This is a genomic window from Pseudomonas sp. B3(2017) (assembly GCF_002113595.1).
In the GTDB taxonomy this organism is placed as follows: Bacteria; Pseudomonadota; Gammaproteobacteria; order Pseudomonadales; family Pseudomonadaceae; genus Aquipseudomonas; species Aquipseudomonas ekonensis.
The window spans coordinates 57,672-113,890 of sequence record NZ_NEIU01000001.1 but is presented as its reverse complement, the minus strand read 5'-3'; the positions used below and the strand labels follow the sequence as shown (position 1 = coordinate 113,890).

At 63.8% G+C, this 56,219-nt stretch carries 55 protein-coding genes (1 of these 55 only partly in view); 35 read left to right on the top strand and 20 right to left on the bottom strand.

The window, feature by feature from the left end:
• Positions 1-2,228, top strand: the 3' portion of a protein-coding gene (locus tag CAG33_RS00465) for a multidrug efflux RND transporter permease subunit (protein ID WP_085636556.1). 802 nt of this gene lie to the left of the window's left edge; the window shows 2,228 of its 3,030 coding nt (coding positions 803-3,030); its start codon lies beyond the left edge, outside the window; its stop codon occupies positions 2,226-2,228.
• Positions 2,229-2,317: 89 nt separating this feature from the next.
• On the opposite strand, the gene CAG33_RS00460 is transcribed toward CAG33_RS00465, so the two are convergent.
• The 5 genes from CAG33_RS00460 to colR form a co-directional block, all read right to left on the bottom strand.
• A complete protein-coding gene (locus CAG33_RS00460) occupies positions 2,318-2,545 on the bottom strand; it encodes a hypothetical protein (protein ID WP_085580290.1) in 228 nt (75 codons plus the stop codon).
• Positions 2,546-2,547: 2 nt separating this feature from the next.
• Positions 2,548-3,261: a lipopolysaccharide kinase InaA family protein gene (locus tag CAG33_RS00455; protein ID WP_085580288.1), complete on the bottom strand. Its 714-nt coding sequence runs from the start codon at positions 3,259-3,261 to the stop codon at positions 2,548-2,550.
• A 4-nt stretch (positions 3,262-3,265) separates the two neighbouring features.
• The gene (locus tag CAG33_RS00450; RefSeq protein WP_085580286.1) at positions 3,266-3,934 is read right to left on the bottom strand and encodes a class I SAM-dependent methyltransferase; all 669 of its coding nucleotides are present in this window, start codon (positions 3,932-3,934) and stop codon (positions 3,266-3,268) included.
• A gap of 151 nt (positions 3,935-4,085) precedes the next feature.
• Positions 4,086-5,360, bottom strand: a complete 1,275-nt coding sequence (locus CAG33_RS00445) for a HAMP domain-containing sensor histidine kinase (RefSeq protein WP_085580284.1) — start codon at positions 5,358-5,360, stop codon at positions 4,086-4,088.
• On the bottom strand, positions 5,350-6,033 hold the full coding sequence (colR, locus tag CAG33_RS00440; RefSeq protein WP_085580282.1) for a two-component system response regulator ColR: 684 nt from the start codon (positions 6,031-6,033) through the stop codon (positions 5,350-5,352). Before colR ends, CAG33_RS00445 begins: the two co-directional genes overlap by 11 nt.
• A gap of 200 nt (positions 6,034-6,233) precedes the next feature.
• On the opposite strand from colR, the gene CAG33_RS00435 reads away from it, so the two are divergent.
• A complete protein-coding gene (locus tag CAG33_RS00435; RefSeq protein ID WP_085636554.1) occupies positions 6,234-8,183 on the top strand; it encodes an LTA synthase family protein in 1,950 nt (649 codons plus the stop codon).
• Positions 8,184-8,238: 55 nt separating this feature from the next.
• Positions 8,239-8,982: a phosphatase PAP2 family protein gene (locus CAG33_RS00430; protein ID WP_085636552.1), complete on the top strand. Its 744-nt coding sequence runs from the start codon at positions 8,239-8,241 to the stop codon at positions 8,980-8,982.
• A gap of 254 nt (positions 8,983-9,236) precedes the next feature.
• Here the strand turns inward: CAG33_RS00430 and groL are convergent, their stop codons facing one another.
• From groL to CAG33_RS00410, 4 genes are all read right to left on the bottom strand, one after another.
• Complete coding sequence (groL, locus tag CAG33_RS00425) at positions 9,237-10,883, bottom strand: chaperonin GroEL (protein ID WP_085580275.1); 1,647 nt, start codon at positions 10,881-10,883, stop codon at positions 9,237-9,239.
• A 51-nt stretch (positions 10,884-10,934) separates the two neighbouring features.
• Positions 10,935-11,228 carry a co-chaperone GroES gene (locus CAG33_RS00420; protein WP_085580273.1) on the bottom strand — a complete coding sequence of 98 codons (294 nt, stop codon included), beginning with the start codon at positions 11,226-11,228 and terminating at the stop codon, positions 10,935-10,937.
• A 247-nt stretch (positions 11,229-11,475) separates the two neighbouring features.
• Positions 11,476-11,952 carry an FxsA family protein gene (locus CAG33_RS00415; protein WP_085580272.1) on the bottom strand — a complete coding sequence of 159 codons (477 nt, stop codon included), beginning with the start codon at positions 11,950-11,952 and terminating at the stop codon, positions 11,476-11,478.
• 66 nt (positions 11,953-12,018) lie between these two features.
• Positions 12,019-12,750, bottom strand: coding sequence for a HugZ family protein (locus tag CAG33_RS00410; protein ID WP_085629474.1), 732 nt, complete (start codon positions 12,748-12,750; stop codon positions 12,019-12,021).
• A 162-nt stretch (positions 12,751-12,912) separates the two neighbouring features.
• Here CAG33_RS00410 and CAG33_RS00405 point away from each other — a divergent pair, with 162 nt between their 5' ends.
• Entirely contained in the window at positions 12,913-13,671 is a 759-nt protein-coding gene (locus tag CAG33_RS00405) for an SDR family oxidoreductase (protein ID WP_085580267.1), read from the top strand.
• A gap of 182 nt (positions 13,672-13,853) precedes the next feature.
• On the opposite strand, the gene apbC is transcribed toward CAG33_RS00405, so the two are convergent.
• Positions 13,854-14,948 carry an iron-sulfur cluster carrier protein ApbC gene (gene apbC, locus CAG33_RS00400; RefSeq protein ID WP_085580265.1) on the bottom strand — a complete coding sequence of 365 codons (1,095 nt, stop codon included), beginning with the start codon at positions 14,946-14,948 and terminating at the stop codon, positions 13,854-13,856.
• A gap of 154 nt (positions 14,949-15,102) precedes the next feature.
• On the opposite strand from apbC, the gene metG reads away from it, so the two are divergent.
• From metG to CAG33_RS00360, 8 genes are all read left to right on the top strand, one after another.
• Positions 15,103-17,154, top strand: a complete 2,052-nt coding sequence (gene metG / locus CAG33_RS00395) for a methionine--tRNA ligase (RefSeq protein WP_085580263.1) — start codon at positions 15,103-15,105, stop codon at positions 17,152-17,154.
• 130 nt (positions 17,155-17,284) lie between these two features.
• A complete protein-coding gene (locus CAG33_RS00390; protein WP_085580261.1) occupies positions 17,285-17,854 on the top strand; it encodes an electron transport complex protein RnfA in 570 nt (189 codons plus the stop codon).
• A complete protein-coding gene (gene rsxB / locus CAG33_RS00385) occupies positions 17,851-19,062 on the top strand; it encodes an electron transport complex subunit RsxB (RefSeq protein WP_085636550.1) in 1,212 nt (403 codons plus the stop codon). The genes CAG33_RS00390 and rsxB overlap by 4 nt, the downstream gene beginning before the upstream one ends.
• Positions 19,049-20,032 carry an RnfABCDGE type electron transport complex subunit D gene (locus tag CAG33_RS00380; RefSeq protein ID WP_085636548.1) on the top strand — a complete coding sequence of 328 codons (984 nt, stop codon included), beginning with the start codon at positions 19,049-19,051 and terminating at the stop codon, positions 20,030-20,032. The genes rsxB and CAG33_RS00380 overlap by 14 nt, the downstream gene beginning before the upstream one ends.
• Entirely contained in the window at positions 20,029-20,634 is a 606-nt protein-coding gene (locus tag CAG33_RS00375; protein WP_085580255.1) for an RnfABCDGE type electron transport complex subunit G, read from the top strand. Before CAG33_RS00380 ends, CAG33_RS00375 begins: the two co-directional genes overlap by 4 nt.
• Entirely contained in the window at positions 20,631-21,212 is a 582-nt protein-coding gene (locus tag CAG33_RS00370; protein ID WP_085636546.1) for an Rnf-Nqr domain containing protein, read from the top strand. Before CAG33_RS00375 ends, CAG33_RS00370 begins: the two co-directional genes overlap by 4 nt.
• The gene (gene nth / locus CAG33_RS00365; RefSeq protein WP_085580251.1) at positions 21,209-21,847 is read left to right on the top strand and encodes an endonuclease III; all 639 of its coding nucleotides are present in this window, start codon (positions 21,209-21,211) and stop codon (positions 21,845-21,847) included. Before CAG33_RS00370 ends, nth begins: the two co-directional genes overlap by 4 nt.
• 107 nt (positions 21,848-21,954) lie before the next feature.
• Complete coding sequence (locus tag CAG33_RS00360; protein ID WP_085580249.1) at positions 21,955-22,140, top strand: PA3496 family putative envelope integrity protein; 186 nt, start codon at positions 21,955-21,957, stop codon at positions 22,138-22,140.
• An 88-nt stretch (positions 22,141-22,228) separates the two neighbouring features.
• Here the strand turns inward: CAG33_RS00360 and CAG33_RS00355 are convergent, their stop codons facing one another.
• Positions 22,229-22,855: a response regulator transcription factor gene (locus tag CAG33_RS00355; protein WP_085580246.1), complete on the bottom strand. Its 627-nt coding sequence runs from the start codon at positions 22,853-22,855 to the stop codon at positions 22,229-22,231.
• Positions 22,856-23,273: 418 nt separating this feature from the next.
• Here CAG33_RS00355 and CAG33_RS00350 point away from each other — a divergent pair, with 418 nt between their 5' ends.
• Positions 23,274-23,903: a hypothetical protein gene (locus tag CAG33_RS00350; protein ID WP_085636544.1), complete on the top strand. Its 630-nt coding sequence runs from the start codon at positions 23,274-23,276 to the stop codon at positions 23,901-23,903.
• A 137-nt stretch (positions 23,904-24,040) separates the two neighbouring features.
• Here the strand turns inward: CAG33_RS00350 and CAG33_RS00345 are convergent, their stop codons facing one another.
• Both CAG33_RS00345 and CAG33_RS00340 read right to left on the bottom strand, forming a co-directional pair.
• A complete protein-coding gene (locus CAG33_RS00345) occupies positions 24,041-25,258 on the bottom strand; it encodes an argininosuccinate synthase (protein ID WP_085580242.1) in 1,218 nt (405 codons plus the stop codon).
• A 129-nt stretch (positions 25,259-25,387) separates the two neighbouring features.
• Complete coding sequence (locus CAG33_RS00340; RefSeq protein WP_085580240.1) at positions 25,388-26,296, bottom strand: OmpA family protein; 909 nt, start codon at positions 26,294-26,296, stop codon at positions 25,388-25,390.
• Between the two features lie 159 nt (positions 26,297-26,455).
• Between CAG33_RS00340 and pyrC the strand changes: the two genes are divergently transcribed.
• Positions 26,456-27,502, top strand: coding sequence for a dihydroorotase (gene pyrC / locus CAG33_RS00335; protein WP_085580238.1), 1,047 nt, complete (start codon positions 26,456-26,458; stop codon positions 27,500-27,502).
• Positions 27,499-28,170, top strand: a complete 672-nt coding sequence (gene rnt / locus CAG33_RS00330; RefSeq protein ID WP_085580236.1) for a ribonuclease T — start codon at positions 27,499-27,501, stop codon at positions 28,168-28,170. The genes pyrC and rnt overlap by 4 nt, the downstream gene beginning before the upstream one ends.
• Positions 28,171-28,244: 74 nt before the next feature.
• Here the strand turns inward: rnt and CAG33_RS00325 are convergent, their stop codons facing one another.
• On the bottom strand, positions 28,245-28,847 hold the full coding sequence (locus CAG33_RS00325; protein ID WP_085580234.1) for a peroxiredoxin: 603 nt from the start codon (positions 28,845-28,847) through the stop codon (positions 28,245-28,247).
• A gap of 301 nt (positions 28,848-29,148) precedes the next feature.
• Between CAG33_RS00325 and CAG33_RS00320 the strand changes: the two genes are divergently transcribed.
• On the top strand, positions 29,149-29,367 hold the full coding sequence (locus CAG33_RS00320; RefSeq protein WP_003227725.1) for a bacterioferritin-associated ferredoxin: 219 nt from the start codon (positions 29,149-29,151) through the stop codon (positions 29,365-29,367).
• Positions 29,368-29,567: 200 nt separating this feature from the next.
• Positions 29,568-30,044: a bacterioferritin gene (gene bfr, locus CAG33_RS00315; RefSeq protein WP_085580232.1), complete on the top strand. Its 477-nt coding sequence runs from the start codon at positions 29,568-29,570 to the stop codon at positions 30,042-30,044.
• Positions 30,045-30,153: 109 nt separating this feature from the next.
• Here bfr and grxD read toward each other — a convergent pair whose 3' ends face one another.
• From grxD to CAG33_RS00300, 3 genes are all read right to left on the bottom strand, one after another.
• Positions 30,154-30,495 (bottom strand): Grx4 family monothiol glutaredoxin, encoded by a 342-nt coding sequence (gene grxD / locus CAG33_RS00310; protein WP_085580230.1) that lies wholly within the window; start codon positions 30,493-30,495, stop codon positions 30,154-30,156.
• Positions 30,496-30,591: 96 nt separating this feature from the next.
• Entirely contained in the window at positions 30,592-32,697 is a 2,106-nt protein-coding gene (locus CAG33_RS00305) for a molybdopterin oxidoreductase family protein (RefSeq protein ID WP_085636542.1), read from the bottom strand.
• 134 nt (positions 32,698-32,831) lie between these two features.
• Positions 32,832-33,122, bottom strand: coding sequence for a hypothetical protein (locus tag CAG33_RS00300; RefSeq protein WP_085580226.1), 291 nt, complete (start codon positions 33,120-33,122; stop codon positions 32,832-32,834).
• A gap of 404 nt (positions 33,123-33,526) precedes the next feature.
• On the opposite strand from CAG33_RS00300, the gene argF reads away from it, so the two are divergent.
• Together argF and CAG33_RS00290 are read left to right on the top strand one after the other, a co-directional pair.
• Positions 33,527-34,447, top strand: a complete 921-nt coding sequence (gene argF, locus CAG33_RS00295; RefSeq protein WP_085580224.1) for an ornithine carbamoyltransferase — start codon at positions 33,527-33,529, stop codon at positions 34,445-34,447.
• Positions 34,444-35,553: an ABC transporter ATP-binding protein gene (locus CAG33_RS00290; RefSeq protein ID WP_085629460.1), complete on the top strand. Its 1,110-nt coding sequence runs from the start codon at positions 34,444-34,446 to the stop codon at positions 35,551-35,553. Before argF ends, CAG33_RS00290 begins: the two co-directional genes overlap by 4 nt.
• Before the next feature lie 192 nt (positions 35,554-35,745).
• On the opposite strand, the gene CAG33_RS00285 is transcribed toward CAG33_RS00290, so the two are convergent.
• Both CAG33_RS00285 and ybaK read right to left on the bottom strand, forming a co-directional pair.
• Positions 35,746-36,528: a PhzF family phenazine biosynthesis protein gene (locus CAG33_RS00285; protein WP_085580220.1), complete on the bottom strand. Its 783-nt coding sequence runs from the start codon at positions 36,526-36,528 to the stop codon at positions 35,746-35,748.
• Between the two features lie 98 nt (positions 36,529-36,626).
• Positions 36,627-37,097, bottom strand: coding sequence for a Cys-tRNA(Pro) deacylase (gene ybaK, locus CAG33_RS00280; RefSeq protein ID WP_085636540.1), 471 nt, complete (start codon positions 37,095-37,097; stop codon positions 36,627-36,629).
• Positions 37,098-37,459: 362 nt separating this feature from the next.
• On the opposite strand from ybaK, the gene CAG33_RS00275 reads away from it, so the two are divergent.
• The 4 genes from CAG33_RS00275 (at position 37,460) to glpD (ending at position 42,599) form a co-directional block, all read left to right on the top strand.
• Entirely contained in the window at positions 37,460-38,311 is an 852-nt protein-coding gene (locus CAG33_RS00275) for an MIP/aquaporin family protein (protein ID WP_085636538.1), read from the top strand.
• Between the two features lie 79 nt (positions 38,312-38,390).
• Positions 38,391-39,893, top strand: a complete 1,503-nt coding sequence (gene glpK / locus CAG33_RS00270; RefSeq protein WP_085580214.1) for a glycerol kinase GlpK — start codon at positions 38,391-38,393, stop codon at positions 39,891-39,893.
• A gap of 96 nt (positions 39,894-39,989) precedes the next feature.
• Positions 39,990-40,745, top strand: coding sequence for a DeoR/GlpR family transcriptional regulator (locus CAG33_RS00265; protein WP_085580212.1), 756 nt, complete (start codon positions 39,990-39,992; stop codon positions 40,743-40,745).
• A gap of 315 nt (positions 40,746-41,060) precedes the next feature.
• Positions 41,061-42,599 (top strand): glycerol-3-phosphate dehydrogenase, encoded by a 1,539-nt coding sequence (glpD, locus tag CAG33_RS00260; RefSeq protein WP_085580210.1) that lies wholly within the window; start codon positions 41,061-41,063, stop codon positions 42,597-42,599.
• A 62-nt stretch (positions 42,600-42,661) separates the two neighbouring features.
• Here glpD and CAG33_RS00255 read toward each other — a convergent pair whose 3' ends face one another.
• Positions 42,662-43,549, bottom strand: a complete 888-nt coding sequence (locus CAG33_RS00255) for a LysR family transcriptional regulator (RefSeq protein ID WP_085580208.1) — start codon at positions 43,547-43,549, stop codon at positions 42,662-42,664.
• 105 nt (positions 43,550-43,654) lie between these two features.
• On the opposite strand from CAG33_RS00255, the gene CAG33_RS00250 reads away from it, so the two are divergent.
• From CAG33_RS00250 to CAG33_RS00195, 12 genes are all read left to right on the top strand, one after another.
• Positions 43,655-45,022 carry an MFS transporter gene (locus CAG33_RS00250; protein ID WP_085629456.1) on the top strand — a complete coding sequence of 456 codons (1,368 nt, stop codon included), beginning with the start codon at positions 43,655-43,657 and terminating at the stop codon, positions 45,020-45,022.
• Positions 45,003-45,419, top strand: coding sequence for a DUF4440 domain-containing protein (locus tag CAG33_RS00245; RefSeq protein ID WP_085580204.1), 417 nt, complete (start codon positions 45,003-45,005; stop codon positions 45,417-45,419). The genes CAG33_RS00250 and CAG33_RS00245 overlap by 20 nt, the downstream gene beginning before the upstream one ends.
• Positions 45,416-46,348 (top strand): PDR/VanB family oxidoreductase, encoded by a 933-nt coding sequence (locus CAG33_RS00240; protein WP_085580202.1) that lies wholly within the window; start codon positions 45,416-45,418, stop codon positions 46,346-46,348. The genes CAG33_RS00245 and CAG33_RS00240 overlap by 4 nt, the downstream gene beginning before the upstream one ends.
• A gap of 41 nt (positions 46,349-46,389) precedes the next feature.
• The gene (locus CAG33_RS00235; protein ID WP_256576708.1) at positions 46,390-47,661 is read left to right on the top strand and encodes an aromatic ring-hydroxylating dioxygenase subunit alpha; all 1,272 of its coding nucleotides are present in this window, start codon (positions 46,390-46,392) and stop codon (positions 47,659-47,661) included.
• Positions 47,645-48,124, top strand: a complete 480-nt coding sequence (locus tag CAG33_RS00230; protein WP_085636534.1) for an aromatic-ring-hydroxylating dioxygenase subunit beta — start codon at positions 47,645-47,647, stop codon at positions 48,122-48,124. The genes CAG33_RS00235 and CAG33_RS00230 overlap by 17 nt, the downstream gene beginning before the upstream one ends.
• A 28-nt stretch (positions 48,125-48,152) precedes the next feature.
• Positions 48,153-49,853 (top strand): NAD(P)/FAD-dependent oxidoreductase, encoded by a 1,701-nt coding sequence (locus tag CAG33_RS00225; protein WP_085636532.1) that lies wholly within the window; start codon positions 48,153-48,155, stop codon positions 49,851-49,853.
• Between the two features lie 32 nt (positions 49,854-49,885).
• Positions 49,886-51,211: an amidase family protein gene (locus tag CAG33_RS00220; RefSeq protein WP_085636530.1), complete on the top strand. Its 1,326-nt coding sequence runs from the start codon at positions 49,886-49,888 to the stop codon at positions 51,209-51,211.
• 107 nt (positions 51,212-51,318) lie between these two features.
• Positions 51,319-52,587: a tryptophan permease gene (gene mtr / locus CAG33_RS00215; protein WP_085636776.1), complete on the top strand. Its 1,269-nt coding sequence runs from the start codon at positions 51,319-51,321 to the stop codon at positions 52,585-52,587.
• 264 nt (positions 52,588-52,851) lie between these two features.
• Entirely contained in the window at positions 52,852-53,766 is a 915-nt protein-coding gene (locus tag CAG33_RS00210) for a glutamate/aspartate ABC transporter substrate-binding protein (RefSeq protein WP_085580192.1), read from the top strand.
• Positions 53,767-53,958: 192 nt separating this feature from the next.
• Positions 53,959-54,705, top strand: coding sequence for an amino acid ABC transporter permease (locus CAG33_RS00205; RefSeq protein ID WP_016773392.1), 747 nt, complete (start codon positions 53,959-53,961; stop codon positions 54,703-54,705).
• Positions 54,705-55,376 carry an amino acid ABC transporter permease gene (locus tag CAG33_RS00200; RefSeq protein ID WP_085580191.1) on the top strand — a complete coding sequence of 224 codons (672 nt, stop codon included), beginning with the start codon at positions 54,705-54,707 and terminating at the stop codon, positions 55,374-55,376. The genes CAG33_RS00205 and CAG33_RS00200 overlap by 1 nt, the downstream gene beginning before the upstream one ends.
• Positions 55,373-56,107 (top strand): amino acid ABC transporter ATP-binding protein, encoded by a 735-nt coding sequence (locus CAG33_RS00195; protein WP_085580189.1) that lies wholly within the window; start codon positions 55,373-55,375, stop codon positions 56,105-56,107. Before CAG33_RS00200 ends, CAG33_RS00195 begins: the two co-directional genes overlap by 4 nt.
• The last annotated feature ends 112 nt before the right edge of the window (positions 56,108-56,219 follow it).

The following is a 56,219-nucleotide window of genomic DNA, read 5'->3' as shown; positions in this document are numbered from 1 at the left end:
ACAACTCCATCAGTTCCTTCGGCGGCACGCCGTCGGTGTACATCGGGATCAAGGCGACCCCGGCGGCCAACCCGCTGGACGTGATCAAGGAAGTGCGCAAGATCATGCCGCAGCTGGAGGCCCAGCTCCCGCCCAACCTCAAGAGCGAAATCGCCTACGACGCCACGCTGTTCATCCAGGCCTCCATCGACGAAGTGCTCAAGACCCTGTTCGAAGCGGTGCTGATCGTGATCGTGGTGGTGTTCCTGTTCCTCGGGGCGCTGCGTTCGGTGGTGATCCCGGTGGTGACCATCCCGCTGTCGATGATCGGCGTGATGTTCTTCATGCAGATGATGGGCTATTCGATCAACCTGCTGACCTTGCTGGCGATGGTGCTGGCCATCGGCCTGGTGGTGGACGACGCCATCGTCGTGGTGGAGAACATCCACCGCCACATCGAGGAAGGCAAGACGCCGTTCGAGGCGGCCTTGGAAGGCGCCCGGGAAATCGCCTTGCCGGTGGTGTCGATGACCATCACCCTGGCGGCGGTGTACGCGCCCATCGGCTTTCTCACCGGGCTGACCGGGGCGCTGTTCAAGGAGTTCGCCCTGACCCTGGCCGGGGCGGTGGTGATCTCCGGGATCGTCGCCCTGACCCTGTCGCCGATGATGTGCGCCGTGCTGTTGCGCCACGACGAGAACGCCAGCGGCCTGGCCCATCGCCTCGACCTGATCTTCGAAGGCCTCAAGCGCCGCTACCAGAGCCTGCTGCACGGCACGCTGAATACCCGGCCGGTGGTGCTGGTGTTCGCGGTGATCGTGCTGTGCCTGATCCCGGTGCTGCTCAAGTTCACCAAGTCGGAGCTGGCGCCGGACGAGGACCAGGGCATCATCTTCATGATGGCCAACGCCCCGCAGCCGACCAACCTCGATTACCTGAACACCTACACCGACGAATTCATCAAGATCTTCAAGGAGTTCCCCGAGTACTACTCGTCCTTCCAGATCAACGGCTACAACGGCGTGCAGACCGGCATCGGCGGCTTCCTGCTCAAGCCCTGGAACGAGCGCCACCGCACGCAGATGCAGATCCTGCCCGAAGTGCAGGGCAAGCTGGAACGCATTCCCGGCCTGCAGATCTTCGGCTTCAACCTGCCCTCCCTGCCCGGCACCGGCGAAGGCCTGCCGTTCGAGTTCGTGATCAACACGGCCAACGACTACGAAGTGCTGCTGGAGGTCGCCGACCGGATCAAGAAACGCGCTGCGGAATCCGGCAAGTTCGCCTTCGTCGACCTGGACCTGGCGTTCGACAAGCCGGAAGTGGTGGTCGACATCGACCGGGCCAAGGCCGCGCAGATGGGCGTGTCGATGCAGGACCTGGGCGGCACCCTCGCCACCCTCCTGGGCGAGGCCGAGATCAACCGCTTTACCATCGAGGGGCGCAGCTACAAGGTCATCGCCCAGGTCGAACGGCCCTACCGCGAGAACCCGGACTGGCTGAACAACTACTACGTGAAGAACACCCGTGGCGAACTGCTGCCGCTGTCCACCCTGATCACGGTGACCGACCGCGCAAGGCCGCGGCAGCTCAACCAGTTCCAGCAACTCAACGCGGCGAAGCTGTCCGGGTTTCCGCTGGTGAGCATGGGCGAAGCCATCGACACCGTGCGCCAGATCGCCCGGGAAGAGGCCCCCGCCGGATTCGCCTTCGACTACGGCGGCTCCTCCCGGCAGTACGTGCAGGAAGGCAGCGCGCTGTGGGTGACCTTCGCCCTGGCGCTGGCGATCATCTTCCTGGTGCTGGCTGCGCAGTTCGAGAGCTTCCGCGACCCGCTGGTGATTCTGGTCACGGTGCCGCTGTCGATCTGCGGCGCGCTGATCCCGCTGTTCCTGGGCTGGTCGAGCATGAACATCTACACCCAGGTCGGGCTGGTGACGTTGATCGGCCTGATCAGCAAGCACGGCATCCTGATCGTCGAGTTCGCCAACCTGCTGCGCAAGGAGAAGGGTCTGAGCGCCCGGGAGGCCGTGGAGGAAGCGGCGGCCATCCGCCTGCGTCCGGTGCTGATGACCACGGCGGCGATGGTGTTCGGCATGGTGCCGTTGATCCTGGCGAGCGGCGCCGGCGGGGTCAGCCGTTTCGACATCGGCACGGTGATCGCGACGGGCATGTCCATCGGGACCTTGTTCACCCTGTTCGTCCTGCCGTGCGTCTACACCTTCCTGGCCAAGCCCGACAGGGCACAGTGACCGGGAGCTCGCTCCCTCACCACAGGAGCGACAAGGCACAAAAAAAGGCCTCGCGTCGGCGAGGCCTTTTCATAAGGCTGCGGGGGAATTCAGCTCTGGGGTCTCATCCGTTGCGAGAGACCGAACATGAACAGCAACAAATCATGATCCGGTTCAGACGACACGGCGGTCTTCACCACCCGAGGCACCGGGCGATGGACTTCGCCCGCCGATTTGCCGATCACCTGCATGCGTGGCTGTTCCCAGGCCGCCACCGCCAATGAAGCAACTGCCAAGGCTCCTACCAAAAACAAACCTCGCGCAATTTCTAGTTTCATCGCTATAAACCTTTGATAGCGCTGCCAAACGCCGTCTCATAAAAGTAGACGAGTTTTTTCCAGTCCGAATCCCTGAACGACGAATGGCGACGCAATTGCTTCATGTCATGGGCTGCCGCGCGACCGGCGGTCAGCCGACGGCGGCATTTCTCGAGATCGATCAGGGCCACTTCAACCTGGGCCCCGTCGCCTTCACCGGTGACGCGGACAAACACATGCTTGATGTAGATGCAGCTGTGCTGCCAACGGCCCCGGTGCAGACGCGCCAGGTTGTCGGCCAGGTCCTTGAGCACACGCTCGTACACCGCCTCGCCATGGCGCTCGCGGCCGCCGGCGGCTTCCCATTGCTCCAGCTCCAGAAAGCCGTCCAGGGACTTGGTCACCAGCAGCGCACGCCATTTGTGCACAGGGTCAGACTGGGCGCCGCAGAACACGATCTGCGGTACGCGCACGCCGAGCGCGCTGGCGCCGTTCAGCGCATCGCGCTCGCGCAGCACCGTCGGGCGACCGAACGGATGCATCAAGCTGCGGTAGATGTGACCGGTCTGGCGTTTGGCATACAGCAGCTGGCCATCGCGGCCCATGACCCGTTGCACCCCACTCTCACCGCCGCGGCGCACGTTGGGCTCTTCCACCCACTCGCCCCGCTGGTTCCAGTAGTAGTCGAAGCGATCCTGGGGAGCGACTTCCGTTTCTGCTGCAATATGCACTGCCATCCCGTTACCTCTTGCGTAATACGTAAACCCGCCACATGGCATACAGCGGAATAAAATCCAGTTGTTCCTGGATGCGGAAACCCGCCTCTTCAAATTCTTTCTCGACCGTAGCGGCCGGTAACACAAAGCGGTTCTGGTAACCCTCTTGCCCACGCTTGCGCTCGGCGCGCTTGCGTTTCCAGGCCTTGAAATTGCCGTCCACCCACAACGAAACGACCACGCTGTCACGGGTGACGCGCTCGAACTCGCGCAAAATGGCCCGTCGATGCTCGGCTTCACCGATGTGATGGAGCAAACGCATGCAGAAAATGCTGTCGACGGCGTTGTCAGGCAAGGCGATGTCGAACGCAGATGTGTGCAAGGGTTGTACCCGTTTCACCACATCGGCCGGTTGGGCCTGCATGGCGGTCTTGATCATCGACTCGGAGTTGTCCGCGCCGATGATCACCCGGTTCGGCTTTTCCGCCAGCAGCGGCCAGAAACGTCCGGCCCCGCAAGGCAGGTCCAGCACCAGCCCCGGTTCGCCGACCAGGGTCAGCGCCTTGCGGGCCAGTTGCAGGTCACGCCAGTGCGACAACCGACGCCCGAGACCGTCCTGATGCTTGCGCAGATACTTTTGCGCATGGTTGTCGTCGTACTTTTCGGAAAAATCGAGCTTGATCGGGCCGGCCATCACCAGGACTCCTGAATTACTGATGAGGCCACCTTATGCAGGGCCGTGTCAGCGTCAGGTCATCCATTTGTGAAAAAAACGTCATGTAAAACCCTAAAACATTTCAGGGTTTTACAACCATTCCGCAGTAGCTCAGGGCCATCACTGTAGCTCAGGTCCGTCCCAAGTCCACCTCGAATCGGCAACCATTGGGTTCCATCGTGCTCAGATTGACGCTCCAGCCCTGGTTTTCGCAGATCCGCTGCACCAGCGAGAGCCCAAGCCCCAAGCCTTCGCCGCGCTTTTCGGTGCCGCGCACGAACGGCTGGAACATGGCTTCGCGTTTCTCTTCGGGGATACCCACCCCCGAATCCTCGACCACGAAACCGTTGCCGCTGAGGGTCAAGCGAATGAACCCCTGTTCGGTGTAGTGCAGCGCATTGCGCAGCAGGTTGCCCATCACCGCGTTGAGCAGAGTCGCGTTGTAGAGGGTGTCCGGCGGGGTGCCCGGCTCGAAGATCAACGTGAGCCCCTTGCTCTCGATCGGCTCGCGCCACAGGCACAGCAGGCTGTCCGCCACCTGCGCCAGGCTCTGCCGGGGCGAGACGCCAGCGTCTTCGCGCTTGGCCCGGGCCAGCATCAGGAAGGTCTGCACCAGTTCGCGCATTTCTTCGCTGGCACGGGCAATCCGCTCGACCTGGGCCCGGCCGCGCTGATCGATGCCCGGGTTCTCCAGCAGCAGCTCGCAGGAGCTGGCCAGCACCATCAACGGCGTGCGCAGTTCGTGGCTCACGTCACTGGTGAACAGGCGCTCACGGGTCAGCGCCTGGCGCAGCCGCCCGAGGGTGGCGTCGAACGCCACCGCCAGCTCGCCCACTTCGTCGGCCGCGTAGTCCGGCGCCAGCGGCGGCGCCAGGCCGAGCAACTGATCACGGTGACGCACCTGGCGCGCCAGCCGCACCACCGGCGCCATCACCTTGCGCGCCAGCACCCAGCCCAGGAACACCGCCAACGCCAGGCTGAGCACGAAGCCCACCAGCACCACGGCGAACAGCACGCGCTCGCGCTCTTCGAAATCGCTTTGGTCCTGCAGCAGCACATAGCGCCGGCCGTCGACGATCTCGACCATGGCGTGATACGACAGCTGCTCGCGAAAGACTTCGTGAAAGCCCGAGTCCAGGTGGCGCAGGTCCTTGGGCAGCTCGAAGTCGCCCGGTCCGCCGCTGAAGTAGAACAGTTGGTCCGGCTCGGGCCGGTGGCTCCAGTCCGAGACGTTGTCCATCAGCAGCAAGCGCTGCAGGTCGCCGCCCAGCCCCGCCGAAATCAGTTTTTCCTCGACCAGGTGGACCGTCGCGACGATCCCCATGGCGAACGCCCCCGCCACCAGTGCGCTCATCAACGCAAAGGCGATGATGATCCGCTGGGCAAGGCTCTGCTTAAACTCCATCACGCCCCTCGGCCAGGCGGTATCCCACGCCGTGCACGGTGTGCAGCAACGGCTTGGCGAACGGCTTGTCGATCACCTGGCGCAGTTGGTGGACATGGCTGCGCAGGCTGTCGCTGTCCGGGCAGTCGTCGCCCCACAGCGCCTCTTCGAGGATCTCCCGGCGCAGCACGTGAGGGCTTTTCTGCATCAGCACCGCGAGCAGCTTGAGGCCGACCGGGTTGAGCTTGAGCAGCTTGCCTTCGCGGGTGACCTCCAGTGTGTCGAGGTCGTAGTTCAGGTCGCCGACCTGCAAGGCACGGCGGCCGCCGCCCTGGGTGCGGCGCATCACCGCCTCGACCCGGGCCGCCAGCTCGGACAACGCGAACGGTTTGATCAGGTAATCGTCGGCGCCGGACTTGAAGCCTTGCAGGCGGTCGTCGAGCTGGTCGCGGGCGGTGAGCATGATCACCGGGGTGTCACGGCGCGCGTCTTCGCGCAGCCGTTTGCACAGGGTGTAACCGTCGATGCCCGGCAGCATGATGTCGAGCACGATCAGGTCGTAGTGTTCGGTGGCCGCCAGGTGCAGGCCCGACAGGCCGTCCTGGGCGCAATCGACGGTATAGCCCTTGAGCCCCAGGTAATCGGCCAGGTTGGCCAGGATATCGCGGTTGTCCTCAACCAAAAGAATTCGCATGGGCACCTCCTCCGTACACCGAAACGGCCGTCATGGCCCGCGCAGCTTACGGCCAAGCGCCGCTCAGGGCTAGGGCCGCACGCCGCCCGGGCAGAGCCTTGGCGGCAACTCGAGACTTTAACGAGATTTTCACTATCGGTTCACACGCCGACGACAGCGACAGCGCGAGACTCCCGCGTTTTATGTAGGGATGGTAGCCAATGGACTTTTTCAGGACAGCGCCCATGCGCTTTCTGCTGTTGATCACCGGCGCCTGGCTGGCGGTGTTCTTCCTGACCCGGACAGTGTTGCTGCTGACCCACCTGGACGAGGCCGGCGGCGTCGCCTTTTCCCTCTTCGGCATCGGCCTGCTCTATGACCTGGGCTTTCTGGCCTATGCGGCGCTGCCGATGGGACTGTACCTGCTGCTGTGCCCGCCGGCCCTGTGGCGCCGCCGGGGCCATCGCTGGTTCCTGCAAGGGCTGTTGACAGTCAGCCTGTTCGCGATGCTGTTCACCGCCGTGGCCGAGTGGCTGTTCTGGGACGAGTTCGGCGTGCGCTTCAACTTCATCGCGGTCGACTATCTGGTGTACTCCGATGAAGTGCTGAACAACGTGCTGGAGTCCTACCCGATCGGCACCCTGCTCAGCGTGCTCGCGCTGCTGGCCGCTGGCCTGAGCCTGGCGCTGCGCAAGCCGTTGAACGCCGCGCTGGACGCGCCGTTGCCGCCGCTGCGCGCACGCCTGTTCAATGCGTTGGCCCTGCTGATCGTCGCCGGCCTGAGCCTGCAACTGCTCGGCCAAGGTTTCCCCCGCGCCCAGGGCGGCAACGCCTACCGGAACGAACTGGCGAGCAACGGCCCTTATCAGTTCTTCGCCGCGTTCCGCAACAATGAACTGGACTACGGCCAGTTCTACAGCAGCCTGGCCCCCGAGGCCGTCGGCCGGCAGATCCGCGCCGAACTGAACGAGCCCAATGCGCGCTTCATCGGCCAGGATCCCCAGGACATCCGCCGGATGATCGACAACCCCGGCACGCCGCGCAAAACGAACATCGTGCTGGTGACCATCGAAAGCCTGAGCGCCAAGTACCTGGGCAGCAACGGCGATGAGCGCAACCTGACGCCGAACCTGGATGCCTTGCGCAAACAGAGCCTGTACTTCAACAACTTCTACGCCACCGGCACCCGCACCGACCGCGGCCTGGAGGCCATCACCCTGGCCATCCCGCCGACGCCGGGCCGTTCCATCGTCAAGCGCATCGGCCGCGAGAGCGGCTTCGCCAGCCTCGGCCAGCAACTGAGCGCCGTCGGTTACGACAGCGTGTTCGTCTACGGCGGGCGCGGCTATTTCGACAACATGAACGCGTTCTTCAGCGGCAACGGCTACCGTGTCGTCGACCAAAGCAGCGTCGACGAGGCCGAGATCCACTTCAAGAACGCATGGGGCATGGCCGACGAGGATCTGTACAAGCAGACGCTGAAACTGGCCGACGCCGACTTCGCCAAAGGCCAGCCGTTCCTGCTGCAGTTGATGACCACCTCCAATCACCGCCCGTACACGTATCCGGACAACCGGATCGACATCAAGTCCGGCAACGGCCGCGACGGTGCGGTGAAGTACACCGACTACGCCATCGGCCAGTTCCTGGAACAGGCGCGGCAGAAGCCCTGGTTCGACGACACGATCTTCATCTTCGTCGCCGACCACACCGCCGGCAGCGCGGGCAAGGAAGACTTGCCGATCAACAACTATCAGATCCCGCTGTTCATCTACGCGCCCAAGCTGATCCAAGCGCGCGAAGACGCTCAGCTGGCCAGCCAGATCGACCTGGCGCCGACGCTGCTGGGGCTGCTCAACCTGGATTACCAATCGACGTTCTTCGGCCGCAACCTGTTGCAGGACAACCCGTTGCCGCCGCGCGTCGTGGTGGGCAACTACCAGCACCTGGGGCTGTTCGACGGCAAGGATCTGGCGATCCTCAGCCCGCGCCAGGGCCTGCGCCGGCATGACGACGCCCTGAGCGAAAGCCGCGAGTCCCGCGCGGGCAGCGACGACCCGCTGATCGGCCGCGCCATCACCTATTACCAAACCGCCAGTCATGGCTTCACGCAACAGCTGCTTGGCTGGAAAGCGCCCAAGGAGGGTGCGCCGCAAGTCAGCGAACGTTAACCGAAGCGCCCCGGGGCCGATGCGCTGGGGCGTTTTTTTTGTTTCAGGATCCATCATGCCATCAAGCGCTGTACGCCCCACCCCCCGTCCGCTCAACTTCTGGCTGTGCCTCGGCATTCCCGTCGCCGCCGCCGTCATTCTGGTGCTGCTGGAACTGACCGATCTGGATATGGATCTGGCGCAGCTGTTCTATGATCCGGCCGCCGGCGACTTCATCGGCCGCCACAGCTACTTCCTGGAAAACATCCTCCACGACCGCGCCAAGCAGGTGGTCATCGCCTTCTCGGTGTTTGCCGTCCTCGGTTTCATCGGCGCGTTCTTCATGACGCGCCTCAAGCCGTTCAAGCGTGAGCTGGGTTGCCTGGTGCTGTCGCTGGGCCTGGCCACTTCGTTCGTGACCCCGATGAAGGCCGTCACCGCCGTGCAGTGCCCCTGGAGCCTGGAGCAGTTCGGCGGACACGAAACCTACAGCAAACTGCTCAGCCACCGTCCGGACACCGACAAGCCCGGCCGCTGCTGGCCGGGCGGACACGCCGCCACCGGGTTCACCCTGTTCGCGCTGTTTTTCGTACTGCGCGACCGGCGTCCGCGCCTGGCGCGCCAGGCGTTCATCTTCGCGTTTGCGTTGGGTTCGGTGTTTTCCGTCAGCCGGATGATGCAGGGCGCGCACTTCTTCTCGCACAACGTGTGGACGGCGATCTTCTGCTGGCTGATTTGCCTGGGGTCGTACTACTGGGTGCTGTACCGCCCGGCCGTCCGGGCCGAGGCCGCACCTGCGGCGCAACCGGCCAACGCCTGAAAGGCAACGCCCGTCGACGCCATCGCCGGCAGGCGGGCTCCCACAGAGAACCGCATCGGCGGACACCGCCAGACACTGTGGGAGCCCGCCTGCTGGCGATTGGCGTCATGCCAGTTAGCGCTGCATTGACTGGCACGGCCCATTCGCGAGCAGGCTCGCTCCTACAACGGACACCGGTGAACCTGAAATCCGGGCAATAAAAAACCCCGCCTGCTCATCGCAGGCGGGGTTTTTCGTACAGGGGTGAGGCTGGCTTACATCATGCCGCCCATGCCGCCCATGCCGCCCATGTCTGGCATGCCGCCGCCAGCTGGAGCGTCTTTCTTCGGCGCGTCGGCCACTGCAGCTTCGGTGGTCAGGATCAGACCGCCGATGGACGATGCCGCTTGCAGTGCGGAACGGGTCACCTTGGTCGGATCCAGGATGCCCATTTCGATCATATCGCCGTACTCGCCGGTCGCGGCGTTGTAACCGAAGTTACCTTTGCCGTTCTTGACTTCGTTAACCACAACGCTTGGCTCGTCGCCGCTGTTGGCGGAGATCTGACGCAGCGGCGCTTCAACGGCGCGGCGCAGGACAGCGATGCCCACGTCCTGGTCGGCGTTGTCGCCTTTGAGGGTGCCGATGGCTTCCAGAGCGCGGATCAGCGCAACGCCGCCGCCAGGCACCACGCCTTCTTCGACGGCTGCGCGGGTGGCGTGCAGGGCGTCTTCAACGCGGGCTTTCTTCTCTTTCATTTCGACTTCGGAACCGGCGCCGACCTTGATCACCGCAACGCCGCCGGACAGCTTGGCCAGACGCTCTTGCAGTTTTTCACGGTCATAGTCCGAGGAAGTCTCGGCCACTTGGGCGCGGATCTGGGCGATGCGGGCTTCGATGTCGCCCTGAACGCCAGCACCGTCGACGATGATGGTGTTTTCCTTGGACAGGGTCACGCGCTTGGCGTTGCCCAGGTGCTCCAGGGTGGTGCTTTCCAGGCTCAGGCCGATCTCTTCGGAGATCACGGTGCCGCCGGTCAGGACGGCGATGTCCTGCAGCATGGCCTTGCGGCGGTCGCCGAAACCAGGCGCCTTGACGGCTGCGACCTTGACGATGCCGCGCATGTTGTTCACGACCAGGGTCGCCAGGGCTTCGCCCTCGACGTCTTCAGCCACGATCAGCAGCGGACGGCCGGCTTTGGCGACGGCTTCCAGCACTGGCAGCATTTCGCGGATGTTGGAGATCTTCTTGTCGACCAGCAGGATCAGCGGGCCGTCGAGCTCGGCCACCATGGTGTCCGGCTTGTTGACGAAGTACGGGGACAGGTAGCCGCGGTCGAACTGCATGCCTTCGACGACCGACAGTTCGTTTTCCAGGCCCGAGCCTTCCTCAACGGTGATCACGCCTTCTTTGCCGACCTTTTCCATGGCTTCGGCGATGATGTCGCCGATGGAGTTGTCGGAGTTGGCGGAGATGGTGCCCACCTGAGCGATGGCCTTGGTGTCGGCGCAAGGCTTGGACAGCTTCTTCAGCTCAGCGACGATGGCGATGGTCGCCTTGTCGATGCCGCGCTTGAGGTCCATCGGGTTCATGCCGGCAGCGACGGCCTTCAGGCCTTCGTTGACGATCGACTGAGCCAGGACGGTGGCGGTGGTGGTGCCGTCGCCGGCGTCGTCGTTGGCACGGGAGGCAACGTCTTTGACCAGCTGCGCGCCCATGTTCTCGAAGCGGTCTTCCAGCTCGATCTCTTTGGCGACGGAAACGCCGTCCTTGGTGATGGTCGGAGCGCCGAAGCTCTTCTCGAGGATCACGTTACGGCCTTTCGGGCCCAGGGTCGCTTTTACCGCGTCAGCCAGGACGTTGACGCCGACGAGCATTTTCTTGCGGGCGGAATCGCCGAATTTAACTTCTTTAGCAGCCATGATCGATATTCCTTGAATGCTTTAAGGTAGCGGGAAAATGAACGGGGTCTATCAGCCTTCGATGACGGCGAGGATTTCGTTCTCGCTCATCACCAGCAGGTCTTCGCCGTCGACTTTCACAGTGTTGCTGCCGGAGTAAGGACCGAACACGACCTTGTCGCCGACCTTCACGGACAGTGCACGCACTTCACCGCTTTCCAGAGCTTTGCCCGGGCCTACAGCGAGGACTTCACCGTGGTTGGCCTTCTCAGCAGCCGAACCTGGCAGGACGATACCGCCAGCGGTTTTCTTTTCTTCTTCGCTGCGACGGATAACGACGCGGTCATGCAGAGGACGAAGCTTCATTGTCGATCTCTCCTAATTGTGGTTTTCATCGGCCGGTGTAGTCCCGGCGGGTTTAACGAATCCGGCCTGCGCCGGTTGCGGCTCGACGTGCGAGACGCGGAAGTCTGTCCGGCGGATGCGCCGGAAACCTTGCGGTGACCGATACATAAGGGCGCATAAGCTTATTACAAGGGCGGGGCAGAAAAATTTTCTCAGGCAGGCCCCGGAAACGGACACGGCACCCGAAGGTGCCGTGCCGAGACAGGTGTCACTTGGTGTCGCGGTGCTCGAACTCGCCTTCGATCACCGTCGGTTCGCGGCCCAGGGGCTCGCGCGGCGCGGGGCCGCCACGGGGTTGCAGGTCGTCGGCGAAAGCGCGCTGGCGCATGGCCTGCTCTTCGGCGCGCTGGCGCATCTTGCCGGCGATCAGGCGACGGCTCAACGGCAGCAGCATCAGCAGGCCGACCACGTCGCTGATGAAGCCCGGCAGGATCAGCAGGCCGCCGGCCAGCGCCAGCATCAGGCCTTCGAGCATGGTCTGCGCGGGCAGCTCGCCGCGGCTCAGGCTTTCACGGGCACGCAGCGCGGTGGCCAGCCCGGCGACGCGCAGCACGAACACGCCGAACATCGAGCCGAGGATGATCAGCAGCAGGGCCGGGAAAAAACCGATGGCTCCCGCCACCTTCACGAATACGAACAGCTCCAACACCGGGAAGAGCAGAAAGAGCAACAAATAAGGGCGCATCTAAGGGTTCCTCAACGCAAGAATGCCTTGCAAGTAAGCCTTAGATGACGTCGCCCTTTCGTGAATTCAAGCGCCGGCGGGCGCATTTTTCGGCCAATGTTCGGCGCGGGCCAGGAAAACCAAGGCTTCGCGGACTTGTGTCGGCGTGTTGCAAGGCGCTTGGAACGGCAGCCAGTACAACGCCTGGCCGATGCGCAGGTGCATGCCCTCGGTGTCGATCCCGGCCATCTGCGCCGGTGCGCCTTTGGGCAGGCCGGCGAGGTCGACGTAATGGGCGATGGCCTTGGCGTGGTCGCTGTTCATGTGCTCGACCATGCTGATCTCGGCCTGGCCGGCGAACGGGTTGGCCAGCGTCAGGTGCTCGACCCAGTGGATCGCGCCGAAGCCGCCGATGTAGCGGTGGCGCACCGGCTTGAGCACCCAGAAGTCGAAGTCGTGGGCCTTGTGGTAGTTCTGCGAGTCAGGGAAATAGCGGTAGTAGCGCTCGGCGGCGGCTTCGATGGCGGCTTCGTCCGCAAGCTTTTCCGCTTCCGCCAGGTAAGTCAGGCGACCGACGGCCTGCACGTCTTCGGCCTCGCGCTCGCCCACCAGCAGCGAGCACTTGGGATCCTTCAGCAGGTTGTGGGTGTGCTGGGCGATGCGGCTGATCAGGATCAGCGGCCGGCCCTGGTCGTCGAGGCAGTAGGGGACCACGGAGCCGAACGGGAAACCGGGCATCGACTTGGAGTGGGTCGAGAGCACTCCACGGTATTCCTTGAGAAGCAATTCTCGGGCATGCTTAGCCGCTTCAACGCTCAATTTATGACTCCTTTAATAATTTCCGTCATAAAAACGGACGGGCGCCCGGGTCAAGTCCCGGCCACGCCGACGGGCAATTCTGATGTGCAACCTCGCTGCGGCCGGTGCAGATCCAGAGGCCCCAAAAGGACACCACTTTGACCTGCCATCGGGGGCACGCGCATGCAACTCACTGACAAAGTAATCATTATCACCGGCGGTTGCCAGGGTCTGGGCCGTTCCATGGCCGAGTACTTCGCCGGCAAGGGCGCGAAGCTGGCGCTGGTGGATCTGAACCAGGAAAAGCTCGACGCCGCCGTCGCCGCCTGCAAGGCCAAGGGCGTCGAGGCGCGCAGCTACCTGTGCAACGTCGCGGACGAAGAGCAAGTGACGCACATGGTCGCCCAGGTCGCCGATGACTTCGGCGCGATCCACGGCCTGATCAACAACGCCGGGATCCTGCGCGACGGGCTGCTGCTCAAGGTCAAGGACGGCGAAATGACCAAGATGACCCTGGCCCAGTGGCAGGCGGTGATCGACGTCAACCTGACCGGCGTGTTCCTGTGCACCCGTGAAGTGGCGGCGAAGATGGTCGAGCTGAAGAACGGCGGCGCCATCATCAACATCTCGTCGATCTCCCGCGCCGGCAACGTCGGCCAGACCAACTACTCCGCCGCCAAGGCCGGTGTCGCCGCCGCCACCGTGACCTGGGCCAAGGAGCTGGCGCGCTACGGCATCCGCGTCGCCGGCATCGCGCCGGGCTTCATCGAGACCGAAATGACCCTGGGCATGAAGCCCGAGGCGCTGGAGAAGATGACCTCGGGCATTCCGCTCAAGCGCATGGGCAAGCCGGAAGAGATCGCCCACTCGGCGGCCTACATCTTCGAGAACGACTACTACACCGGGCGGATCCTGGAGATGGATGGCGGGTTGCGGATCTGACGTCACCGCACCGGGCGGCCGGTCGGTGCATCTGGGTTGATGCCATCGCCAGCAGGCTGGCTCCCACAGGTTGCGCGGTGCACGCAGGTTTGCGAACGACCGCAATCAAGGTGGGAGCCAGCCCTGCTGGCGATGGCGGCAGCCCAAGCGCCGCAGGACAGCCCCGCTGCGTGGCGGTTCGGTCAGTCGTCGCTGACGGTGATGTTCGGCATCGCCGGGGTCGCCGCTTCCTGCAGCACGATCCGCGCGCCGACATGGCGGGCCAGGTCCTGGTAGACCATGGCGATCTGGCTCTCCGGCTCGGCGATCACCGTCGGCTTGCCGCCGTCGGCCTGCTCGCGGATGACCATCGACAGCGGCAACGAGGCCAGCAGTTCGACGCCGTACTGGGTCGCAAGCTTCTCGCCGCCGCCTTCGCCGAACAGATGCTCGGCATGCCCGCAATTCGAGCAGATGTGCACGGCCATGTTCTCCACCACGCCCAGCACCGGGATGTTGACCTTGCGGAACATCTCCACGCCCTTGCGGGCATCCAGCAGCGCCAGGTCCTGGGGCGTGGTGACGATCACGGCGCCGGCCACCGGGACTTTCTGCGCCAGGGTCAGCTGGATGTCGCCGGTGCCCGGCGGCATGTCGATCACCAGGTAGTCCAGGTCGCCCCAGGCGGTCTGCGTGACCAGTTGCAGCAGCGCGCCGGACACCATCGGGCCGCGCCAGACCATCGGTGTGTTGTCGTCGGTCAGGAACGCCATCGACATGACTTCCACGCCATGGGCCTTGAGCGGCACGAACCACTTCTGGTCCTTGACCTCAGGGCGGGTGCGCTCGGGGATGCCGAACATGATGCCCTGGCTCGGGCCATAGATGTCGGCGTCGAGAATGCCCACCTTGGCGCCTTCGCGGGCCAGCGCCAGCGCCAGGTTGGCGGCGGTGGTGGACTTGCCCACGCCGCCCTTGCCGGACGCCACGGCGATCACGTTCTTGACGTTGGCCAGGCCCGGGATCTGCGCCTGGGCCTTGTGCGCGGCGATCACGCTGGCGATCTCGACACGGGCACCCGCCACGCCGTCCAGCCCTTCGATGGCCATCTGCAGCACCTGCGCCCAGCCGCTCTTGAACAGGCCGGCGGCGTAGCCCAGCTCCAGCCGGACGCTGACGCGGTCGCCCTGGATCTCGATGTCGCGCACGCAACCGGCGCTGACCGGATCTTGGTTCAGGTAAGGGTCGGTGTATTGGCGAAGGACGGCTTCCACCGCTTCGCGGGTGACGGCGCTCATGGGCAACTCCGGTAGCAAGACTGGGAAAAGATGGCGGCTATCCTACCCCTTCTGCCGTGCGGACGGCATGTCCGGCAAACATTTGCAGGGGTGAAATATCTTCGCCGGCGATTTATAGTGGCCGACCTCCGTTTCATCAAGTAGCGATGCCCCCATGTCCGAGCCACGCAAGATCCTCGTCACCAGCGCCCTGCCCTACGCCAACGGTTCGATCCACCTTGGCCACATGCTGGAATACATCCAGACCGACATGTGGGTGCGCTTCCAGAAGCAGCGCGGCAATCAGTGCATCTATGTCTGCGCCGACGACGCCCACGGTTCGGCGATCATGCTGCGCGCGGAAAAGGAAGGCATCACCCCGGAACAGCTGATCGCCAACGTCCAGGCCGAACACAGCGCCGACTTCGCCGACTTCCTGGTGGACTTCGACAATTTCCACTCCACCCACGCCGAAGAGAACCGCGAGCTGTCGGGCCAGATCTACCTGAAGCTGCGTGACGCCGGGCACATCGCCACGCGTTCGATCACCCAGTACTTCGACCCGGACAAGAAAATGTTCCTGGCCGACCGCTTCATCAAGGGCACCTGCCCCAAGTGCGGCACCGAAGACCAGTATGGCGACAACTGCGAAAAATGCGGCGCGACCTACGCCCCCACCGACCTGAAGGATCCGAAGTCGGCGATCTCCGGCGCCACCCCGGTGCTCAAGGACTCCCAGCACTTCTTCTTCAAGCTGCCTGACTTCCAGCAGATGCTGCAGGCCTGGACCCGCAGCGGCACCCTGCAGGACGCGGTGGCCAACAAGATCGCCGAATGGCTGGACGCCGGCCTGCAGCAGTGGGACATCTCCCGCGATGCGCCGTACTTCGGCTTCGAGATCCCGGACGAGCCGGGCAAGTATTTCTACGTGTGGCTGGATGCGCCGATCGGCTACATGGCCAGCTTCAAGAACCTGTGCGACCGCACGCCTGCGCTGGACTTCGACGCCTTCTGGGGCAAGGACTCCACCGCCGAGCTGTACCACTTCATCGGCAAGGACATCGTCAACTTCCACGCCCTGTTCTGGCCCGCCATGCTCGAAGGCGCCGGCTACCGCAAGCCGACCGGGATCAACGTACACGGCTACCTGACCGTCAACGGCCAGAAGATGTCCAAGTCCCGCGGCACCTTCATCAAGGCGCGCACCTACCTGGATCACCTGTCGCCGGAATACCTGCGCTACTACTACGCCTCCAAGCTGGGCCGCGGCGTCGACGACCTGGACCTGAACCTCGAAGACTTCGTGCAGAAGGTCAACTCCGACCTGGTGGGCAAGGTGGTCAACATCGCCAGCCGCTGCGCAGGCTTCATCCATAAGGGCAACGCCGGGGTGATGGTCGGCGCCAACGCCGCGCCGGAGCTGACCGACGCGTTCCTGGCCGCCGCGCCGAGCATCGCCGACGCCTACGAGGCCCGCGATTTCGCCCGCGCCATGCGCGAGACCATGGCCCTGGCCGACCGCGCCAACGCCTGGATCGCCGACAAGGCGCCTTGGTCGCTGAACAAGCAGGAAGGCAAGCAGGACGAGGTCCAGGCGATCTGCGCCACCGGCATCAACCTGTTCCGCCAACTGGTGGTCTTCCTCAAGCCGGTGCTGCCGCTGCTGGCCGCCGACGCCGAGGCGTTCCTCAACGTCGCGCCGCTGACCTGGAACGACCACGCCACGCTGCTGGCCAACCATCAGCTCAATGAATTCAAACCGTTGATGACCCGCATCGACCCGGTAAAAGTGCAAGCCATGACCGACGCCTCCAAGGAAGACCTGACCGCCAGCCAGACCGACACCGGCGCCGCCGCACCTGCCGGCAACGGCGAACTGGCCAAGGATCCGCTGTCGCCGGAAATCGAGTTCGACGCCTTCGCCGCCGTCGACCTGCGCGTGGCCCTGATCGTCAAGGCCGAACACGTGGAGGGCGCCGACAAGCTGCTACGCCTGACCCTGGACATCGGCGACGAGCAACGCAACGTGTTCTCCGGGATCAAGAGCGCCTACCCGGATCCGTCCAAGCTGGACGGCCGCCTGACCATGATGATCGCCAACCTCAAGCCGCGGAAAATGAAGTTCGGCATATCCGAAGGCATGGTGATGGCCGCCGGCCCCGGCGGCGAAGAGATCTACCTGCTGAGCCCGGACAGCGGCGCCAAGCCGGGCCAGCGCATCAAGTAAGGTTGCGCACCGGCCGATCCCACAGGCGTGCCCCGTGCGCCTGTGGGATTTTTCATGTCTGGCCCGCCCTCCACCGGCGCCGGATAATGCCTAACCTTAAGGGACATCCGCCTGACCTGCCGGCAACGCCATGACCGACCTCGTGCTTGTGATTTTCAGTGCTGCGCTGCTCAACAACTTCGTGTTGAACTGGCCGCTGGGCGTCGATCCGGCGCTGGCGGGCGAGCGACGCCAGGTGCATGCGCTGGGCCTGGCGACGCTGGTGCTGATGCTGGTGGCCGGGACTGTCGCCCAGGCGCTCTGGCAATGGCTGCTGGTGCCGCTGCACCTGGAGGGCCTGCGTCTTTTCGCGTTTCTGCCCCTGTGCGTGCTGTCGATCGCTCCGTTGCTGAAGCTGCTGGCCCGCGGGTTGCCGACACTGCCTTTCGACGGCTTGTGGCCATTGATGCTGGGCAATGCCGGCGCGCTGGGCCTGACGCTGAGCAACGCCCAGGCGGACAAAGGCCTGTTTCATGCGATGGCGCTGAGCCTGGGCGCCGGCCTGGGCTTCTGGCTGGTGCTGAGCCTGTTCAGCGACCTGCGCGAACGAACCGCCGGCAATGATGTTCCCCTGCCCTTTCGCGGCCTGCCGATCCAGTTGATCGGCGCCGGACTGATGGCGGTGGCTTTTCTCGGATTCAGCGGACTGATCAAAACATGAGTCTGATTCAACGCATCGACGCCCTGCTGCCCCAGACCCAATGCGGCAAGTGCGGCCATCCCGGATGCAAGCCCTACGCCGAAGGCATCGCCGGCGGCGAGCCGATCAACCGCTGCCCGCCGGGCGGCGACGAAACCGTCGCGGCCCTGGCTGAACTCCTGAACATCCCGGTGCTGGAACTGGACGTCAGCCGCGGCACCGCGCCGCCGCAAGTGGCCTTCATCCGCGAGGCCGAATGCATCGGCTGCACCAAGTGCATCCAGGCCTGCCCGGTGGACGCCATCGTCGGCGCCGCGAAATTCATGCACACCGTGCTTGTCGACGAGTGCACCGGCTGCGACCTGTGCGTGGCGCCCTGCCCGGTGGACTGCATCGACATGCATCCGCTGCCGGCGGGAACCCTGGCGGTGGTCGGCGGACTGGCCGCCAGCCCCGAAGAGCGCCAGGCGCGCACCGCCAAACGCGACCACGCCCGGCAACGCTACCAGCGCCGCAATGCCCGGCTGCTGCACGAAGAGCAGCAACGCCAGGCCGAGCGCGAAGCCCGGGCCCAGCGTGCGGCGCAAGCGCAGGCCGCCGCAGCGGATCCGGTGCAGACCGCGCTTGAGCGGGTGCGCGCCCAGAAGGCCGCCACTGCCGATGCGGCGCTGAAAAAGGCCAAGATCGACCTGGCCATGAGCCGCGCCCAACTGAACAAATCGCTGAAAGCCTTCGGTCACCCGCCGACGTTCGAACAACAGTCGCAACTGATCGTGCTGCAACGGCAGTTCGAGGCGGCCGAGCAGGCGTTGGCGGCCCTGGAAACCAGCGCCGCCGTCCCTGCGGCTCCTGCCCCGGCTCCGGCGAAAGACGCAGAGCTGAAACGGGCGAAAATTCAGTTGGCGATGCGCCGCGCCGAACTGAAGAAGGCCCAGGCGGCGGATGCGCCGCCGCAAGAGATCGCCGTCCTGGAACAGGCCCTGCGCGACGCCGAACAGGCCCTGCATGCGGCCGAGGACGCCAGCGGACAACCGCTGCCCGACCTCGTGCGCACCGAAAAACGGCCGATCGACAGCCAGCTCCGTCAATTGAAGACCGAACTGGCCTACGCCCGGGCCGACCTCAACAAACTGCAAAGACGCGCCGACACCGCCCCCGACCTCCTCGACAAGGCCCGCGCCCGCCTGGAGGAAGCCGAACGTCAGGTAAACGCCCATGCCGTGCCTTGAAACTCTGGACACTCGCCTGCAGGAGGCTATGAAGCTTGTGCTGCTGGCCACGTTGCCGGGGCTGCTGGCGCTGTTCTGGTTCTATGGCTGGGGGGTGGCGATCAACTTGCTCCTGTGCGTCGCCACTGCCTGGGCCGTCGAATCCGCGGTGCTGCGCCTGCGTCGGCAACCGGTGCTGCCGACGCTCGCCGACGGCAGCGCTGCGGTCAGCGCCACCCTGTTGACCGCCGCCCTGCCCCCGTACTGCCCGTGGTGGCTGACGGTCACGGCGATGGCCACCGGCCTGCTGTTCGGCAAGCACCTGTACGGTGGCGTCGGCCGCAACCCGTTCAACCCGGCCATGCTCGGTTTTGCGCTGGCCATGGTGATGTTTCCCCTGTCGATGACGCACTGGCCGGGCCACGGCATGGATCTGTCGAGCGCCCTGACCCAGGTGTTCAGCCCGGCAAGGGCGCCGGACGCCTGGGCCCAGGCCACCGTGCTGGACAGCCTGCGCATCAACAAGAGCCTGACCACGGACGAACTGTTCGCCGCCGATCCCGCTTTCGGCCGGTTCGGCGGACGCGCGAGCGAGTGGGTCAACCTGGCGTTCCTTGCCGGCGGGCTGTTCCTGCTGCAACGGCGGGTGATCGGCTGGCAGGCGCCGGTCGGCATGCTCGTCGCTCTGTTCACCGTCAGCCTGCTGTGCTGGAACGGCTCGGGATCCGACTCCCACGGCTCGCCGCTGTTTCACCTGCTCAGCGGCGCAACGATGCTGGGCGCGTTCTTCATCGTCACCGAACCGGTGTCCGGCGCACGGAGCGCGCTTGCCCGCCTGCTGTTCGGCCTCGGTGCTGGGCTGTTGACGTACCTGATCCGCACGTGGGGCGGCTACCCGGACGGCGTGGCCTTTGCCGTGCTGCTGATGAACCTGTGCGTGCCCGCGCTGGAACGCTTCGCCACCGCCCGCCAGCGGCAGGTGGCGCCATGAACCGCACGGGCAGCCTGATCGCCCTGGCGCTGCTGGCCTGCGCGGGCGCCGGCGTGAGCTGGCTGGTGCAGGATCTCAGCGCGCCGCGCATCGCCGCCGAACGGAAGCTGATCGAAAGCCGCACGCTGCTGGACGTGCTGGCCGCGGACAGCTACGACAACCGACCCCTGGAGCAGCCGCTGCCCCTGGTCGACCCGGTGCTGAGCCACAGCACGCTGACCGGCGCCTACCGGGCGACCCGCGGCGAACAGACCGTCGCCGTCCTGCTGCGCAACCAGGCCACGGGTTATGCCGGCCAGATCGAATGGCTGATCGCGATCGCCCCTTCGGGCAGGCTGATCGGCGTGAAAACCTTGAGGCAAACCGAAACGCCGGCGTTGGGTGGACTGATCGGCGACTGGCCGAACGCCTGGCTGCAGACCTTCACGGGCAAGTCTCTCGATGCACCGGACGACGCCGGCTGGGCGTTGAAAAAGGATCGGGGGCAATTCGATCAGATCGCCGGCGCCACCGTCACTTCGCGCGCAGCGGTGAACGCCGTCCATGATGCGTTGCGCTACTTCGACGGGCACCGGGCGGCTCTGCTGGGGAACGCTGAATGAACAGAACCGCGACACTCTCCAACTCATTGGCGCTGACGTTGCTGCTCGGCGCCACCGGATCGCTGCCCGGCGCGTTGGCGACGGTACTGATGTGCGTTGTCGTCGTCGGCCTCTATGGCTTGGCCATGCAAGCGTTGCGCCCGCGCCTGCCCCAGGCGAGCGTCTTGCCGGCCGGCCTGCTGGTGGCCGCCACGTTGGCCGGTTGCGCCGACACCCTCGTGCAGTACGCGTCCGTGCAATGGCATCAGATGATCGGCCTCTACGCCGGCCTGATCGGCCTGCAGTGCATCGTGCTGGAACACCACGGATTCTTTCTGCGGCCCGCCGCCGCGCGCCTGAAACCGTTCGGCCTGTTCGCCGGCCTGATGGCCGTGATGGCCCTGTTGCGCGAACTGATCGGCCGGGGCAGCATCGGCGCCCGACTTTCGGAACACTGGCAAGGTCTGGTGCTGTTCGGCGAAGGCCTGCACCTGTTCACCCTGACGGCCGGCGCCTTCATCCTGCTGGGATTGCTGCTGGCCTTGGGTCAGACCCTGATTCGCCCCACCGCCCCCGCCGAGGAATCGCACCGTCCATGAATGCCGCAAAACGCCTGGAAATCTTTCGCCGACTGCACGAAGACAATCCCGAGCCGAAAACCGAACTGGCCTACAGCTCGCCGTTCGAACTGCTGATCGCCGTGATCCTTTCGGCGCAGTCCACCGACGTCGGGGTGAACAAGGCCACGGCGAAGCTGTACCCGGTGGCCAACACGCCGGCGGCCATTCATGCCCTGGGCGTCGAAGGCCTGTCCGAGTACATCAAGACCATCGGGCTCTACAACAGCAAAGCGAAAAACGTGATCGAGACCTGCCGCCTGCTGGTCGAACGCCACGGCGGCGAAGTCCCGCAGACCCGCGAAGAGCTGGAAGCCTTGCCGGGCGTCGGGCGCAAGACCGCCAACGTGGTGCTCAACACCGCGTTCCGCCAACTGGCCATGGCGGTGGACACCCACATTTTCCGGGTGAGCAACCGCACCGGGATCGCCCCCGGCAAGAACGTGGTCGAGGTGGAAAACAAACTGATGAAATTCGTGCCGAAAGAGTACCTGCTCGACTCGCACCATTGGCTGATCCTGCACGGGCGCTATGTGTGCCTGGCCCGCAAGCCGCGCTGCGGAAGCTGTCGGATCGAAGATTTGTGCGAGTACAAGCACAAGACATCCGACGATTGATCGGCTATTGGTTTTGTTGATATTTCGATTGAAAAAATCTTTTTTACCATCCGCCGGTTTATCGATATAAGGAGCGCCAAAGGCAGTCTTAGCCTGGAGTTGACCTTATGAGTACCGGCAAAGAACAACTGGATGTAGAAGACGACTTCATCGCCACCGAAGACGACGATGCGGAATCGAAGGTCGAAGTCGCCAAGACCAACCTGAGCAAGCGCCGCACCATCGACAATCTGCTTGAGGAACGCCGCCTGCAAAAGCAACTGGCCGAGTTCGATTACGACGTTGATGACTGATCCCTGAAAGCCTCCCGCAACGGAGGCTTTTTACTTTACGGCGCACGCTGAAACCGATCGGCCCATGCCCTGTCAGCCAGCGTGACGCTCACACGAGCCCGTTGCGCTGCGCCAGCTCGATCAGATCCACCAGCGAACGGGCATTGAGCTTCAGCAGCAGACGGGTCTTGTAGGTGCTCACCGTCTTGTTGCTGAGAAACATGCCGTCAGCGATTTCCTTGTTGGTCTTGCCGCGGGCCAACTGCTGCAGCACCATCATTTCCCGCCCCGAGAGACGATCCACCATATCCGCTTCGCTGGCGTTGCCCAGGCTCGTGCGCACCGTGTGCAAGGCCTGGTTCGGAAAGTAGCTGTAGCCCGACAGCACAGCCTTTATGGCGCTGAGCAGTTCGGTCAGGTCCTGCTGTTTGCAGACATAACCGGCGGCGCCGGACTGCATGCAGCGCATCGAGAAGTGACCCGGCGCCTGGGATGTCAGCACCAGCACTTTCAACGGCATGGCCGATGACGTCAGCCGGGCAATGACTTCAAGTCCGTCCAGTTTCGGAATGCCGATATCGAGAATGACGATATCGGGCATTTGTTCGCGGGCAAGTTGCAGTGCATCCACTCCATTGTCCGTTTCGGCAATGATCTCGTAGCCATGCCGCTCCATCAGCATTCGCACCGCAAGACGAATGACAGGATGATCATCCACGATCAGCACTTTATTCATGGGCAAGTCCAGTTCGCTGTTCGAATTTTTAGAGCCCGCACAATAGCGCAGTCAATTCACCCATGGCAGGCAAGAGTTCCTGCGCATCAGCAGCGAGAGACATCCCTTACGCCTAACAAAGACTTTTCCTACAAAAAGATGCACCTCAGGAAAAATCAACTTCTCCGGAGAAACCCTTATGCCGCCTCACTCGACCCACGCGCTCTTCCTGTCCTCCCGCCACAACGTAAGAATCCTTAACCTTCGCTCGATCTTTTCCGAGTCCTGGCGATTGTCTCCGATAAAAAAGGAAACAAGCCGGTTATTTCCACACCCCTGAAATTAATATAAACGTCAAACACATCAACTTCTGACTCGAGGCAACTTAACCGCCCCGATCAAAACACTTCCATTGCCAAAAACCCTGAAGGACAAACATATGACCAAGTTTCGCAACAAAATCACCAATCCCATCAGCGTCATTGCCATCTTCGCTTTCATATCGGAAACATCGGCCGCTGTTTCCCTGCCGTTTCTCGACAACGACGAACGCGAAGTCTATGTCTGGTTCCTCATCAGTTTTCCCTTTTACTTGCTGTTCCTGTTCTTCATCACGCTCAACTTCAACTACCGTTCCCTTTATGCGCCCTCGGACTTCGGCAACGACAAGAGTTTCCTGAAGGCCTTCGACCCGACGGAACCTGCGGCGGATGAAACGGACGGGACGTCGAAGGCACAGACCACGCACGATCCCCCGGGAACACGCTCGCCGCCTGATCCGACCTTACTGCCCTATGTGCAATTACCCAAACTGATGAAGACACTCCACATCGTCGATGCACGGGAACTGGACGCATCCGAACACATGGCGAAACTTCTGGAGAACATTCCGTATACCGACAAAACATCGGGGCGCATCGTCCTGTTCCTGGTCAGCACCGACCCAATCGTTTCGCTGAGCAGCCCTGCGCCGAAGCCGTTGAAACAGACGAAGAAAATGTCAGACCGAACCGTCTGCATCGTCTACAACGTTTGCTCGCAAGAAATGGACATAGTCCGGCGGATGTGAAAACGAACGGGCGGCATCGCCATTGCAGCGATGGAATGAACAGCGGAGAAGGAGGCTGACCGGAACCGGTCAGCCGTGCAGTCGGCTTGCTGAGCGGTAGCCGTGCCCCAGAGGCACGGCTACCGCTTCATGCCGGCTCAGAACAGCTTGCGGCCCTTGTTGGCGGCAATGCGCATGCGCAGCGCGTTGAGCTTGATGAAGCCCGCCGCGTCGGCCTGGTTGTAGGCGCCGCCGTCTTCTTCGAAGGTCGCGATGTTGGCGTCGAACAGCGAGTCGTCGGACTTGCGGCCGGTGACGATCACGTTGCCCTTGTACAGTTTCAGGCGCACGACGCCGTTCACGTTGACCTGGGAAGCGTCGATCATCTGCTGCAGCATCAGACGCTCAGGGCTCCACCAGTAGCCGGTGTAGATCAGGCTGGCGTACTTGGCCATCAGTTCGTCTTTCAGGTGAGCCACTTCGCGGTCCAGGGTGATCGACTCGATGGCGCGGTGGGCGCGCAGCATGATGGTGCCGCCAGGGGTCTCGTAGCAGCCGCGGGACTTCATGCCCACGTACCGGTTCTCGACGATGTCCAGACGGCCGATGCCGTGCTGGCCGCCGATCTTGTTCAGGGTCGCCAGTACGGTGGCCGGGGTCATCTCGACGCCGTCCAGCGCGACGATGTCGCCGTTGCGGTAGGTCAGTTCCAGGTACTGCGGGGTGTCGGGAGCCTTCTCCGGGGAGACGGTCCAGCGCCACATGTCTTCTTCGTGCTCGGTCCAGGTGTCTTCCAGCACGCCGCCTTCATAGGAGATGTGCAGCAGGTTGGCGTCCATCGAGTACGGGGACTTCTTCTTGCCGTGACGCTCGATCGGGATGCCGTGCTTCTCGGCGTAGTCCATCAGCTTCTCGCGGGACAGCAGATCCCACTCGCGCCATGGAGCGATCACTTTCACGCCTGGCTTGAGCGCATAGGCGCCCAGTTCGAAACGCACCTGGTCGTTGCCCTTGCCGGTGGCGCCGTGGGAAATGGCGTCGGCGCCGGTTTCGTTGGCGATCTCGATCAGGCGCTTGGCGATCAGCGGACGGGCGATGGAGGTGCCCAGCAGGTACTCGCCTTCATAGACGGTGTTGGCGCGGAACATCGGGAACACGAAGTCGCGCACGAACTCTTCGCGCAGGTCGTCGATGTAGATCTCTTTGACGCCCATGGCCTGGGCCTTGGCGCGGGCCGGCTCGACCTCTTCGCCTTGACCGAGGTCGGCGGTGAAGGTCACCACTTCACAGTTATAAGTATCCTGCAGCCACTTGAGGATCACCGAAGTGTCCAGGCCGCCGGAATACGCCAGAACGACCTTGTTTACGTCCGCCATGCCATCACTCCACGGGGTTGTACGGAAAGCCGAGGAGTCTACCGCTCAAACGCGATAATTTACAGAGGCGCGACAGCTTAAGACGACAAAGCGACAGAATCTGTCGAGGGCGCGACGATGGGCCGCAGGTCAGGACGTCGCTGCGGCGTTGGCGGGTGCGCTGGCCTGAGGGGCCGGGGTCGTCGTCGGCGCGACCCGCGCCAGGTGCACGTTGACCCGGCGGTTCTTCGCCCGGTTGGCGGCGTTGGTGTTGGGTACCAGCGGGTAGCGTTCGCCGTGGAACCGCACGGTGATCTGCGATTCCTGGATGCCGTTGGCCTTGAAGAAATCCACCACCGCCAGCGCCCGCCGGCGCGACAGTTCACGGTTGGTCAGGCGGTTGCCGCTGTTGTCGGAATGGCCGTCGAGCTCGATGTGGTTGACCGTCGGATCGGCCTTCATGTACTCGAGCATCACTTGCAGCTTGGCCTTGGCGGCGGCGTCCAGCTCGGTGCCTTCGCCGGGGAAGCCGATCTGCGATTGCTTGACCTGATCGAAATTCTGCGGGAGCAGTTTGGCCACGCAGCTCTGATAATCGTTGAACGCCTTGCTGAACTTCACCGGCAGCAAGCGCACTTCCGAGACCCGGCCATCGCCCGAGGCGTGCCGCACCACTGGGCTGCGGCCGTCCATCAAGCCGCTGATCAGGCGCCCGGCCTGGGCCTGGGAGCTGTTGAACAGCACGTTGCCGCTGCCCAGCCTGACGGTGCCCAGGTTGATGTCGTCGCGGCCCGGCTGCCACGGCGCGGCGGCCGCCAACAACGTCGCCGAACCGCCGCCGAGCATGGCGTTGTAGGCGTTGAGGCGGAACGTCGCCTGCTCGCCGGCCTTGCGCACGAACTGCCCCGAGCCGAAGTCGGTGACCGGCTGCGTCAGGCGGCATTCGAACTTGTCGCCTTCGACCGTCCACTCAATGTTCTCCAGACGGGTCTGGTACGTGAGCGCCATCGCCGGAAGGCTGGCGAACACACTGAGCAAGGCTAGATAACGCTGGCGCACGGGAGGCTCCATGGGTTCCTGTTACAAAAGGACCGACACACACATGTTTACGGCATACCTGATGTCTATCGGTCGCTTTTCGCAAAACTTGATAGCGAGTGCCTGCAAGTGTCTTTTCCGGTAGCATTCCCTACAGTTTGACCCGCCTGGAATCCCCTCATGTCCGACCGCCTGACCCTGCTGCGTCCCGACGACTGGCACATCCACCTTCGCGATGGTGCCGTGTTGACCAATACCGTTGCGGATGTCGCGCGCACCTTTGGCCGCGCCATCATCATGCCCAACCTGGTACCTCCGGTGCGCAACGCCGCCGAGGCCGACGGCTACCGTCAGCGGATCCTCGCTGCCCGCCCGGCCGGCAGCCGCTTCGAACCGTTGATGGTGCTGTACCTGACCGACCGCACCCAGCCTGAAGAGATCCGTCAGGCCAAGGCCACCGGCTTCGTGCACGCCGCCAAGCTGTACCCGGCCGGCGCCACCACCAACTCCGACTCCGGGGTCACCAGCATCGACAAGATCTTCCCGGCGCTGGAGGCCATGGCCGAAGTCGGCATGCCGCTGCTGATCCACGGTGAGGTCACCCGTGGCGACGTCGACGTGTTCGACCGCGAAAAGATCTTCATCGACGAGCACATGCGCCGCGTGGTCGAGCGTTTCCCTACCCTCAAGGTCGTGTTCGAGCACATCACCACCGGCGACGCCGTGCAGTTCGTCAACGAGGCCTCGGCCAACGTCGGCGCGACCATCACGGCCCATCACCTGCTCTACAACCGCAACCACATGCTGGTGGGCGGGATCCGGCCGCACTTCTATTGCCTGCCGATCCTCAAGCGCAACACGCACCAGGAAGCCCTGCTGGACGCCGCCACCGGCGGCAGCGCGAAGTTCTTCCTCGGCACCGATTCGGCACCGCACGCCCAGCACGCCAAGGAAGCCGCCTGCGGCTGCGCCGGCTGCTACACCGCCTACGCTGCCATCGAGCTGTATGCCGAAGCGTTCGAACAGCGCAACGCGCTGGACAAGCTCGAAGCGTTCGCCAGCCTCAACGGCCCGCGCTTCTACGGGCTGCCGGCCAATACCGACCGCATCACCCTGGTCCGCGAAGAATGGACCGCCCCTGCCAGCCTGCCGTTCGGCGAGCTGAACGTCATCCCGCTGCGCGCCGGTGAAAAACTGCGCTGGCGCCTGCTGGAGGAACACGCGTGAGTGAAGACCATTTCGACGATGAACTGGACGGTCAGGGCGGCGGCGCACGCCATCCGATGGCAGCGCGTTTCCGCGGCTACCTGCCGGTCGTCGTCGACGTAGAGACCGGCGGCTTCAACTCGGCCACCGATGCGTTGCTGGAGATCGCCGCGACTACCATCGCCATGGACGAAAAGGGTTTCGTGTACCCGGACCACACCTATTTCTTCCGTGTCGAGCCGTTCGAAGGCGCCAACGTCGAACCGGCCGCGCTGGAGTTCACCGGGATCAAGCTCGATCACCCGCTGCGCATGGCGGTCAGCGAAGAGACGGCGCTGACCGACATTTTCCGCGGCGTGCGCAAGTCGCTGAAGGCCAACGGCTGCAAGCGGGCGATCCTGGTGGGGCACAACAGCAGCTTCGACCTGGGCTTCCTCAACGCGGCGGTCGCGCGCCTGGACATGAAGCGCAATCCGTTCCACCCATTCTCCAGCTTCGACACCGCGACCCTCGCCGGCCTGGCCTACGGCCAGACCGTTCTGGCCAAGGCCTGTCAGGCAGCGGGCATCGACTTCGACGGCCGTGAAGCGCATTCGGCACGTTACGACACCGAGAAGACCGCCGAACTGTTCTGCGGCATCGTCAACCGCTGGAAGCAGATGGGCGGCTGGGAAGACTTCGACGACTGATCGGCGTCGGACAAATCCCGCACACAAAAAAACCGGCCACAAGGGCCGGTTTTTTTGTGCCTCGACGTTGCGCCTTACAGGGCGGCAGCGTTCTCGGTCAGGTAAGCGGCAACGCCTTCAGGCGAAGCGTTCATGCCTTTGTCGCCTTTCTTCCAGTTGGCCGGGCAGACTTCGCCATGCTCTTCGTGGAACTGCAGCGCGTCGACCAGACGGATCAGCTCTTCCATGTTGCGGCCCAGCGGCAGGTCGTTGACGATCTGCGAGCGGACGACGCCCTTGTCGTCGATCAGGAACGCGCCACGGAACGCCACGCCGCCTTCGGACTCAACGTCGTAGGCCTTGGCGATTTCGTGCTTCATGTCGGCAGCCATGGTGTATTTCACCTGGCCGATGCCGCCGTTGTTGACCGGGGTGTTGCGCCAGGCGTTGTGGGTGAAGTGCGAGTCGATCGACACGGCGACCACTTCCACGTTGCGCGCCTTGAAGTCGGCCATGCGGTTGTCCAGGGCGATCAGCTCGGACGGGCAGACGAAGGTGAAGTCCAGCGGGTAGAAGAACACCAGGCCGTATTTGCCTTTGATGGCCGAGGACAGGGTGAAGCTGTCGACGATCTCGCCATTGCCGAGTACGGCCGGAACGGTGAAGTCAGGGGCTTGTTTGCCTACGAGTACGCTCATGGATATCTCCTGGTGTATAGACTTGAAGTTCAGGGTCCGGGCCAGCCTGCCACCCTCAGGCGACAGCCCTGTGACACGGATCCTCTTCGCAAGGGCCGACCATCATACACTGCACGTTTGTCCTGTCCTCAAAGGTTTTTCGCGGACGGGCCCGGGCGCAGTGCAGGCAACGGGCCACACTTCGCCGTTCGTCAGCCATCCGTCGCCGTGTCAAAAACGCCCGGGAAAGCACTTTGACAATCATTCTCGTTAACATTAAGATCCATCGCAATCGAGTCACCACCAGCGACGGTTATCCCTTATGTATGTTTGCCTCTGCACTGGCGTCACCGACGGACAGATCCGCGAAGCGATCTATGAAGGTTGCTGCAGCTATAAGGAAGTCCGCCAGGCCACCGGCGTGGCCAGCCAATGCGGCAAATGCGCTTGCCTGGCGAAGGAAGTGGTTCGCGAAACCCTGACCAAGCTGCAGACCGCCCAGGCCGCGATCCCCTATCCGGTAGAATTTACCGCCGCATAAACGCCCCCCATTCGAAGAACCGGACATATGTCCGGTTTTTTTATGCCTGAAAATCAATTGCTTAGCGTGTAGACGCAGAACACAAACATTCTTATTCCGATTAAATTTCATATATTATTCAATAACTTAGGTTTGACACCCGTAGTTGTCGGGATCAAACTCTGCCGCATATACAGCTATTACAGGGCAGGACTCCCATCATGAAAGGCGACGTTACAGTCATCCAGCATCTCAACAAAATCCTTGGCAATGAACTGGTCGCGATCAATCAGTACTTCCTGCATGCGCGCATGTATGAAGATTGGGGCCTGAACAAACTCGGCAAGCACGAGTACAAAGAATCCATCGACGAGATGAAGCACGCGGACAAGCTGATCAAGCGCATCCTGTTCCTGGAAGGCATTCCGAACGTGCAGGATCTGGGCAAGCTGTTCATCGGCGAGAACACCCCGGAAATGCTGGAATGCGACCTGAAGATCGAGCGCACCGGCCACGCCGACTTGAAAGTGGCGATCGCCCACTGCGAATCCGTCGGCGACTTCGGCAGCCGCGAACTGCTGGAAGACATCCTTGAATCCGAGGAAGAGCACATCGACTGGCTGGAAACCCAACTGGGCCTGATCGACAAGATCGGCCTGGAGAACTACCTCCAGTCGCAGATGGGCGACGACGAGTAAATGAGCGCCTGCTGAACGCGAGCCAACAAAAAGCCCCGCCTCTCGAAAGAGGGCGGGGCTTTTTGTTGGCTCGCGGGATTCGGCGTTGGCCGAAACCCGCAGGCAAGGATCAAGCGTCGGTCTTGGCCGCAGCAGCCTTGGCGGACGCGTCCTTGATCAGGGTCTGCAACTCACCGTTGGCGAACATCTCAGCCATGATGTCGCTGCCGCCGACCAGTTCACCGGCGACCCACAGCTGCGGGAACGTCGGCCAGTTGGCGTACTTGGGCAGGTTGGCGCGGATTTCCGGGTTCTGCAGGATGTCGACGTAGGCGAACTTCTCGCCACAGCCCATCACGGCCTGCGCGGCTTTCGCGGAGAAGCCACACTGCGGGGCATTCGGCGAGCCTTTCATGTAAAGCAGAATGGTGTTGTTGGCAATCTGCTCTTTAATCGTTTCGATGATATCCATGGAGCACCTCGGCTGAACTTTCCGACTCATGGGTCGGCACGGTGGCGCATTGTAACGGAATCCCGAGCGCCCTGCTCGGTCTCCCCGCCGACTTGTTCATGCCGCCGCCACCGTCACCGGCACGCCGTTGAGCGCCGCATTGCCCGACAGCTCGTCGAGCTGGCACTCATCGGTCAGGTCGTTGGCGCTGGAGCCCGGCTGGCCGCTGGCGATGGCCATCTGCACGCCCGGGCGCGCATGCCCCCAGCCGTGCGGCAGGCTGACCACGCCTTTCATCATGTCCAGGCTGCCCAGCACCTCGACCTCGATCTGCCCGACCCGCGAACTCACCCGAACCCGTTGCCCGTCGCTCAAGCCACGCGCGGCGAGATCATCCGGGTGCATCAGCAACTGATGACGCGGCTTGCCCTTCACCAACCGATGGAAGTTGTGCATCCAGGAGTTGTTGCTGCGCACATGACGGCGCCCGATCATCAGCAACTCATCCGGGGCCGGAGCCCGCTGGGCGGCGAACCGGGCAAGGTCGGCGAGGATCGGCGCCGGTGCGGCCTGGATCGTACCGTCGGCGGTCTTCAGCCGCGCCGCCAGGTTAGGCTGCAACGGCCCCAGGTCGACGCCGTGGGGATGGTCGGCCAGCGTCGCCAGCGACAGCTTCTGCGCGGCCCCGTCGCCGTAGCGGCCCATGCGCAGGCCCATGTCGATCATCTGCGCCGGCGCCATGGTCGGCTTGAGTTCCTTGCCGGTTCGTTGCGCAAAGGCCTTGGCCAGGCCGACGAAGATCTCCCAGTCGTGCAGCGCGCCTGGCGGCTTGGGCAGGATCGCCCGGTTGAAGCGGGTGACGTTGCGCACCGCGAACAGGTTGAACGTGGTGTCGTAGTGATCATTCTCCAGCGCCGAGGTCGAAGGCAGGATCAGGTCGGCGTATCGCGTGGTCTCGTTGATGTACAGGTCGAGGCTGACCATGAACTCCAGCCCGTCCAGCGCCTGCTCCAGCTGACGGCCGTTCGGCGTGGACAGCACCGGGTTGCCGGCCACGGTGATCAGCGCGCGGATCTGGCCTTCGCCTTCGGTGAGCATTTCCTCGGCCAGCGCCGACACCGGCAGCTCGCCGCCGTACTCGGGGCGCCCCGACACGCGGCTTTGCCATTTGTTGAAGTGCCCGCCGGACGTGGACGCCACCAGATCCACCGCCGGTTCCGTGCACAGGGCGCCGCCGACGCGGTCGAGGTTGCCGGTCACCAGGTTGATCAATTGCACCAGCCAATGGCACACGGTGCCGAACGCCTGGGTCGAAACGCCCATGCGGCCGTAGCAGACGGCGCTGGGCGCAGCCGCGAAATCCCGGGCCAACCGGCGGATCTGCTGGGCCGGCACCGCGCACAGCGGGCTCATGGCTTCGGCGGTGAACGGCGCCACCGCCGCACGCACGTCATCCAGGCCGCTGACCGGCAGATGACTGTCGCGGGTCAGGCCTTCATCGAACAATGTGTTGAGCAGGCCGAACAGCAGCGCCGCGTCGCCGCCGGGCCGCACGAACAGGTGCTGGTCGGCCATGGCCGCCGTCTCGCTGCGCCGGGGATCGACCACCACCACTTTGCCGCCCCGGGCCTGGATCCCCTTCAGGCGCTTCTCCACGTCGGGCACGGTCATGATGCTGCCGTTGGACGCCAGCGGATTGCCGCCCAGGATCAGCATGAACGCAGTGTGGTCGATGTCCGGGATCGGCAGCAGCAGGCCGTGGCCGTACATCAGATGGCTGGACAGGTGATGGGGCAATTGATCGACCGACGTCGCGGAATAGCGGTTGCGGGTCTTCAGCAGGCCGAGGAAGTAGTTGCTGTGGGTCATCAGCCCGTAGTTGTGCACGCTGGGGTTGCCCTGGTACACGGCGACCGCGTTCTGGCCATGACGCTCCTGAATGGCCGCCAGCCGCTGCGCCACCAGCGCAAAGGCCTCATCCCACTCGATGGGCAACCATTCGTCGCCGACCCTGCGCATCGGTTGGCGCAGGCGGTCGGGATCGTTCTGGATGTCCTGCAGGGCCACAGCCTTGGGGCAGATATGGCCACGGCTGAAGCTGTCCTGGGCATCGCCCTTGATCGAGGTGATCGCGACGGTGCCGTCGGTTTCGGTGGTTTCGATGGTCAAGCCGCAGATGGCTTCGCACAGGTGGCAGGCACGGTGGTGGAGAGTCTTGGTCATGGCCAGTCTCTGTCTTGTTCTGGGCGGACGCTGTCGGCCGCGGGAACAAAACTATGGCGCGGGATCCGGGCCGCCGCCAGCGACGTTCGTCCTGTGAATCGACGCCCATCAGGCGGGCCGATGGCGACGCACGGTCAACTGGACGGCAACTGCGGCGGGGCCTGCAGCTGGATTTCCTGGATGGTTTCGATCTGCTCGTGGGCGACATGCACGCCGGTCAGTTCGCCGATCAGCCGCCAGTGCTCGTCGAGCCCGGTGCTGATGGTGGCCATGCGATCGATCATGTGGCGGCCGGCGGCCCTGATCACTTCGTCGTCGCTGCGCAGCAGTTCGAACGACATCGAGGTGACCGACGCCGTGAGATGGGTCAGCGAGCGTGCCGTGTGGCCCAGCAGTTCCATTAACAGTTGCTCTTTCGATTCCATGCGGAGGCTTCCTGCGTCGCTCGTGATTTATTTATAACCCAGCACTTTGCTTTAGCAAATGTTTCACCCCATCCATTCGACCAAACGGATCGGTGACGCACCGGCCGCAAACCGACCAGGGCCGTGCCATCCCCGCCACGCTTGATTGCCAAGGCCGTCGAAGCCAGTGTACAAAGGGGTCGCTGCCGACCGGAACCGGTTCAAGCGACGCACTCCAGACGGCCTTATCGCGCCGTCGAATTCCGCGAAAACCTTCGCCTATTGGAAAAACGCGACATTTAGTGTCAATATCGCGCCTTCCCCTATTTCGTCGCCCCCGTGCGGCTTACGCCGCAGGTCTCGCCCGTTGTTAAGAAAAACAAGGCTTTGAGCATCTGCGGTCCGTAGCAAAAAGGTAGTCAATGATGAGCGCAAGGCACTTTCTCTCCCTGATGGATTGCACGCCCGAAGAGCTGGTCAGCGTGATCCGTCGAGGCGTTGAGCTCAAGGACCTGCGTAACCGCGGCGTACTGTTCGAGCCCTTGAAAAACCGCGTCCTGGGGATGATCTTCGAGAAGTCCTCGACCCGCACCCGGATCTCCTTCGAGGCCGGCATGATCCAGCTCGGCGGCCAGGCGATCTTCCTGTCGCCGCGCGACACCCAACTGGGTCGCGGCGAGCCCATCAGCGACTGCGCCATCGTCATGTCGAGCATGCTCGATGCGGTGATGATCCGCACCTTTGCCCACAGCACCCTGACCGAATTCGCCGCCAACTCCCGGGTGCCGGTGATCAACGGCCTGTCGGACGACCTGCACCCGTGCCAGCTGCTGGCCGACATGCAGACGTTCCTCGAGCACCGCGGTTCGATCCAGGGCAAGACCGTGGCCTGGATCGGCGACGGCAACAACATGTGCAACAGCTATATAGAAGCGGCGATCCAGTTCGACTTCCAGTTGCGCGTGGCCTGCCCGGAAGGCTACGAACCCAACCCTGAATTCGTCGCCCGCGCCGGCGACCGCGTGACCATCGTCCGCGACCCGCAGGACGCCGTGCGCGGCGCGCACCTGGTGAGCACCGACGTCTGGACCTCCATGGGCCAGGAAGAGGAGACCGCCAAGCGCCTCAAGCTGTTCGCGCCGTTCCAGGTCACCCGGGCCCTGCTGGACCTGGCCGCCGAGGACGTGCTGTTCATGCACTGCCTGCCCGCACACCGCGGCGAAGAAATCAGCCTCGACCTGCTTGACGACCCGCGCTCCGTCGCGTGGGATCAGGCAGAAAACCGTCTCCACGCACAGAAGGCCCTGCTCGAGTTCCTCGTCGAACCGGCATATCACCACGCATGAGCCATGAATTACTGCTGAACCTGCGCAACCTCGCTTGCGGCTATCAAGACCAACGCGTGGTGCAGAACCTCAATCTGCACCTCAACGCCGGTGACATCGGCTGCCTGCTCGGCTCCTCCGGCTGCGGCAAGACCACCACCCTGCGCGCCATCGCCGGCTTCGAACCGGTGCACGAAGGGGAAATCCAGCTCGGCGGCGAAACCCTCTCCAGCGCAGGCTTCACCCTCGCGCCGGAGAAGCGCCGGATCGGCATGGTGTTCCAGGACTACGCGCTGTTCCCGCACCTGAGCGTGGCGGACAACATCGCCTTCGGCATCCGCAAGCATCCGCACAAGGAGCGCGTCACCGAAGAGCTGCTGGAACTGGTCAACCTGAAGAACCTGGGCAAGCGTTTTCCCCATGAGTTGTCCGGCGGCCAGCAACAACGTGTCGCCCTCGCCCGCGCTCTGGCGCCGGAGCCGCAGTTGCTGCTGCTCGACGAGCCGTTCTCCAACCTCGACGGCGAGCTGCGGCGCAAGCTCAGCCGCGAAGTGCGGGACATCCTCAAGGCCCGAGGCACCAGTGCGATCCTGGTGACCCACGACCAGGAAGAGGCCTTCGCGGTCAGCGACCACGTCGGGGTGTTCAAGGAAGGCCGGCTGGAGCAGTGGGACACGCCCTACAACCTGTACCACGAACCGGCGACCCCGTTCGTCGCCAGCTTCATCGGCCAGGGCTACTTCATTCGCGGCCAGCTCAGCAGTCCGGAGTCGGTGCAGACGGAGCTGGGCGAACTGCGCGGCAACCGGGCCTACACCTGGCCGGTGGGCGGCGCGGTGGACGTGCTGCTGCGGCCGGACGACATCGTCCATGCCCCGGACAGCGCGCTCAAGGCGCGGATCGTCGGCAAGACGTTCCTCGGCGCTTCGACGCTGTACCGCCTGCAACTGCCGACCGGCGCGCAGCTGGAATCGATCTTCCCCAGCCACGAGGATCATCAGGTCGGCGCCGATGTGGGCATCCGCGTAGCCGCCGAACACCTGGTGCTGTTCCAGGCCTCGGGCAGCATGGCGGCGCAGATCCCGGCGTTGGAGAGCGGCGTGCGGCGGTACAGCACCGCCCACTGAATCAAGCCAATCCCTTTTCCGCAGTGCCGGCCCTATCGCTGGCAAGTCGAGTCGTCGCACCGCAGCTCCCACAGGTTATTGTGGTGTACAGGGATTCTGCGAACACCGTGATCCCTGTGGGAGCCAGCCTGCTGGCGATGGCGGTGAGTCAGTCACCCAGATATCGGCAGTGCCGACGCCATCGCTTGCAGGCTACTTCAGCGTCAAAGTGCCGCTGGCCACCAGCGTCGCATGCCCGCCGATCTTCACCCGCTCGCCTTCCAGCCGGCAGAACAGTTCCCCGCCCCGCGCCGAACGCTGGCAGGCGGTCAGGCGGGTTTTGCCCAGCCGCTTGGACCAGTAGGGAATCAGGCTGCAATGGGTGGAACCGGTGACCGGGTCTTCGTTGATGCCGATGGCCGGGGCAAAGTAGCGCGAGACGAAGTCATGCTGGCTGCCCCGCGCGGTGACGATGGCGCCCAGCCACGGCAGTTTGGCCAGGGCGGCCATGTCCGGTTTGCAGTCGAGCACGGCCTGCTCCGACTCCAGCACCACCATCAACTCGTTGGAACTCAGGACATCCACCGCCTGAACGTTCAGCGCCCGCTCGATCTCCACGGTGACGCCCCGCTCCACTGCTTCGATGGCCGGGAAGTCCAGCCACAGCGTGTCGCCTTCGCGGCTCACGCTCAACGGCCCGGACTTGCAGGTGAAGTCCAGACGTTCGACGGTTTCCTTATAGATGTCGAACAGCACATGGGCGCTGGCCAGGGTCGCATGGCCGCACAGCGGAACCTCGGTGGTCGGCGTGAACCAACGGATGTGCCAGGCCTGCCCTTCGCGCACCAGAAACGCGGTTTCCGCCAGGTTGTGCTCGGCGGCGATCTTCTGCATCAGATCGTCCGCAAGCCAGGCATCGAGCCGGTAAACCATCGCCGGATTGCCGCTGAACGGCCGATCGCTGAACGCATCGACCTGATGAAACGCTAGCTGCATAACCTTCTCCCTTTGTCTGTCGGCCGAGCATGCCGTGGCGACCGGTTCCGCGCCAGAGACAGAGTCCGCCGATTTCCGTCATACAGAGTCGATGCGTCTTACGCGCGGCCGATGTCGGCGAACCGACCCTGGGTGTGTTCGGCCAGCACCGTCGGCGCCAGTTCGACCTCCAGCCCACGGCGGCCAGCGCTGACATAAATGGTCGCAAAAGGTTGGGCCGAGCTGTCGATGAACGTGCGCAGGCGCTTTTTCTGCCCCAGCGGGCTGATGCCGCCGAGCAAATATCCCGTGGAGCGTTGCGCCGCCGCAGGATCGGCCATTTCGACTTTCTTCACCCCCGCCGCGTGGGCCAGCCCCTTGAGGTCGAGGCTGCCGACGACCGGCACCACCGCCACCAGCAGCTCACCCTTTTCGCTGGCCGCCAGCAGCGTCTTGAACACCTGAGCCGGATCCAGCCCCAGCTTTTCCGCGGCCTCCAGCCCGTAGGAGGCCGCCTTGGGATCATGTTCGTAACTGTGCACGCGATGTTCGGCACGAACTTTTTTCAACAAGTCCAACGCAGGGGTCATGGCAGCTCCAGGCTCGGCGGTCAGGGAAAAGCGATGCGCCGGATTCTAGGCCATCGAAGCGCAAAAGGCTCTACCACAAGCCACGATTCCTGTGGCCTGCAGACACGTTTCACGCGCAGGCGGAAAACCGCCCGCCCGATCATTCATGCGACTGATAGTTTATTTGTGACCGACGGTTCACTTTCGACCTTTGACAGCAGTGTTTCTTGTCTATATTTTTTCGAATCTGAATAATGCAGCAAATGTCTTCACCGCAGCACCCAGCAGCAGACCGGGAACAGGATGGGGATCCTGCCCCGGTGAAAATCGCGCCTTGCCCCGTCGGCAACCGCGCCAGACAACAAAAAGAACCGAGGTTTTCAATGACAACTGCGTTACGGCAACCATCACTCTCGGGCCAGTGCCTGGCCGAGTTTCTGGGTACTGCACTCCTGATCTTCTTCGGCACCGGCTGCGTCGCGGCGCTCAAGGTCGCGAGCGCCAGTTTCGGCCTGTGGGAAATCAGCATCATCTGGGGCGTCGGCGTGAGCATGGCGATCTACCTCACCGCCGGCGTGTCCGGCGCGCACCTGAACCCGGCCGTGAGCATCGCGCTGACCCTGTTCGCCGACTTCGACAAGCGCAAGCTGCCCTTCTACATCCTTGCCCAGGTCGCCGGCGCGTTCTGCGGCGCGCTGTTGGTGTACACGCTGTACAGCAACCTGTTCTTCGATTTCGAACAGACCCACCACATGGTGCGCGGCACCCCGGCCAGCCTGGAACTGGCGGGCGTGTTCTCGACCTTCCCGAACCCGGTGCTGTCGACCGCCCAGGCGTTCCTGGTCGAGGTGATCATCACCGCGATCCTGATGGGCGTGATCATGTCCCTGACCGACGACAACAACGGCCTGCCGAAAGGCCCGCTGGCGCCGCTGCTGATCGGCCTGCTGATCGCCGTGATCGGCAGCGCGATGGGCCCGCTGACCGGCTTCGCGATGAATCCGGCCCGCGACTTCGGCCCCAAGCTGATGACTTTCTTTGCCGGCTGGGGTGAAATTTCCTTCACCGGCGGACGCGACATTCCGTATTTCCTGATTCCTGTTTTCGCACCGATCGTCGGTGCCTGCCTCGGCGCCGCCGGGTACCGCGGGCTCATCGCCCGTCACCTGACCGGCGCCACACCTGCTACAAAGGATGCAGAACCGGCCATTGACGGCAAACCGAGAACCTCTTGATCCCGTCGGCGCAGGTTCCTGCCCCTTGCGAACCTGCGCCCCGGCCCACTCTCCCTTTTTATCGTCCAAGGCAATCGACATGACCGACACACAGAACAAGAACTACATCATTGCCCTCGATCAGGGTACGACCAGCTCCCGCGCGATCATCTTCGACCGCGACGCGAACGTGGTCTGCACCGCCCAGCGCGAATTCGCCCAGCATTACCCGCAAGCCGGCTGGGTCGAACACGACCCGATGGAGATCTTCGCCACCCAGAGCGCGGTGATGGTCGAAGCCCTGGCGCAGGCCGGCCTGCACCACGACCAGGTGGCCGCCATCGGCATCACCAACCAGCGCGAGACCACCGTGGTCTGGGACAAGAACACCGGCCGCCCGGTGTACAACGCCATCGTCTGGCAGTGCCGCCGCAGCACCGAGATCTGCCAGCAGCTCAAGCGCGACGGCCACGAGCAGTACATCCGCGACACCACGGGCCTGGTCACCGACCCGTACTTCTCCGGCACCAAGCTGAAGTGGATTCTGGACAATGTCGAAGGCAGCCGCGAACGCGCGCGCAACGGCGAGCTGCTGTTCGGCACCGTCGACAGCTGGCTGATCTGGAAATTCACCGGCGGCAAGGTCCACGTCACCGACTACACCAACGCCTCGCGCACCATGCTCTTCAACATCCACACCCTGGAGTGGGACTCCAAGATGCTGGAGCTGCTGGACATCCCGCGCGAGATGCTGCCGCCGGTCAAGGCCTCGTCGGAAATCTACGGCCGCACCAAGAGCGGCATCGCCATCGGCGGCATCGCCGGCGACCAGCAAGCCGCCCTGTTCGGCCAGATGTGCGTGGAGCCAGGCCAGGCGAAGAACACCTACGGCACCGGCTGCTTCCTTTTGATGAACACCGGCGACAAAGCGGTGAAGTCGCAGCACGGCATGCTCACCACCATCGCCTGCGGCCCACGCGGCGAAGTGGCCTACGCCCTGGAAGGCGCGGTGTTCAACGGCGGCTCCACCGTGCAGTGGCTGCGCGATGAGCTGAAGATCGTCAACGACGCCCACGACACCGAATACTTCGCCAACAAGGTCAAGGACAGCAACGGCGTGTACCTGGTGCCGGCCTTCACCGGCCTGGGCGCGCCGTACTGGGATCCGTATGCCCGCGGCGCCCTGTTCGGCCTGACCCGCGGCGTGCGCGTGGACCACATCATCCGCGCCGCGCTGGAGTCGATCGCCTACCAGACCCGCGACGTGCTCGACGCCATGCAGCAGGACTCCGGCGAACGCCTCAAGGCCCTGCGCGTGGACGGCGGCGCCGTGGCCAACAACTTCCTGATGCAATTCCAGGCCGACATCCTCGGCACCCAGGTGGAGCGCCCGAAAATGCGCGAGACCACCGCCCTCGGCGCCGCCTACCTGGCCGGCCTGGCGTGCGGTTTCTGGGGCAGCCTGGACGAGCTGCGCGACAAGGCGGTGATCGAACGCGAGTTCGCGCCGACCCTGGACGAAGCCGCCAAGGAAAAGCTCTACAAGGGCTGGAAAAAGGCCGTCAGCCGCACCCGCGACTGGGAGCGCGAAGACGCTGAATAAGCCAAGCTTGAGATCCCGATAGGGTCCGAACTTGGCCGGGAGGTGATTCCTGCGGCATCATGGGCAAATTTTGCACGGCAGCCCAAAGGAAGCCCCATGAATCTGCCTCCCCGTCAGCAGCAAATCCTCGAACTGGTCCGCGAACGCGGCTATGTCAGCATCGAGGAAATGGCCACGCTGTTCGTAGTCACCCCGCAGACCATCCGCCGCGACATCAACCAGCTCGCCGAAGCCAACCTGCTGCGCCGCTACCACGGCGGCGCCGCCTACGACTCCAGCGTCGAAAACACCGCCTATGCGATGCGCGCCGACCAGATGCGCGACGAAAAGCAACGCATCGGCGAAGCCATCGCCGCGCAGATCCCCGATCACGCCTCGCTGTTCATCAACATCGGCACCACCACCGAATCCATCGCCCGTGCCCTGCTCAACCACAGCCACCTGAAGATCATCACCAACAACCTGCACGTCGCCTCGATGCTCAGCGCCAAGGATGACTTCGACGTGCTGCTGACCGGCGGCAATGTGCGCCGCGACGGCGGCGTGGTCGGCCAGGCCAGCGTCGACTTCATCAACCAGTTCAAGGTGGACTTCGCCCTGGTCGGCATCAGCGGCATCGACGAGGACGGCAGCCTGCTCGACTTTGACTACCAGGAAGTGCGGGTGTCCCAGGCGATCATCGCCAATGCCCGGCAGGTGATCCTGGCGGCCGACTCCAGCAAGTTCGGGCGCAACGCCATGATCCGCCTCGGCCCGATCAGCCTGATCGATTGCCTGGTCACCGACCAGCAGCCGGTGCCGGCGCTGATGCAACTGCTGAACCAGCACAAGGTTCGCCTGGAAGTCGTCTGACCCCTTCGTTGCTCGGCGTCTTCACTGACGCCATCGCGGGCAAGCCCGCTCCCGCAGTGTCTGCTGTGTTCGTCAGCTCTGTGAACGACGAAAGCCCTGTGGGAGCGGGCTCGCCCGCGATGGCGATCTCACAGGCGCCCCCATCCGCGCTCTAACGCGCACTTCATGTTCGAATATTTTCTTTTGGCCGCCCTTCGATGAGTTTTTTCAATCGAAGGCGACTGGCTGCGCGCGACTTTATGGGCTACCATTTTCGCAAATGAACATTTATGTTCGATTTCCAAACAGAAAACTAAAAGATCCCGAGGCCCGCCGATGCCCACTTCTACCTTGCCTACGCCCCCTCTTTCCGAGGTCTACGACATCGCCGTGATCGGCGGCGGGATCAATGGCGTGGGGATCGCAGCGGATGCCGCCGGTCGCGGCCTCTCGGTGTTCCTTTGCGAAAAGGACGACCTGGCCAGCCACACCTCTTCGGCCAGCAGCAAGCTGATCCACGGCGGCCTGCGCTACCTCGAACATTACGAATTCCGCCTGGTGCGCGAAGCCCTGGCCGAACGCGAAGTGCTGCTGGCCAAGGCGCCGCACATCGTCAAGCCGATGCGCTTCGTGCTGCCGCACCGCCCGCACCTGCGTCCGGCCTGGATGATCCGCGCCGGCCTGTTCCTGTACGACCACCTCGGCAAGCGGGAAAAGCTCGCCGGCTCCAAGAGCCTGAAGTTCGGCGCCGACAGCGCGCTGAAGAGCGAAATCAGCAAGGGTTTCGAATACTCCGACTGCTGGGTCGATGACGCCCGCCTCGTCGTGCTCAACGCCATGGCCGCCCGCGAGAAAGGCGCGCACATCCACACCCAGACCCGCTGCGTCAGCGCCCGCCGCACCAAGGGCCTGTGGCACCTGCACCTGGAACGCGCCGACGGCAGCCTGTTCTCGATCACCGCCAAGGCCCTGGTGAACGCCGCCGGCCCATGGGTCGCCAAGTTCATCCGCGACGACCTGAAGATGGAATCGCCTTACGGCATCCGTCTGATCCAGGGCAGCCACATCATCGTGCCGAAGCTGTACGAAGGCGATCACGCGCACATCCTGCAGAACGAGGACCAGCGCATCGTCTTCACCATTCCGTACCTCAACGGCCTGACCCTGATCGGCACCACCGACCGCGAATACACCGGCGACCCGGCGCAGGTGGCGATCACCGACGGCGAAACCGATTACCTGCTCAAAGTGGTCAACGCCCACTTCAAGAAGCAGATCGGTCGCGAAGACATCCTGCACACGTATTCGGGCGTACGTCCGCTGTGCAACGACGAGTCCGACAACCCGTCGGCCGTGACCCGCGACTACACCCTGGCGCTGTCCGGCGGCAGCGAAGAGGCGCCGCTGCTGTCGGTGTTCGGCGGCAAGCTGACCACCTACCGCAAGCTGGCCGAGTCGGCGATGGCGCAACTGATGCCGTACTTCACCCAGATGCGCCCGAGCTGGACCGCCGGCGCCACCCTGCCGGGCGGCGAAGACATGACCACCCCGCAGGCGCTGTGCGCGCTGATCCGCGACAAGTACGACTGGGTGCCGACCGAGATCGCCCGTCGCTGGGCCACCACCTACGGCAGCCGCACCTGGCGCATGCTCGAAGGCGTGGAGACCCTGACCGACATGGGCGAGCACCTGGGCGGCGGGCTCTACACCCGCGAAGTCGATTACCTGTGCAGCGAAGAGTGGGCCACCAGCGCCCAGGACATCCTGTGGCGCCGCAGCAAGCTGGGCCTGTTCACCACCGCCGACGAGCAGCAGAAGCTGGCGGCCTACCTGAACAAGGTCGAGCAGAACCGCAGCAAGACCGAAGCGGCCTGATCCGGGCAGCGCTCAAACGAAAGCCCCTGAATCGCAGGATTCAGGGGCTTTTTTGTGCCTCGTCAGTCAGCCAGGTGCAGCAGCAGGAAATCGATGAACGCCCGGGACTTGTGCGGCAGGTGCGCGGTGTTGGGGAACACCACGTTGATCGACTGCGACGGCAGCGCATGATCCGGCAACAAACGGACCAGGCGACCGCTGGCGATGTCGTCCTCGACCACCCAGCCCGGCAGCACCGACACGCCGAGCGACGACAAGGTCATCGAGCGGATCGCCGTGGAGGAGTTGGATTCGAAATGGCTGGTGCCGTGAATCTCGCTGCCGATGCCTTGGGCATCGCGCAACAGCCATTGGGTCGGCGCCTGCAGATTGCTGTTGGCGATCCACGGCACACCGTTCAGATCCTGGGGCTGCGCCACAGGATGACGCTCCAGGAACGCGGGCGTGGCGACCAGCACGATGTCGTAGTCTGCCAGCTTGCGGCTCTTGAACGCCGAGTCGGCCAGGTTGCCGAGGCGTATCACCAGATCAAGTTTTTCGGCCACCAGATCATTCAACGAAGAGTTGAAGTTATAGCTCAGGCGCACTTCCGGATAACGTTCTATAAACAAGGGAATCAACGGCAATATATAGCGCTCGCCATATTCGCTGGTCGAACTGATTCGTAACTTTCCGGACACCCGGTTATTGCCCTTCAATACATTGTCAAAGGCATTGTCGATATCCGCGACAATGCCTTTGAACTCTTCATAGAAGTCTTGGCCTATTTCAGTCAGCGATATGCTGCGGGTGTTGCGGATCAGCAGGGTCGCCGAAAGAACTTCCTCCAGCGCCTTGACATGCAGGCTGGCCATGGCTTTGCTGATACTCAGGTAATTCGCGGCCTTGGTGTAGGAGCCGAAATCGACCACCGCGAGAAATGTCTGAACCCGATTAAGATGAGAATGCATGGCGGTAGAGTTCACTGTTCAATCCTTTCAAACATTGTTTTAAGCATAGTCGTATCGACACCCCAAGTCCATCGCCCCTATGCTTGACGGGAAAGAGGAAACAACATGAACTATCGCTACAAAATCGCGCTGATCTTTCTGATCGGCTTTTTTATTGACTGCATAAACATATTCATGTCGGCCGTGGCCTTGCCGAGCATATCGGCAACTTTGCAGGTCAGCAGTTCTTCCGTGGCCTGGGTGGCGAACGCCTACATACTGGGCCTGACCCTGATCATTCCCGTCAGCACCTGGCTGGCCGGCCGCTTCGGCAGCCGCGAGATCCTCACCCTCTCGATGCTGGTGTTCACCGGTTCCGTGTGGATGTGCGGCCTGGCCGACAGCTTCCATGAACTGGTGATCTGGCGCTTCGTCCAGGGCATCGGCGGCGGCCTGCTGATTCCGGTGGGCCAGGCGTTGACCTTCAACCTGTTCCAGGGCGAACAGCGGGCCAAGATCTCGACGATGGTGATGGCCGTGGCCCTGATCGCCCCGGCGATTTCGCCCACCGTCGGCGGCATCATCGTCGACACCAGTTCATGGCGCTGGGTGTTCTACAGCAACATCCCGTTCTCGCTGATCGCCGCCGGCCTGTCGTGGTTCTGGATCCGGGAGACCAAACCGACCAGCCTGGCCCGCCCCGACATCGTCGGCCTGCTGCTGGTCAGCGCCGCCCTCGGCAGCCTGCTGATGGGCATGTCGCTGTACGGCGGCGACTACCCGGCCGCCACCGCCCTCGCTTGCCTGGCGGCGGGCCTGATGTTCGTCGCGCTGTACCTGCTGCACTACCGCCGCACCCGCGACGCGATCATCGACCTGAGCCTGCTGCGCAGCAAAAAGCTCAGCACCTCGATCTTCATCTATTACGCGATTCCCGGCGTGTTCACCGGGGTCAACCTGATGAGCATCTTCTTCCTGCAGAACACCCTGCATTTCAGCGCCCGCCTGACCGGGATGTTCATGATCCTCTACGCCGCCGGCGCGTTCATCGCGATGACGGTCTGCGGCCGGGTCTACAACCGGGTCGGCGCCAAGCGCCTGTTCACCCTCGGCATGCTCCTGCACAGCGCCGGCATCGCCACCCTGATGCTGGTGGACGCGCCGACGGACACCTGGGTGATCGTGATCGCCTACTGCCTGATGGGCACCGGCGGCGGCATCGGCGCCAACACCGCGCAGACCACGTCGCTGATGGACTTCAAGGGCGGCGACACGCACAAGGCCAGCGTGATCTGGAACATCAACCGGCAGATGTCCTTCAGCGTCGGCGCGGCCCTGTTCCTGATGATCTACAACCTGCTGCTCAAACAGCTCGACTCCACCCCGGCCTATCACGCGACCTTCGCGATCGCCGCGCTGGCCGGGCTGTTCCCACTGTTCCACATGAGCCAACTGAACCCTCCAAAGGAATGCCATGAACAACAACCCGGTTGAACAAGCGCGCCACAGCGTCCATCACGTGCATGAGCTGATCCACCGCGTCTTCACCGATGCCGACGGCACCGGCGAAGCCGCCATCGCCCCGCTGATGGATGTCTTCACCGAAGACTTCAGCATGGTCACCACCTCCGCCGCCGTGGTCGGCCGGGCCCAGGTCGAACAACTGTTCAAGGGCGCGGTCGGCGCCCGTCCGGGCCTGGAGATCGTCATCAGCGACCTGCACACCGTCTGGCGCGAAGGCGCGACCGTGGCCCTGCGCTACAAGGAAACGCATCACCAGAACCAGCGCGAGACCTCGCGCATTTCCGTGGCGATCCTGCGCGTGCACCACCACAGCACCCAATGGCTGTACCTGCACGAAACGCCTTTGCCCCAGGAAACCCCGGCATGAAGTTCACCGTCACCCACTGCCGGATGCTGTCGGCGTCCATCAAGGAAATCACCGTCAGCGGCCCGGCGGCCCCCGCCGCCTCGGCCCATGCCGGTGCCCATTTCAAATGGCGGATGCCTGAATCCGGCGACTGGCGCCACTACTCGACGGTGGAGCTGGACGAGGCCGCCGAAGGGCGTTTCACCTTTGCCGTCCGCCTCTCGGACGACTCGCCCAGCAGCCGCTACATCCGCTCGCTGAAGGTCGACGACACCGTCGAGCTCGACGGCCCGTTCAACACCTTCGACTACCCGCTCAGCGTCGAGGCCGGCCGGGACATCGCCATCGCCGGCGGCATCGGCATCACGCCGCTGACCGGCATCCTGCGCCACCTGACGGCGCTGGAGCGCACTGCGCACCTGCACTACTTCGCCCGCAGCGCCGAGGACGCGGCCTACGCCGACGACCTGCGCACGCTGCTGCAGGATCGGATGAACCTGCACCTGTCCGGCCAGCGTCCGGCGCTCGGCCAAGTGCTCGCCGACCTCACCCCCGAGGACCGCCTGTACGTCTGCGGCCCGGCCGCGATGCTCAGCGAAATCCTGAGCCACGCCCAAAGCGCCGGCCTGCCCCGCGAGCGCATCCACCTGGAAGTGTTCAACCTCGCCAAGGACGACGGTGCGCAAGGCTTCACGGTCGAGGCCGCCGAGTCCGGCGTGAGCCTTGAGGTAGGCCCCGGCCAGACCCTGCTCGAAGCCCTGGAGGCCGCCGGCCTCGATCCGATCTACGACTGCCGCCGGGGCGAGTGCGGCGTCTGCGCGCTGGACGTGCTCGAAGGCGACGTCGATCACCGCGATTTCATCATGAGCGAACAAGAAGCGGCCTGCAGCGCACGGATGTATCCCTGCGTCTCCCGGGCGAAGAGCTCCCGCCTGAAGCTGGCGATCTGAAGAGGACACCCCCGTTGGACAACTATTTCAATGGCAGAGAAGTGCACAAGTCTCTGTTCCTTGATCAGCGACTTTTCGAACAGGAACAGCAGCGGGTGTTTGCCGCCAGCTGGTGCTACCTGGGCCACGACAGCCTGATCCCCGAGGCCGGCGACTACTTCACCGCCACCCTCGCCGCCCAGCCGTTGGCCATGGTGCGCCAGAAGAACGGCGACATCGTGGTGCTGCACAATCGCTGCCCGCACAAGGGCGTGAAGGTGCTGGCCGAAGCCCGCGGCAACGTCGGCCGCTTCATGCGCTGCCCGTACCACGCCTGGACGTTCAAGACCGACGGCGAGCTGATGAGCATCCCGGTGAAGAAGGAATACGACGACTGCGACCTGAGCAGTTGTTCGGCCGGCAAAGGCATGCGCCAGGTGGCGGCGGTACGCAACTACCGTGGTTTCGTGTTTGTGCGCCTGAACGAGACCGGCATCGGCTTCGAGGAATTCTTCGGCCAGTCGCTGTCGACCCTAGACAACATGGTCATGCGCTCGCCCAAGGGCGAACTGCGCGTGGTCGGCCAGCCGCTGCTGCACCGCCACCGCTGCAACTGGAAGATGGTGGTCGACAACCAGACCGACACCTGCCACCCGATGATCGCCCACGAATCCTCGGCCGGCGAAGCCATCCGCCTGTGGAAGGAAACCGGCGACCAGAACCTTCCGGTGCCGATGGCGGTGGAACTGTTCTCGCCGTTCATGGGCTCCTATGAATTCTTCGCCGGCATGGGCATCCGCGTCTGGCCCAACGGCCACGGGCACACCGGGGTCAGCAACTCGATCCACAAAGCCTACACCAGCATTCCCGGCTACTGGGACCTGATGGTCGAGAGCTACGGCGAAGAACAGGCCCAGGCGATCCTCGACGACACCCGGCACAACACCGTCTATTTCCCCAACCTGATGGTCAAGGGCCCGATCCAGACCCTGCGGGTGATCCGCCCGGTCAGCGCGACGGAGACCATCGTCGAGTCGTGGATCTTCGAACTGCAAGGCGCCCCGGTGCAGTTGCTCGAACGGACCGTGCAGTACAACAACCTGATCAACTCACCGTGCTCGATGGTCGCCCACGACGACGTGGAGATGTACGAGCGCGCCACCGAGGGCCTGCGCAGCGACGCCAACGAATGGGTCAACGTCGCCCGCCTGTTCGCGCCGGGCGAGGCCCACGACGAGACCCGCGTGGTGTCCGGCACCAGCGAACGGGCGATGCGCAACTTCTACGACCACTGGCAAAACCTGATGCGGGACGACCATGCACGAACCCACTGAACGGGCCGTCGAGCGCTTGCTCGAGACCGAAATGCACCTGCTCGACCAACAGGACTTCGACGCCTGGCAAAAGCTGCTGAGCGACGACTACACCTACTGGATCCCCATGACCCGTGAGCAGCGGAGCCCGCTGCACGAGTCCTCGCTGGTGTACGAAGACCGCTTCCTGACCACCCTGCGCATCAACCGCCTGGCCAATGCCCGCAACTTTTCCCAGCAGCCGAAAAGCCGCTGCCTGCACATCGCCCAGCGGCCACGGATCACCGTCGAGGAGCCGTCCTACAGCGCGACCGCCAGCAGCAACCTGATGTACTGCGAGGCCCGCGGCGATCAGGAATGGCACTACCCCGTCACCGTCGAGCACCGGCTGATCCACCTCGACGGCCAGTGGAAGATCCAGGGCAAAAAGATCCTGCTGCTCAACCCCGCCCGCGCCCTCGAAAGCCTGCAACTCATCATCTGACCGACCGAGAATTCCCCCTGTGACTCCCATGAACAACGACTCCAGCCAGGGCGCCGCGTGCCTGTCTTTCCCCTACGTCGACCTGCTGTACGACTACGGCCAGTTCCTGCGCAACGCCGACAAGGCCATCGGGCATCTGCCGCCTGAAAGCGCCGACAAGCACATCGGCATCATCGGCGCCGGCCTGACCGGGCTGGTGGCCGCCTATGAACTGCTGCGCGCCGGCGCCCGCCGCGTGACCCTGTTCGAAGCCGAACCGAGCCACATCGGCGGCCGCCTGCTGACCCAGTGCTTCGACGAAGAGCAACCGCAGTTCATCGCCGAGATGGGCGCCATGCGCTTCCCGCCGAGCGAGGTGGGGCTGTTCCATTACCTCAACCGCTTCGGCATCCACACCACCAACACCTTTCCCGACCCGGGCGTGGTCGACACCGAACTGCACTACCGCGGCGAAACCCACCACTGGCCGGCGATGCAGCCGCCGCCGGCGCTGTTCCGCACCGTGCACCAGGGCTGGAGCGCGTTCCTGAGCGAGGGCGCGACCCTGGACGACGGCACCCGCCTGGCCCCGCCCCTGCTGCTGACCGAACTGCTCAAGCAGCACAACTACTGCGAAGTGCAGCCGGAATGGCAACGCTACCTGGACTGCTTCGGCGACAGCTCGTTCTACTCGGCGATGGTGCGCATCTTCACCGGCAAGAACCCGCCGGGCGGCAAGGCCTGGCGCAAGCCGGAGGACTTCCACCTGTTCGGTTCCCTGGGGATCGGTTCCGGCGGCTTCCAGTCGGTGTACCGGGCGTCCTTCACCGAGATCCTGCGCCTGGTGGTCAACGGGCTGGAGGTCAACCAACGGCTGGTGCCCAACGGCATCTCGACGCTGGCGGAACTGATCGCCGACACCTCGTTCAACGGCATGCAGCTGCGCGACATGATCTGCCGCACCCGCATCGAATCGATCGACAAGGATGCGGACGGCCAGATCCTGCTGGCCGGCAGCAACGGCGAGACCTACGCCTGCGACCGAGTGATCACCACCGCCACGACCCGCGCCCTGCAGGTCAACCTCAAGCTCACCCAGGACCAGACGTTCGTGAACCGCGACGTGGCCCGGGCGATCAACGAAACCCACATGGTCGGCTCGTCGAAACTGTTCATCCTCACCAAGGACAAGTTCTGGCTCAAGCATGGCCTGGCGCACAACATCCAGACCGACACCCTGGTCAAGGGCGTGTACTGCCTGGACTACGCCCCGCAGGATCCGGATTCCTGGGGCGTGGTGCTGATCAGCTACACGTGGGAGGACGACTCGCACAAGATGGTCTCGATGACCGACAAGGTGCAGCGCTGCCTGCGCCTGGTGGACGAGCTGGCGATGAGCGCGCCGGAGTTCGCCCGCCACCTGGTGCCGCTCGACGGCGACTACGGGCGCTACGTGCTCGAATACGATTGGCTGACCGACAAGCACGCCCTGGGCGCGTTCAAGCTGAACTTCCCCGGCGACGACATCTATTCCGAGCGCCTGTTCTACCAGTTCCGCACCGCCCTCGACGCCAGCCAAGACACCGGCCTGTACCTGGCCGGCTGCGGCGCCTCGTTCACCGGCGGTTGGGCCGAAGGCTCGATCCAGACCGCCCTGAACACGGCCTGCGCGGTGATCAGCAGCCTGGGCGGCGACCTGATCGACGGCAATCCCCTGGACGGCCTGATGCCCCAGTACCGCTATTGCTGACCGGGCCCCTCTCCCTTTCGCCGAGACTTTCCATGAACAGTCGCTTATCCATTGAACACCTCGTCGCCGGTTTCCGCGCCGGCGACCTCTGCCCCGACGCCTGGCGGCAGGACCTGCGCGAACGGCACCAGGACGCGCAGCACCTGAACAGCTTCATCACCTTCGACCCGGCATCGCCTGCGGCGGACCGCAGCGCACCGCTCTACGGGCTGCCGGTGTCCTTCAAGGACAACATCAATGTCCGTGGCCTGCCGACCACCGCCGGCACGCCGGGCCTGAATGGTTACGTGCCGCAGGCGGACGCGGGCATCGTGGCGGATCTGCGCCGGTTGGGTGCGCAGGTCGTGGGCAAGAACAACATGCACGAACTGTCGTTCGGCGTGACCTCGGCCAACCACGCCCATGGCGCGGTGGCCAACCCGGCCGACGAGCGCCGCAGCGCCGGCGGCAGCAGCGGCGGTTGCGCCGCTGCCGTGGCCGCCGGGCTGGTGCCGTGCGCGGTGGGCACCGACACCGGCGGTTCGGTGCGCATCCCGGCGGCCTTCTGCGGGATCGTCGGCCTGCGGCCCACCACCGGCGCCTACCCGGTGGACGGCATCGTGCCGGTCTCCCAGACCAAGGACACCCCGGGCCTGCTGACCCGCACCGTGGAAGACTGCCAGTTCGTCCACCATCACCTGACCGGCCGCGGCCCTGCCCCACAGCCGGAAAACCGGCCGCTGCGCATCGGCATTCCGGAACGTTTCTTCTGGTCGGACCTGGATGACAACGTGCGCCGCGACTGCCGGCGCGCGATCGACGCGCTGGCCGACCGGGGCGCGGAGATCGTGCCGGTCAACGACGCGGCCCTCGGCGAGATCAACGAGTGCATCCAGTTTCCGTTGCCGATCTATGAGTTCTTCATCGACTTCCCGCGTTTCCTGATGAAGGAAGGGCGCGGCGGGGCGTTCCTCGACATCCTCGCGCAGATCGCCGACCCGGCCATCCGCAGGACCCTCACCGCCCAGCTGGAAAGCCCGGCGATCTCCTACACCGACTACGTGCAGGCATTGATGGGCAAAGTGCGGCTGGAGCAGGAATACCGTGCGCTGTTCGCCGGGAAACAGCTAGACCTGATCGCCTACCCGACGGTGGCGTGCAGTGCGCCGCTGTTGGGCGATTGCGCGGACGAAAGCCATTTCGAGCGGTTCGTGCGCAACACCGACCCGGCCAGCAACCTGGCGGCGCCGAGCATCAGCGTGCCGGTGGCGGCCGAAGGGGCGCTGCCGGTGGGCCTGTCGTTCGATGCGTTGCCGGGGCAGGACGAGGTGCTGCTGGCGCACGTACGCCGGCTGTCGCCCTGGCTGGGCATCAGCTGAACCCAGCCCCTGTGGGAGCGGGCTTGCCCGCGAAAGCGGTGCATCGGCCATCAGGGATGTCACTGATGCACCGCACCCTCCATAACAATACCTATGCAGGCCCCGCCATGCGTGCCACATCACTTGCTTCATCCGCTTCACCCGCCGCACTCGAACGTTCGCCCTCGGTGCTCGGCGGCGCCATGATCATCGGCGGCACCATCGTCGGCGCCGGCATGTTCTCCTTGCCGGTGGTCATGTCCGGGCTGTGGTTCCACGGCTCGGTCGCGGTGCTGCTGTTCGCCTGGTTCTGCACCCTGCACTCGGGCCTGATGATCCTGGAGGCCAACCTCAACTACCACGAAGGCGCCAGCTTCTCGACCATCACCCGGGACCTGCTCGGCCGCACCTGGAACCGACTCAACGGCCTGAGCATCGTGTTCGTGCTCTACACCCTGACCTACGCCTACATTTCGGCCAGCGGTTCGGTGATCCACCACACCGCGCAATCGATGGGCGTCGAGCTGTCCGCACGGGTCGCCGGCCTGGGGTTCACCGTGCTGGTGGCCTTCACCGTCTGGCTCAGCACCTCGGCGGTGAGCCGCATGACCACCCTGGTGTTCGGCGCCAAGATCCTCGCGTTCTTCCTGACCTTCGGCGGCCTGCTCGGCCATGTGCAGCCCGTCACGCTGCTCGACTCGGACGCCGGCGACCACCGCTACTGGCCGTACCTCTTGGTGACGCTGCCCTTCTGCCTGACCTCGTTCGGTTTCCACGGCAACGTGCCCAGCCTGATGAAGCACTACGGCAAGGACCCGCGGCGCATCCGCGCCTGCCTGGTGGGCGGCACCCTGATCGCGCTGGGCCTGTACCTGGTGTGGATGCTGTGCAGCATGGGCAACATCCCCCGCGAAGCGTTCAAGGACATCGCCCGGCAAGGCGGCAACATCGACGTGCTGATCAGTGCGCTGGGCTCGCGGCTCGACAGCGCGAACGTCGACCTGCTGCTGACGTTCTTCTCCAACTTCGCCGTGGCCTGTTCGTTCCTCGGCGTGACCTTGGGCCTGTTCGACTACCTGGCCGACGTGCTGAAGTTCGACGACCGCCCCGCCGGCCGCCTGAAGACCGCCGCCGTCACCTTCCTGCCACCGATGCTGTGCGGGTTCCTGTGGCCGGAGGGCTTTCTCCACGCCATCGGCTTCGCCGGCCTCGCCGCCACCGTCTGGGCGGTCATCACCCCGGCGCTGCTGGCACGTGCTTCGCGCATCCGCTTCGACAGCCCGCGCTACCGGGTATGGGGCGGCACGCCGATGATCGCGTTGGTGCTGCTGTTCGGGGTGGCCTGCGCGGTGTCGCACCTGCTGTACACCCTGGATCTGTTGCCGGTGTGGCGCTGACCCTCTGCCATTCGGTTTTCCGAACGCGACCCGACGGTCGGTTCGGTTAACCGGATCAGAAAGGCAAAAAAACGCCATCACAAAAAGTTAATCCCCAATCAAATCAATGAGTTGAACCAGCGCAACTGGTCTGGCACGACTCATGCTCTACACTCTTCCGACGAATGCCTGCCGTGCCGACACGACAGGAGCCGTCAGGCATTCGAAGCACAAAAGGGCCCGCTCAACCGGCTCCATAAAAAAAACAATGTCGAGGAAAATTTGATGCGCATCGTTCCCCATATCCTGGGCGCAGCCATTGCTGCCGCTCTGATCAGCACACCAGTTTTCGCCGCCGAGCTCACCGGCACCCTGAAGAAGATCAAAGAGTCGAACACCGTCACTCTGGGTCACCGCGACGCCTCCATTCCGTTTTCCTACATCGCCGACGCCTCCGGCAAACCGGTCGGCTACTCCCATGACATCCAGCTGGCCATCGTCGAAGCCCTGAAGAAGGACCTGGACGCGCCGAACCTGCAGGTCAAGTACAACCTGGTGACCTCGCAGACCCGCATCCCGCTGGTGCAGAACGGCACCGTGGACGTCGAGTGCGGCTCCACCACCAACAACGTCGAGCGCCAGCAGCAGGTCGACTTCTCCGTCGGCATCTTCGAGATCGGCACCCGTCTGCTGTCCAAGGCCGGCTCCCAGTACAAGGACTTCCCGGACCTGGCCGGCAAGAACGTCGTGACCACCGCCGGCACCACCTCCGAGCGCATCCTCAAGGCGATGAACGCCGACAAGCAGATGAAGATGAACGTCATCTCGGCCAAGGACCACGGCGAATCCTTCCAGATGCTGGAGTCGGGCCGCGCCGTCGCGTTCATGATGGACGACGCCCTGCTGGCCGGCGAAGCCGCCAAGGCCAAGAAGGCTTCCGACTGGGCCGTGACCGGCACGCCGCAGTCCTACGAGATCTACGGCTGCATGGTCCGCAAGGACGACGCGCCGTTCAAGAAGGCCGTGGATGACGCCATCGTCGCCCTGTACAAGTCCGGCGAGATCAACAAGATCTACGACAAATGGTTCCAGTCGCCGATCCCGCCAAAAGGCCTGAACCTGAACTTCCCGATGAGCGACGAACTCAAGGCCCTGATCGCCAACCCGACCGACAAAGCGGCTGACGACAAGAAGTCCTGATTTCTGACTAACCTTATCCCCTGAAAGGGCCACGGCCCTTTCAGGGGATGGTCACTCCCTGCTGGCACATTTTTGGAACACTCGAACCGGTGGCTGTCGAGCCGATCGTGTGTGCCCGACGTTCGGTCGGGGCGGGAACGGAGTTTCCCCAGGCGGGCACTTGTACATGATCGAATCCGAGGGGAGACCCTAATGAATTACAACTGGGACTGGGGCGTGTTCTTCAAGTCCACCGGCGTGGGCAGCGAGACTTATCTCGACTGGTTCATCTCCGGCCTGGGCTGGACCATCGCCATCGCCATCGTCGCGTGGATCATCGCCCTGCTGCTCGGCTCGCTGCTGGGCATCATGCGCACCGTGCCGAACCGCATCGTTTCGGGCATCGCCACCTGCTACGTCGAACTGTTCCGCAACGTGCCGCTGCTGGTTCAGCTGTTCATCTGGTACTTCCTGGTGCCCGACCTGCTGCCGCCGGACCTGCAGGAGTGGTACAAGCAGGACCTGAACCCGACCACCTCGGCCTACCTGAGCGTCGTCGTGTGCCTGGGCCTGTTCACCGCCGCCCGGGTGTGCGAGCAAGTGCGCACCGGCATCCAGGCGCTGCCGCGCGGCCAGGAGTCCGCCGCCCGCGCCATGGGCTTCAAGCTGCCGCAGATCTACTGGAACGTGCTGCTGCCCCAGGCCTACCGGATCATCATTCCGCCGCTCACCTCGGAATTCCTGAACGTGTTCAAGAACTCCTCCGTGGCGTCCCTGATCGGCCTGATGGAGCTGCTGGCCCAGACCAAGCAGACCGCCGAGTTCTCGGCCAACCTGTTCGAGGCCTTCACCCTGGCCACCCTGATCTACTTCACCCTCAACATGAGCCTGATGCTGCTGATGCGACTGGTCGAGAAGAAAGTCGCCGTGCCGGGCCTGATCTCCGTAGGGGGTAAATGATGGAATTCGATTTCAGTGGCATCGTCCCGGCCATTCCCGGCCTGTGGAACGGCATGCTGATGACCCTCAAGCTGATGGCCCTGGGCGTCGTCGGCGGCATCGCGCTGGGCACCGTGCTGGCGTTGATGCGCCTGTCCCACAACAAGGTGCTGTCGAACGTCGCCGGCGCCTACGTCAACTACTTCCGCTCGATCCCGCTGCTGCTGGTGATCACCTGGTTCTACCTGGCGGTGCCGTTCGTGCTGCGCTGGATCACCGGCGAAGACACCCCGATCGGCGCGTTCACCTCCTGCATCGTGGCGTTCATGATGTTCGAGGCGGCGTACTTCTGCGAAATCGTGCGGGCCGGCGTGCAGTCGATCCCCAAGGGGCAGATGGGCGCCGCCCAGGCGCTGGGCATGACCTACGGCCAGATGATGCGCCTGATCATCCTGCCCCAGGCGTTCCGCAAGATGACCCCGCTGCTGCTGCAGCAGAGCATCATCCTGTTCCAGGACACCTCGCTGGTCTACACCGTGGGCCTGGTGGACTTCCTCAACGCCTCGCGCGCCGGCGGCGACATCATCGGCCGCTCCAATGAGTTCCTGATCTTCGCGGGTCTCGTCTACTTCATCATCAGCTTCGCCGCCTCGCGGTTGGTCAAGCGTCTGCAAAAAAGGTTCGCCGTATGATCTCTATCAAGAACGTCAACAAGTGGTATGGGGACTTCCAGGTGCTGACCGACTGCAGCACCGAGGTCAAGAAAGGTGAGGTGATCGTGGTCTGCGGCCCTTCGGGCTCGGGCAAGTCGACCCTGATCAAGTGCGTCAACGCGCTGGAGCCCTTCCAGAAGGGCGACATCGTGGTCGACGGCACCTCCATCGCCGACCCGAAGACCAATCTGCCGAAACTGCGTTCGCGCGTGGGCATGGTGTTCCAGCACTTCGAGCTGTTCCCGCACCTGACCATCACCGAGAACCTGACCATCGCGCAGATCAAGGTGCTGGGCCGCAGCAAGGAAGAAGCCACCAAGAAAGGCCTGGCGCTGCTCGATCGCGTCGGCCTCTCGGCCCACGCCCACAAGCATCCGGGCCAACTGTCCGGCGGCCAGCAGCAGCGCGTGGCGATCGCCCGTGCGCTGGCGATGGACCCGATCGTCATGCTGTTCGACGAACCGACCTCGGCCCTGGACCCTGAAATGGTCAACGAAGTGCTGGACGTGATGGTGCAGCTGGCCCAGGAAGGCATGACCATGATGTGCGTGACCCACGAAATGGGCTTCGCCCGCAAGGTGGCCGACCGCGTGATCTTCATGGACGCCGGCAAGATCATCGAAGACTGCCCGAAAGAGGAATTCTTCGGCGACGTGAGCCAGCGCTCGGAGCGCGCGCAGCACTTCCTCGAGAAAATCCTGCAGCACTAAGGAGCACCGCTGACCCTGTGGGAGCGGGCTTGCCCGCGAAGAGGCCGGAACATTCAACCTCACCGTTGACCGATCCACCGCCTTCGCGGCAAGTCCGCTCTTCTAGGGGCTG

Excerpts from the sequence above, each read along its gene's own strand:
- CAG33_RS00460 (WP_085580290.1), bottom strand. The coding sequence starts at position 2,545 with ATGAAACTAGAAATTGCGCGAGGTTTGTTTTTGGTAGGAGCCTTGGCA.
- CAG33_RS00455 (WP_085580288.1), bottom strand. The coding sequence starts at position 3,261 with ATGGCAGTGCATATTGCAGCAGAAACGGAAGTCGCTCCCCAGGATCGC.
- CAG33_RS00450 (WP_085580286.1), bottom strand. The coding sequence starts at position 3,934 with ATGGCCGGCCCGATCAAGCTCGATTTTTCCGAAAAGTACGACGACAAC.
- CAG33_RS00445 (WP_085580284.1), bottom strand. The coding sequence starts at position 5,360 with ATGGAGTTTAAGCAGAGCCTTGCCCAGCGGATCATCATCGCCTTTGCG.
- colR (WP_085580282.1), bottom strand. The coding sequence starts at position 6,033 with ATGCGAATTCTTTTGGTTGAGGACAACCGCGATATCCTGGCCAACCTG.
- CAG33_RS00435 (WP_085636554.1), top strand. The coding sequence starts at position 6,234 with ATGGACTTTTTCAGGACAGCGCCCATGCGCTTTCTGCTGTTGATCACC.
- CAG33_RS00430 (WP_085636552.1), top strand. The coding sequence starts at position 8,239 with ATGCCATCAAGCGCTGTACGCCCCACCCCCCGTCCGCTCAACTTCTGG.
- groL (WP_085580275.1), bottom strand. The coding sequence starts at position 10,883 with ATGGCTGCTAAAGAAGTTAAATTCGGCGATTCCGCCCGCAAGAAAATG.
- CAG33_RS00420 (WP_085580273.1), bottom strand. The coding sequence starts at position 11,228 with ATGAAGCTTCGTCCTCTGCATGACCGCGTCGTTATCCGTCGCAGCGAA.
- CAG33_RS00415 (WP_085580272.1), bottom strand. The coding sequence starts at position 11,952 with ATGCGCCCTTATTTGTTGCTCTTTCTGCTCTTCCCGGTGTTGGAGCTG.
- CAG33_RS00405 (WP_085580267.1), top strand. The coding sequence starts at position 12,913 with ATGCAACTCACTGACAAAGTAATCATTATCACCGGCGGTTGCCAGGGT.
- apbC (WP_085580265.1), bottom strand. The coding sequence starts at position 14,948 with ATGAGCGCCGTCACCCGCGAAGCGGTGGAAGCCGTCCTTCGCCAATAC.
- metG (WP_085580263.1), top strand. The coding sequence starts at position 15,103 with ATGTCCGAGCCACGCAAGATCCTCGTCACCAGCGCCCTGCCCTACGCC.
- CAG33_RS00390 (WP_085580261.1), top strand. The coding sequence starts at position 17,285 with ATGACCGACCTCGTGCTTGTGATTTTCAGTGCTGCGCTGCTCAACAAC.
- rsxB (WP_085636550.1), top strand. The coding sequence starts at position 17,851 with ATGAGTCTGATTCAACGCATCGACGCCCTGCTGCCCCAGACCCAATGC.
- CAG33_RS00380 (WP_085636548.1), top strand. The coding sequence starts at position 19,049 with ATGCCGTGCCTTGAAACTCTGGACACTCGCCTGCAGGAGGCTATGAAG.
- CAG33_RS00375 (WP_085580255.1), top strand. The coding sequence starts at position 20,029 with ATGAACCGCACGGGCAGCCTGATCGCCCTGGCGCTGCTGGCCTGCGCG.
- CAG33_RS00370 (WP_085636546.1), top strand. The coding sequence starts at position 20,631 with ATGAACAGAACCGCGACACTCTCCAACTCATTGGCGCTGACGTTGCTG.
- nth (WP_085580251.1), top strand. The coding sequence starts at position 21,209 with ATGAATGCCGCAAAACGCCTGGAAATCTTTCGCCGACTGCACGAAGAC.
- CAG33_RS00360 (WP_085580249.1), top strand. The coding sequence starts at position 21,955 with ATGAGTACCGGCAAAGAACAACTGGATGTAGAAGACGACTTCATCGCC.
- CAG33_RS00355 (WP_085580246.1), bottom strand. The coding sequence starts at position 22,855 with ATGAATAAAGTGCTGATCGTGGATGATCATCCTGTCATTCGTCTTGCG.
- CAG33_RS00350 (WP_085636544.1), top strand. The coding sequence starts at position 23,274 with ATGACCAAGTTTCGCAACAAAATCACCAATCCCATCAGCGTCATTGCC.
- CAG33_RS00345 (WP_085580242.1), bottom strand. The coding sequence starts at position 25,258 with ATGGCGGACGTAAACAAGGTCGTTCTGGCGTATTCCGGCGGCCTGGAC.
- pyrC (WP_085580238.1), top strand. The coding sequence starts at position 26,456 with ATGTCCGACCGCCTGACCCTGCTGCGTCCCGACGACTGGCACATCCAC.
- CAG33_RS00325 (WP_085580234.1), bottom strand. The coding sequence starts at position 28,847 with ATGAGCGTACTCGTAGGCAAACAAGCCCCTGACTTCACCGTTCCGGCC.
- CAG33_RS00320 (WP_003227725.1), top strand. The coding sequence starts at position 29,149 with ATGTATGTTTGCCTCTGCACTGGCGTCACCGACGGACAGATCCGCGAA.
- bfr (WP_085580232.1), top strand. The coding sequence starts at position 29,568 with ATGAAAGGCGACGTTACAGTCATCCAGCATCTCAACAAAATCCTTGGC.
- grxD (WP_085580230.1), bottom strand. The coding sequence starts at position 30,495 with ATGGATATCATCGAAACGATTAAAGAGCAGATTGCCAACAACACCATT.
- CAG33_RS00305 (WP_085636542.1), bottom strand. The coding sequence starts at position 32,697 with ATGACCAAGACTCTCCACCACCGTGCCTGCCACCTGTGCGAAGCCATC.
- CAG33_RS00300 (WP_085580226.1), bottom strand. The coding sequence starts at position 33,122 with ATGGAATCGAAAGAGCAACTGTTAATGGAACTGCTGGGCCACACGGCA.
- argF (WP_085580224.1), top strand. The coding sequence starts at position 33,527 with ATGAGCGCAAGGCACTTTCTCTCCCTGATGGATTGCACGCCCGAAGAG.
- CAG33_RS00290 (WP_085629460.1), top strand. The coding sequence starts at position 34,444 with ATGAGCCATGAATTACTGCTGAACCTGCGCAACCTCGCTTGCGGCTAT.
- CAG33_RS00285 (WP_085580220.1), bottom strand. The coding sequence starts at position 36,528 with ATGCAGCTAGCGTTTCATCAGGTCGATGCGTTCAGCGATCGGCCGTTC.
- ybaK (WP_085636540.1), bottom strand. The coding sequence starts at position 37,097 with ATGACCCCTGCGTTGGACTTGTTGAAAAAAGTTCGTGCCGAACATCGC.
- CAG33_RS00275 (WP_085636538.1), top strand. The coding sequence starts at position 37,460 with ATGACAACTGCGTTACGGCAACCATCACTCTCGGGCCAGTGCCTGGCC.
- glpK (WP_085580214.1), top strand. The coding sequence starts at position 38,391 with ATGACCGACACACAGAACAAGAACTACATCATTGCCCTCGATCAGGGT.
- CAG33_RS00265 (WP_085580212.1), top strand. The coding sequence starts at position 39,990 with ATGAATCTGCCTCCCCGTCAGCAGCAAATCCTCGAACTGGTCCGCGAA.
- glpD (WP_085580210.1), top strand. The coding sequence starts at position 41,061 with ATGCCCACTTCTACCTTGCCTACGCCCCCTCTTTCCGAGGTCTACGAC.
- CAG33_RS00255 (WP_085580208.1), bottom strand. The coding sequence starts at position 43,549 with ATGCATTCTCATCTTAATCGGGTTCAGACATTTCTCGCGGTGGTCGAT.
- CAG33_RS00250 (WP_085629456.1), top strand. The coding sequence starts at position 43,655 with ATGAACTATCGCTACAAAATCGCGCTGATCTTTCTGATCGGCTTTTTT.
- CAG33_RS00245 (WP_085580204.1), top strand. The coding sequence starts at position 45,003 with ATGAACAACAACCCGGTTGAACAAGCGCGCCACAGCGTCCATCACGTG.
- CAG33_RS00240 (WP_085580202.1), top strand. The coding sequence starts at position 45,416 with ATGAAGTTCACCGTCACCCACTGCCGGATGCTGTCGGCGTCCATCAAG.
- CAG33_RS00230 (WP_085636534.1), top strand. The coding sequence starts at position 47,645 with ATGCACGAACCCACTGAACGGGCCGTCGAGCGCTTGCTCGAGACCGAA.
- CAG33_RS00225 (WP_085636532.1), top strand. The coding sequence starts at position 48,153 with ATGAACAACGACTCCAGCCAGGGCGCCGCGTGCCTGTCTTTCCCCTAC.
- CAG33_RS00220 (WP_085636530.1), top strand. The coding sequence starts at position 49,886 with ATGAACAGTCGCTTATCCATTGAACACCTCGTCGCCGGTTTCCGCGCC.
- mtr (WP_085636776.1), top strand. The coding sequence starts at position 51,319 with ATGCGTGCCACATCACTTGCTTCATCCGCTTCACCCGCCGCACTCGAA.
- CAG33_RS00210 (WP_085580192.1), top strand. The coding sequence starts at position 52,852 with ATGCGCATCGTTCCCCATATCCTGGGCGCAGCCATTGCTGCCGCTCTG.
- CAG33_RS00205 (WP_016773392.1), top strand. The coding sequence starts at position 53,959 with ATGAATTACAACTGGGACTGGGGCGTGTTCTTCAAGTCCACCGGCGTG.
- CAG33_RS00200 (WP_085580191.1), top strand. The coding sequence starts at position 54,705 with ATGGAATTCGATTTCAGTGGCATCGTCCCGGCCATTCCCGGCCTGTGG.
- CAG33_RS00195 (WP_085580189.1), top strand. The coding sequence starts at position 55,373 with ATGATCTCTATCAAGAACGTCAACAAGTGGTATGGGGACTTCCAGGTG.